This is a genomic window from Pseudonocardia thermophila (assembly GCF_900142365.1).
GTDB lineage: Bacteria > Actinomycetota > Actinomycetes > Mycobacteriales > Pseudonocardiaceae > Pseudonocardia > Pseudonocardia thermophila.
Genome location: NZ_FRAP01000031.1, coordinates 1 through 51545, shown reverse-complemented (window position 1 = coordinate 51545; position 51545 = coordinate 1). Strand labels below are relative to the sequence as shown.

Annotated in this window: 23 protein-coding genes; 13 read left to right on the top strand and 10 right to left on the bottom strand. The window is 73.4% G+C overall.

The features are described from left to right. Positions 1-1108: 1108 nt before the first annotated feature. Entirely contained in the window at positions 1109-1978 is an 870-nt protein-coding gene (locus BUE41_RS28520; RefSeq protein WP_073460454.1) for a sugar phosphate isomerase/epimerase family protein, read from the top strand. Here BUE41_RS28520 and BUE41_RS28515 read toward each other — a convergent pair. Continuing rightward, positions 1939-2202: a phosphopantetheine-binding protein gene (locus BUE41_RS28515; RefSeq protein ID WP_073460453.1), complete on the bottom strand. Its 264-nt coding sequence runs from the start codon at positions 2200-2202 to the stop codon at positions 1939-1941. The two genes, BUE41_RS28520 and BUE41_RS28515, sit on opposite strands and share 40 nt — an antisense overlap. Beyond that, positions 2199-25346 carry a non-ribosomal peptide synthetase gene (locus BUE41_RS28510; protein ID WP_073460452.1) on the bottom strand — a complete coding sequence of 7716 codons (23148 nt, stop codon included), beginning with the start codon at positions 25344-25346 and terminating at the stop codon, positions 2199-2201. The genes BUE41_RS28515 and BUE41_RS28510 overlap by 4 nt, the downstream gene beginning before the upstream one ends. Before the next feature lie 98 nt (positions 25347-25444). On the opposite strand from BUE41_RS28510, the gene BUE41_RS28505 reads away from it, so the two are divergent. Beyond that, positions 25445-31594 (top strand): non-ribosomal peptide synthetase, encoded by a 6150-nt coding sequence (locus tag BUE41_RS28505; RefSeq protein ID WP_073460451.1) that lies wholly within the window; start codon positions 25445-25447, stop codon positions 31592-31594. Between the two features lie 67 nt (positions 31595-31661). On the opposite strand, the gene BUE41_RS28500 is transcribed toward BUE41_RS28505, so the two are convergent. Further along, positions 31662-32672, bottom strand: coding sequence for an ABC transporter substrate-binding protein (locus tag BUE41_RS28500; RefSeq protein WP_073460450.1), 1011 nt, complete (start codon positions 32670-32672; stop codon positions 31662-31664). A 149-nt stretch (positions 32673-32821) separates the two neighbouring features. Further along, positions 32822-33418: a formyltransferase family protein gene (locus BUE41_RS30985; RefSeq protein WP_159444985.1), complete on the bottom strand. Its 597-nt coding sequence runs from the start codon at positions 33416-33418 to the stop codon at positions 32822-32824. A gap of 125 nt (positions 33419-33543) precedes the next feature. Here BUE41_RS30985 and BUE41_RS28490 point away from each other — a divergent pair, with 125 nt between their 5' ends. After that, positions 33544-34590 carry a FecCD family ABC transporter permease gene (locus tag BUE41_RS28490; RefSeq protein ID WP_234997641.1) on the top strand — a complete coding sequence of 349 codons (1047 nt, stop codon included), beginning with the start codon at positions 33544-33546 and terminating at the stop codon, positions 34588-34590. Positions 34591-34600: 10 nt separating this feature from the next. Beyond that, positions 34601-35647 (top strand): FecCD family ABC transporter permease, encoded by a 1047-nt coding sequence (locus BUE41_RS28485; RefSeq protein ID WP_084756040.1) that lies wholly within the window; start codon positions 34601-34603, stop codon positions 35645-35647. A gap of 4 nt (positions 35648-35651) precedes the next feature. Here BUE41_RS28485 and BUE41_RS28480 read toward each other — a convergent pair whose 3' ends face one another. Genes BUE41_RS28480 through BUE41_RS28470 form a run of 3 tightly spaced genes read right to left on the bottom strand, consistent with a single transcriptional unit; the run spans position 35652 to position 37956 of the window. Then, complete coding sequence (locus BUE41_RS28480) at positions 35652-37268, bottom strand: (2,3-dihydroxybenzoyl)adenylate synthase (protein WP_234997640.1); 1617 nt, start codon at positions 37266-37268, stop codon at positions 35652-35654. A 1-nt stretch (position 37269) separates the two neighbouring features. Continuing rightward, positions 37270-37683, bottom strand: a complete 414-nt coding sequence (gene panD, locus BUE41_RS28475) for an aspartate 1-decarboxylase (RefSeq protein ID WP_073460447.1) — start codon at positions 37681-37683, stop codon at positions 37270-37272. Positions 37684-37716: 33 nt separating this feature from the next. After that, positions 37717-37956: an MbtH family protein gene (locus BUE41_RS28470; protein ID WP_073460446.1), complete on the bottom strand. Its 240-nt coding sequence runs from the start codon at positions 37954-37956 to the stop codon at positions 37717-37719. A gap of 373 nt (positions 37957-38329) precedes the next feature. Here BUE41_RS28470 and BUE41_RS28465 point away from each other — a divergent pair, with 373 nt between their 5' ends. From BUE41_RS28465 to BUE41_RS28450, 4 genes are all read left to right on the top strand, one after another. Then, positions 38330-39166, top strand: a complete 837-nt coding sequence (locus BUE41_RS28465) for an ABC transporter ATP-binding protein (RefSeq protein WP_073460456.1) — start codon at positions 38330-38332, stop codon at positions 39164-39166. Then, entirely contained in the window at positions 39163-40860 is a 1698-nt protein-coding gene (locus BUE41_RS28460; protein WP_234997639.1) for an ABC transporter ATP-binding protein, read from the top strand. Before BUE41_RS28465 ends, BUE41_RS28460 begins: the two co-directional genes overlap by 4 nt. Beyond that, positions 40857-42659, top strand: coding sequence for an ABC transporter ATP-binding protein (locus tag BUE41_RS28455; RefSeq protein WP_234997638.1), 1803 nt, complete (start codon positions 40857-40859; stop codon positions 42657-42659). Before BUE41_RS28460 ends, BUE41_RS28455 begins: the two co-directional genes overlap by 4 nt. A gap of 390 nt (positions 42660-43049) precedes the next feature. Further along, positions 43050-44348 (top strand): lysine N(6)-hydroxylase/L-ornithine N(5)-oxygenase family protein, encoded by a 1299-nt coding sequence (locus tag BUE41_RS28450; RefSeq protein ID WP_073460445.1) that lies wholly within the window; start codon positions 43050-43052, stop codon positions 44346-44348. Between the two features lie 310 nt (positions 44349-44658). On the opposite strand, the gene BUE41_RS28445 is transcribed toward BUE41_RS28450, so the two are convergent. Both BUE41_RS28445 and BUE41_RS28440 read right to left on the bottom strand, forming a co-directional pair. Beyond that, positions 44659-45618 carry a methionyl-tRNA formyltransferase gene (locus BUE41_RS28445; RefSeq protein ID WP_073460444.1) on the bottom strand — a complete coding sequence of 320 codons (960 nt, stop codon included), beginning with the start codon at positions 45616-45618 and terminating at the stop codon, positions 44659-44661. A gap of 753 nt (positions 45619-46371) precedes the next feature. Further along, positions 46372-47523 (bottom strand): acyl-CoA dehydrogenase family protein, encoded by a 1152-nt coding sequence (locus BUE41_RS28440; RefSeq protein WP_200804148.1) that lies wholly within the window; start codon positions 47521-47523, stop codon positions 46372-46374. A gap of 99 nt (positions 47524-47622) precedes the next feature. On the opposite strand from BUE41_RS28440, the gene BUE41_RS28435 reads away from it, so the two are divergent. The 4 genes from BUE41_RS28435 to BUE41_RS28420 all read left to right on the top strand — a co-directional run bounded on the left by BUE41_RS28435 (position 47623) and on the right by BUE41_RS28420 (position 50261). Further along, a complete protein-coding gene (locus tag BUE41_RS28435; RefSeq protein WP_073460442.1) occupies positions 47623-48516 on the top strand; it encodes a LysR family transcriptional regulator in 894 nt (297 codons plus the stop codon). 379 nt (positions 48517-48895) lie between these two features. Continuing rightward, complete coding sequence (locus tag BUE41_RS30980; RefSeq protein ID WP_073460441.1) at positions 48896-49309, top strand: carboxymuconolactone decarboxylase family protein; 414 nt, start codon at positions 48896-48898, stop codon at positions 49307-49309. Then, the gene (locus BUE41_RS30975) at positions 49296-49853 is read left to right on the top strand and encodes a carboxymuconolactone decarboxylase family protein (protein ID WP_073460440.1); all 558 of its coding nucleotides are present in this window, start codon (positions 49296-49298) and stop codon (positions 49851-49853) included. The genes BUE41_RS30980 and BUE41_RS30975 overlap by 14 nt, the downstream gene beginning before the upstream one ends. A 210-nt stretch (positions 49854-50063) precedes the next feature. Then, positions 50064-50261: a helix-turn-helix domain-containing protein gene (locus tag BUE41_RS28420; RefSeq protein ID WP_073460439.1), complete on the top strand. Its 198-nt coding sequence runs from the start codon at positions 50064-50066 to the stop codon at positions 50259-50261. Between the two features lie 26 nt (positions 50262-50287). Here the strand turns inward: BUE41_RS28420 and BUE41_RS28415 are convergent, their stop codons facing one another. Further along, the gene (locus BUE41_RS28415; protein ID WP_073460438.1) at positions 50288-50692 is read right to left on the bottom strand and encodes a cupin; all 405 of its coding nucleotides are present in this window, start codon (positions 50690-50692) and stop codon (positions 50288-50290) included. A gap of 93 nt (positions 50693-50785) precedes the next feature. Between BUE41_RS28415 and BUE41_RS28410 the strand changes: the two genes are divergently transcribed. Next, positions 50786-51442 (top strand): TetR/AcrR family transcriptional regulator, encoded by a 657-nt coding sequence (locus tag BUE41_RS28410; RefSeq protein WP_073460437.1) that lies wholly within the window; start codon positions 50786-50788, stop codon positions 51440-51442. Positions 51443-51545: the final 103 nt, after the last annotated feature.

Genomic DNA, 51545 nt, shown 5'->3' with positions numbered 1-51545 from the left:
CCGTGATCACGCAGCCGGTCAGCGTACAGGCGCACCGCGCGGGCGCGGGTCTCCTCATCGAACTTCCGAGGTGCAGGCACGGCTCCAGTCTCCTTGCTAGATCAGAGCCTCTCCACCACCCAGGGCGATTCACCCTCCGTCACGCATCCACCCTTGCACTACATCATCATCAGCACCATGCTGGAATCGCAATAGGTCCGTGGCCATTTCGCGCAATCCGTACGCTGTCATACGCGTCCCGGCCGGTCCACCGCGGCCAGCGGCTGGGTGGCCGACGAGGCGACTTTGGGAGGCCACCGTGCCCCGACAGCCAAGTTCGTTACGGACAGTGCGCATGCGGGTCGAGGTGCGGATGTCGCATGCTGGCCAGCATCGCGTACGAGCGATCGACGGCCCGTTCGCAACGTGACCCTGGAGTCGGCGAGAACCCTGTAGTCCAGCTCCCACACACTCAGCCCGCAGGATCCACACGTCACCGACCCTTAACAACGCTCGAGCCTCTCAACGAGAGAGATACTGTACCCTTTAGACGTATGGACACCTGCATTGCGCAGGTGTGCTACATTTGGGTGATCAATTCCCCCCTCGGACACAAGACCACCTCGTCTGATCTGTAGTTTTCCGATCGAGAAGCACAGAAGCCCTGGTCAACGTGACTGGGGAGTTCGAAATCCGTCCTGGACTTGCACCACCCACCCAGGTCTCTCCCCCCACCTACACGAGTGCCGCGCACCACGCACTCGGCGCGCAGGGCGCTCCATCAGCCGTTCTTCCAGCCGCGTGGCGCTGGATCACCGTCCCACCCACGCTCGCAGGTCCTGAACCGCCGTCGACGACGATCACGCTCCGACCAACGAGGGACGCCCTCATCTCGAACGTTCTTCGACCGGGCGACCAGGGAGCACCAGGGTGTGCCCCGTGGCGCGGTGCAGATCCTCGACCGGACGGCGGGAATGACCACGTTGCGCGGAGCCGTCGTGTACGACGGTGCGACCACGGCCGCCCGGCCGGACAGCGGCCCGGGCTATGCCTGAGCTCGTTGCACTGTCGCCGCCGACTATCTGAAAGTTAGGATAGGCACTCCTAACCACGGAGATAGGCATCGGACATGACGGTTCTCAAGACGTGCATGGCGACCGTGTCCTTGGGCGGAAGCCTCGACGAGAAGCTGGATGCGATCGCCGCCGCGGGCTTCGAGGGCGTCGAGCTGCTCGACGAGGACCTGTGTGAATCGAGGCTCACCCCGGCGGAGTGCGCGAAGCGCTGCGCGGACCTCGGGCTGACCATCGACCTGTACCAGCCGTTCCGGCGCGCCGAGGGGGTCCCCGCCGAGGAGTTCGTCGCCGTGCAGGAGCGGTTCCGACGCCATCTCGGTGTGATGGCCCAGCTCGGGGTATGCTCGATCCTGGTCGTCTCCAACACCGACCAAGACGCCGATCCGAGCCGCGACTGCTCGGTCACCCAGCTCGCGGCGCTCGCCGACGTCGCCGCCGAGCACGGCATCACCATCTGCTTCGAGGCATTGGCCTGGGGCACGCACATCAGCCGCGTCGCCGACGCGTGGGACGCGGTGCGCACGGCGGCGCACCCGAACCTGACGCTCGTCGTCGACACGTTCCACCTCCTCGCCGGTGGGGAGGACGCCGCGGTGCTGGAGGCCCTGCCGCCCGGCGCCGTGGCCTTCCTCCAGCTCGCCGACGCCCCGTGGCTGGCGACCGACTACCTCTCCTGGAGCCGTGGGCATCGGTGCTTCCCCGGCGAGGGCGAGATGGACCTGCGCACCCCCGTCTCGGCGGTGGTGGCCGGCGGTTACTCGGGCCCGCTGTCGCTGGAGATCTTCAACCCGGGCTACCGGGAGCGCTCGCCGCACGAGGTGGCGCTCCAGGGCGCGGTGGCCCTGGAGCGCTTCCTCGACGAACTCCCGGACACGTCGCCGGCTCACCCGATGAGCGCGCCGGCCCCGTCCGCCGAGTCCTGAAGCTCGGCCAGCACCTGTAGCCAGCGCGAGAGCCGCTGGTCCTCGGCGAGGGCGGGGTAGTCGAGCTTCTCGATCCCCGCCCCTCGCCACAGCTCCACCAGCTCCATGACGCGCACAGAGTCCATGCCCTGGTCGCGCAGGTCGAGCTCCGGGTCGAGATCGGCCTGCGGGATGCAGAGGACCTCGGCGACGTCGGCCGTGGCCCGGGCAGCGGTCACCTTCATCGGGTGGGGTTCTCCTTCGTTGCGTCTGCGTTGATCAGCTCGAGGAACGCGGGCACCCAGCGCTCCGCCTGACCGGCGCCGAGGACGATCTCCGAGTGCGGGGTGTCCACCCGCACCGTCCGCAGCCGCGGCAGGAACCGCGACCACATCTCGGTCAGCTGCTCGGTGTACTCCTCCGGGCGGCCCTCCTCGCCCGCCGCGGCGACGAGCAGGGTCGGCACGTCGAGCCGGCCCTCCGTCGGCGTGGTGAGCAGCAAGTCGACACGGGTGGCCGCGACGGCGATCGCGCGGCGCTGGCGGGTGTCGAGCCCGCCGAACATCCGCTCGGCCAGCTCGGGCGCGACCTCGCGCTCGATCGTCGCGGCGATCCGGTCCTGCAGTTCGGGGTCGCCGCGCAGCTCAGCCATCGTGACCGTGACCGTCTCCACGTCCTCCCGCAGCGGCCCGTCGGCGATCGGGATCGCGTCGACGATCGCGAGCGCGCGCACCTCCTGCCCGCGCCGGACCAGCTCCCGCGCCACCCCGTAGGCGAGGTGGCCGCCGTAGGACCAACCGAGCAGGTCGTACGGGCCCTCGGGACGACACTCCTGCACCGCGTCCGCGTACGCCCGGCACGCCTCAGCGAAGTCGGCGAAGTCCACATCGGCCCCGCCGTGCACCGGGTCCTGCAAGCCGTACACCGACCACTCGGGGGGCAGCAGCGGCAGCAGGTGCGCGTACATCGTCGCGACGCCCGTGTACTCGTGGAAGCAGAACAGCGTGCGTTCCCGTGTCCCCGGTCGGAGCGGCAGCAGCATGGCCTCAGTGACCGTGGGCCCGGCCGCGCCCGCGCGCGCGTCGAGGTGCTCCGCCAGCGCCGCCACAGTCTGGTGCGCGAACACGTCCCGCACCAGCAGGCCGTGGTCGACGATCGCGTTCACCCGGGCCACGAGCCGCATCGCGAGCAGCGAGTTGCCGCCGCTCTCGAAGAAGTTCGCGGTGACCGAGCAGCGCTCCAGGCCCAGCACCTGGGCGATCGCGTCAGCGAGCAGCTCCTCCGTCGCCGTCCGCGGCGCGACGTACTCCCCCTCCGCCACGTCGATCACGGGGAGCGCCCGCACGTCGACCTTGCCGTTGATCGTCAACGGGATGTCGTCGATCACGGCCAGCCCGGCCGGAAGCATGTAGTCGGGCAGGACGGCGCGGGCACGGGCCCGCACGGCGTCGAGATCGACCTCGGCATCCGGATCGGCGGGCACGACGTACCCGTGCAGCTGCACGGTCCCGGTCGAGTCGGTCCGCGGGATCACCACGGCCCGCGCGACCTGCGGATCGCCCGCCAGGACATCGGCGACCTCCCCCGGCTCGACGCGGTAGCCGCGGATCTTCACCTGGTCGTCGGCACGGCCCAGGTAGAGGATTCCGCCGCTCGGGGTCCGCTTCGCCAGATCGCCGGTGCGGTACATCCGCTTGCCCGGCTCCCACGGGCAGGCGACGAACCGCTCCGCGGTCGCGGCGGGCTGGTCCCAGTAGCCGCGCGCGGTGCCGTCGCCGCACATGTACAGCTCGCCGACGACACCGTCCGGCACGGGCTCCAGCGTCGCGTCGAGGATGTACGCGCGGCTGTTGAGGATCGGCGTGCCCACGCACGGCGTCGGGCTGTCGGCCAGGTCCGCGCCGAGCGCGTTGATCGTGAACTCCGTCGGGCCGTAGAGGTTGTACGCCTCCACGCCGGGCGCCTCGCGCAGCTGCTGCCACAGCCGTTCCGGCACCGCCTCCCCGCCGAGGGACACGAACACCACACCCTCGCCGGCCGCCGCCACCGACCGGCCCGCAGGCCGGTCGCGCTCCAGCAGGCCCTGGTCCACCAGCAGCTGCCCGTAGGACGGGGTCACGTCGAAGCCGTCGATGTGCTCGGCGTCGAAGTGGGCGAGCAGCCGCTCGGGCTCGCGCCGGATCTCCTCGTCGATCACGTGCACCTCGTGGCCGTTGAGCAGCCAGAACAGCTGCTCCCACGAGGCGTCGAAGGAGAACGACGTGGTATGCGCGATCCGCATGGTGCGCCCGCCCTGGTGGGCGACGACCCGGTCGAAGATCTTCTCGACGTGGTTGACGTACATCGTCGTCAGGCCGCGGTAGCCGACGGCGACGCCCTTCGGGCGGCCGGTCGACCCGGACGTGAAGATGACGTACGCCAGGTTGTCGAGGCAAACCTCCCCACCGCGCTCGGCGGCCGAGATCGCCTCCGCCGGGTAGCCGGCGGTCCGCTCCCGCACCTGCGCGTCGTCCAGGTTCACCACGGCGCCCGCGCCGCCCTCGGGCAGGCGCCCGGCGTCCCGGTCGGTGACCAGGGTGACGGTGGGGCGGGTGACCGCCAGCATGTGCGCGATCCGCTCGTCGGGGTTCTCGGCGTCGATCGGCACGTAGGCCGCGCCGACGGCGAACACCGCGAACATCGCGACGACCATCCGCTCGTCGCGCGGCAGCAGCAGGGCGACCCGGTGCTCCGGGCGCACCCCGTGGACGAGCAGCAGCCGCGCGTACCGGTGCACCTCGGCCGCGAACCCGGCGAACGTGTACCGCCGGTCCCCGGCCACGAGCGCGATCCGGTCCGGGGTCAGCGCCACCCGCTGCTCGAGCAGGCCGCCGACGGTCACCTCCGCCAGCGGCCGGTCGGCCGGGCCGGCGTCGACCGTCTCGCCCGGCAGCAGTACCGAGACCCGCCCCATCGGCGCGTCCAGGTGCTCGACGAGGAAGCGCAGCACGTGCAGGTACCGCTCCATGAGGGTCCGCGCCGCCGCGTCGTCGAAGGCGTCGCGCCGGTACGACAGGCGCACATGCACCGCGGCCCGGTCGCCGTCCATCCACGGGTTCACCGCCCACGTCACCGGGTAGTGCGTGGCGTCGTCGATGCCACCGCCGGTGACCCGCGCCTCGCCGTCCGGTCCGCCCTCCGCGCGGAACGGGAAGTTCTGGACGACGAACAGCGTGTCGAACAGCGCACCCACGCCCGCGTCGTCCTGGATGTCGCTGAGCGAGGCGTAGCAGTGGTCGATGACCTGCAGCTGTTCGGTCTGCACGCGGGTCAGCAGCGCGCCGATCGGCTCGCCGGGCGAGAACCGCACCCGCATCGGCAGCGTGTTGAACAGCAGACCGACGATCCGGTCGGCGTCGTCGAGCTCCGGCGGCCGCCCGGAGACGGTGTTGCCGAACACGACGTCGGTGCTGCCGGTGAGCGTGCCCAGCACGATGCCCCACGCGACCTGCAGCAGAGTGCCGACGGTCACCCGCGCCGCCCGCGCAGCCGCGTACACCCGCGCGGCCTCGGCGTCGTCGAGATCGCGGTGCAGCTCCCCGGTCTCGATCCGGTCGCCGGTGAGGTCGCCGCCCTCGGGCCAGATGACCGACGGTCCGGGCAGGTCGGCGAGGTAGTCCCGCCACGCCGACCGGGCGGCGTCGGGGTCGCGGGCGGCGAGCCAGTCGAGGTAGGTGCGAAGCGACGCGGCCGGGGCGCGGTCGGCGTACGCCGGGTCGGCGTAGATCGCGAGGACCTCGTCGAGCACTAGGTTGAGCGACCACCCGTCCATGAGGATGTGCTCGAACGTCATCGCGAGCGTCCAGCCGGCCGGGGACCGCTCGACGAGCACGAACCGCACCAGCGGCGGCTCCTCGTGGTCGAACGGGGCCGCCCGCTCGGCCGCGAGGAACGCCTCGACGTCGGGTGCCGTCGCCCGCCACTCGGCCTGCCGCACGACCCGGAACGGCACCGGGGTACGTGCCGGGACGACCTGCACCTCGCCCTCGCCGAGCGCGACGAAGCAGGCGGTGAGGTTCGGGTAGCGGCGCAGCACGGTCGCGACCGCGTCGGCCATGCGGGCCGGGTCCACCTCGCCCGCCAGCTCACGAGTCACCTGCGAGACGTAGGCGTTGTGGTCGTCGGTCTCGCGCGAGCGGACCATGTGGTAGAGCAGCCCGCGCTGCAGCGGTGAGAGCGGCAGCAGCTCGGCGTCGGCGCCGTACCGCTCGCGCAGCCTCGCCGCCTCGACCGCCGTCATCGGCAGCCGGTCGATGCGGCGCAGCGCCGGCGCCTCGACCGCCTCGGGCGCGCGCAGGACGAGGCCGTGCTCGGCGATCCCGGCGGCGAGCGCGTCGGCCACCTCCTGGGCGTCGAGCCCGACGCCGGGCGCGACCCGGGCCTCGACGGTGACCAGGTCGTCGACGAGGACGCGCACGGCCAGCCCGATGTCCTCGGTGATCGAGTCCGCGGGTGCCTCGCCGCCCTGCGGCCGGGCACCGGTGCGGAAAACGCCGACGCGGACCACCGGGTCGGGCACCTCGTCGAGGTAGGCGGCGAAGACCGGGCTCTCGCGCAGCAGCGCCAGCTCCGCGGCGTGTCGCGGCTCCCAGGCGAGGCTCGCCGACTCCGCGCGATCGGGCCCGGCCGCGACCGGGAACCGCCGGACGCCAGCCGGCCCAGCGGGCTCCTCGAACTCGACCACGGTGCCGTCGGCGAAGTCGGAGCCCAGGGCGCGCAGAAGCACCCGGAGCACCGACGCGCGCTCCTCGGCCGCCGCGACGGCGGTGCCGAGTTCGGCGTGCACCCTCGCGATCCCGCGGCCGCACCCCGCGGCGCCGGCCGGCAGCTCGGCGGGCACGGTCTCGGCGAACCCGTCGAGCCAGTCGGTCCAGAACGGATCGTCGAGCACGGCCTGCAGCTGCGCGTCCGACAGCAGCGGTGCCGGCGCGGCGGTCGGGGGCACGACCGCCACGACCTCGCGGTTCCGGTAGGCCGCCACGAGCACGGGCGCGACCGCGGCGACGGTGTCGAGGACCGCGGGGTGCGGAGCCGTGGCGGAGACGATCCACCCGGTGCCGTCCTCGTCGAGGGCGAGGACGGCCGGCGCGGACAGCGCGGCGGACGCGTGCGTGACGGCGGCCCGCCACAGGTCGGCGTCGGCGAGGTCGAACCCGGTGGCCGCGATCCGGTAGGCCGGGCCGGCTGCCGGCGTCGCGGCCCGGGCCACCCGGACCAGCTCGCGCAGCTGCGCGACGGCAAGCCGCGGCGAGCGGGCCCCGAGCTCCAGCACGAGCCGGGTGGTCTCCAGCAGCAGCTCCGCCGTCTCCCGCGGCACGACCGCAGGCATGTAGGCGACGCGCAGCTTGAGCGCCTCGCCGGGTTCGGCGATGAGCGTGACCGGGTAGTGGGTCGCATCGCTGCCGGTGGCCTCGCGGACCCGGAACCCCGTGGCCTGCTCGACGCGGTCGCGCTCCTCGGTGTCCTCGGGGTAGTTCTCGTAGACGACGAGGGTGTCGAACAGCGGGGAGCGCCGCGCGATGCGGTGCAGGTCCGCGAGCGGCACGTGGTGGTGATCGAGCAGGGCGGTGTTCTGCCCCTGCTGGCGGGCCACCAGCTCGGCGAAGCCGAGCTCGTCGCGGACCGTCACCGGGGTGGCGATCGTGTTGATGAACAGGCCGACGGCATCCTCGATCCCATCGACGTCCGAAGGCCGCCCGGACACGATCGTGCCGAACACGACGGTCTCATCGCCGAGCAGCTCGCGCAGTGCGACGCCCCACGCGGCCTGCACGACGGTGCCGATCGTGACCCCGGTACCGAGGTCGGCCAGCTCCTCGAACTCCTCCGCGCCCACGATCCCGTCGACGACGGCGAGATCGGTCTCGGTGTTGCCGATGCCCTCCGGCCCGGCGACGAGGGTGGCGCCGGTGACCGGCTCCAGCGCGCGGGCCCAGGCCGCCTCGGATTCTGCGCGGTCGCGCCCGGCCAACCACGCCAGGAAGTCGCGGTGCACCGTCTCGGGCACGGGCCGCCGGTCCGGTACGGCGTAGGCCTCGAAGAGCGCCTTGATCAGGATCGGCGTGGACCACCCGTCGACGAGGACGTGGTGCAGGGTGAGGACCAGGTGCGACTCGTCGCTGGGGCCGCGCACGAGCACCGCGCGCACGAGCGGCGGGTCAGTGAGGTCGAACGGCCGCAGGCGGTCCTCGTCGGCGATCCGGCGAGCCGTCTCGGCGAGCTCGGCCGCGGCGGTCACGTCGACGACCCGGAACGGGTTCGCGACCGTCTCCGGGATGACGGCGACGTGCGCGCCGTCGGACCGCGCCGCGATGCCCGCGCGCAGGTTCGGGTAGCGCTCCAGCACCCGGTGCACCGCGGTCTTCATCCGCGCCGCGTCGACGGGTCCGGCGAGCCGGAAGGCGCTCTGCACCACGTAGACGTCGACGCCGGCCGGCTCGTTCGCGAGACCTGCCTGGAACGCGAGGCCCTCCTGGAGCGGGGTGAGCGGGGCGACGTCGGCGAGCGCGCCGTACCGCTCCTCCCACGCGGCGACGTCGTGCGGTGAGACATCGCTCGCCATGAGGTCGGAGGGCGAGCGGCGGACCACGTCGGTGCTGCGAGCGTAGCGGTGCAGCGTGGTCAGCGCCTGCGTCCAGAGCTCGGCCAGCCGGGCCGCCTCCGCCGCGGGCAACAAGGTGCTCGCGTAGGTGATGCTGCCGCGCAGGACGGGCCCGTCGCCGGTGTCGACCGCCTCCACATTGACGTCGACGACCGCGGGCAGCGGGAACTCGGGAGCGACGTGGCCGCCGATGCCGGCCGCATCGCCCGCGGTCTCCCACGGCTGCTCCTCCTGCGGGGCCGCGGTGAACCGCCCGAGGTAGTTGAAGCCGACGTCCACGCCGGTGGCCAGCGCCTCGCCGTCCGGGGCGAGATGACGCAGCAGCCCGTACCCGAGGCCCTGGCCGGGGACGCGGGCCAGGTGCTCCTTGACGCGCAGCACCGCGCCGGCGCCGGCGCGGGGATCGTCGACCGCGGCGACCGGGTCGACGTCGTCGGTGGAGAGGACGACCGGGTACCAGGAGGTGAACCACCCGACCGTGCGGGTCAGATCGGCGCCCGGTATCAGGGGCTCCTCGCGGCCGTGTCCCTCCAGGCCCACCCGGACCGCGCGCCGCGCACTGCCGCGGGCCGCGGCCCAGGCCCCGACCGCGCTGGTGAGCGCGCCGAGCAGGACGTCGTCGACCCCCGCGGTGAGCAGCCGCGGCAGATCGACGAGCAGCGAGGTGGTGATCTCGGCGGGGATCTCGATCGGGATCTCCCCCGCGGTCGCGTAGGTGTCGTGGGCGGGATCGAGCTCGCGGCCGGCGAGGGCGGGTCCGGCCTCGGCAGCGCTGGCCCAGTACACCCGTTGCGCGGCGATGTCGTCGTCCGCCGCGCGGCGGGCGAGCGCCTCGGCCCAGGTGGTGACGCCGGTACCGGTCGGCTCCAACGGCTCGGCGGTGGCCCCGGTCTCCAGCTCCCAGGCGTGGCGCAGGTCGTCGCCGAGGATCCGCCACGACACCCCGTCGACGGCGATGTGGTGCACGATGAGCAGTAGCCGGCCCGCTTCCCCGCTGCGGCCGGGGAACCACGCGGCGCGCCACAGCTCGCCCTGCTCAGGATCGAGCTGCCGGGACAACCGCTCCGTGGTGGCACGCAGGGGCTCCGGCCCGGTCCACGGATCCCGCACCTCGGTGCGCCCGGCGATCGAGCCGGGCGCATCGATGCGGAACCGTCCGCCGGCGAGGCGGCCGCGCAGGGCGCCGTGGTGCTCGACGATGCGGGCGAGGACCCGCTCCAGCCGGTCGGCGGTCAGGTCCGGCGGGGTGACGTAGACGAACGACTGCGTGAAGGACGCGAAGCCGGGATCGCCTGCGTGCTGCGCCGCGATGGGCAGCAGGACCGACTCGCTCACCTCCGGCAGCGCCACGGCGTCGGTGGCCGCACGGCCGTCGGCCAGCGCGGCGAGCCCGCCGATCGTGCGCACGGTGAAGACCTCGGCCGCGGTCACGACGACGCCCGCGCGCCGGGCCCGCGACACGACCCGGATCGACAGGATCGAGTCGCCGCCGAGGCGGAAGAAGTCGTCGTCCACCCCGAGCTCGACGTGCGCGGGCAGGCGGAGCACCTCGCGGAACACCTCCGCCAGCGCCCGCTCCGCCGGTGTCTCGGGCGCCCGGCCGCCGGTGGTGGCCAGATCGGGCACGGGCAGCGCCCGGCGGTCGATCTTGCCGTTGGGCAGGGTCGGGAAGGCGTCCACCGGGATGATCGCGGCGGGCACCATGTACTCGGGCAGCCGGGCGGCCAGGTGCGCCCGCAGCGCCCCCTCGTCCGCGCCGGTGCCGGTGACGTACGCGGCGAGCTGCTTCCCGCCCGCCGGCAGGTCGACGGCGAGCACCACGGCGCCCGTGACGTCCTGGTGCTGTTCGAGGGCACGGCGGATCTCGTCCGGCTCGATCCGGTATCCGCGCAGCTTGACCTGCTCGTCGACGCGGCCGAGGTACTCGAGCTGACCGTCGTCGTTCCAGCGGACCACGTCACCGGTGCGATAGAGCCGCTCCCCGGCGATGCCGTACGGGTCGGCGACGAACCGCTCCGCGGTCAGCGCCGCGCGGCCGACATAGCCGTCGGCCAGCTGTACGCCGCCCAGGTACAGCTCGCCGGGCACGCCCGGGGCGGTGGGGCGCAGCCACGGATCGAGCACGCGGACCGTCGAGTGACCGATCGGCCGGCCGATCGGGGTGGTGGCCGCGTCGGCCGGGAGCGCCGCGACGTCGTAGCCGACGATCTCGACGGCGGTCTCGGTGGGGCCGTACATGTTCCAGACCGCCCGGCCGGGGGCGGTGAGGGCGCGCGCGACCTCGGGCGGGACGGCCTCGCTGCCGACGGTCACGTGGTCGACCCGCAGCGTGGCCAGGTCCTCGCCGTCGGCGGTGAGGGCGCTGACCACGGACGGCAGGAAGTCGGCGTACCCGAAGTGTTCGCTGCGCAGCAGGTTCGCCAGGTACGCGGCGTCCTTCTCACCGCCGTCGCGGACCAGCCGGACGGTGGCCCCGACGGCGAGCGGCCAGAAGATTTCCGGGACCGACACGTCGAACCCGGCGGAGGACTTCTGCAGCACGCGGGCACCCTCGGCCAGCGGGAACGTGGCCTGCCGCCAGCGGACCAGGTTCGTGACGGCCCGGTGCGGCACGCAGACGCCCTTCGGCCGCCCGGTGGTGCCGGACGTGAAGATCACGTAGGCGGCGTCGGCCGGCACGAGGGGCCGGGCGAGCACCGGGGGCTCGGCCCCGTCGGCGAGCTGCCGGGCGACGGCCGGCTCGTCGAGCGCGATCGCCGGGACGGCCCGGTCGAGGACGGCCGCCGTGCGCGTGTCGGTCAACACCACCACCGGGGTGGCGTCGTCGAGGATCATGCCGATCCGTTCCACCGGGTACGCCGGATCGACGGGCACGTACGCGGCGCCCGCGCGGATCGCGGCGGCCACCGCGACGACGAGATCCGGGCTGCGGGGCAGGAGGACCCCGACCCGGTCGCCGACCGCGACACCGTGGTCGGTGAGCAGCCGGGCGAGGGCGTTGACCCGCGCGTCGAGCTGCGCGTAGGTCAGCGTCGCCCCGTCGTCGGCGACGGCGGTGGCGTCGGGGGTGCGGGCGGCCTGGGCGCGCAGCAGCGCGTCAAGCGTCGTGGGCTCCTCCCCCGTGACCGGGCCGGCCGACCAGTCCGCGAGCGCCTCCTCGTCGGCGGGCAGCAGGGTGGGGACGTCGGCGACGCGCGTGTCCGGCGCGGCCGCGATCGTCTCCAGGACCGCCCGGAACGTGTCGGCGTAGCGCTGCGCGGTCGCCGCGGGGACGGCGTCGGCGCGGTGGGTGAGCTGGATCGTGATCCCGGCCGGGCCGGGCAGGACCGCGAGGGTCAGCGGGTAGTGGGCGGCGTCGCTGCCCTCCACCGCGCGCAGCCGCAGCCCGCCGTAGGTCCGGCCGACGGCGTCGTCGACGGGGTAGTTCTCGTAGACGACGATCGTGTCGAACAGCGGGTTGTGGCCGGCCAGCCGCTGCAGCTGCGGCAGCGGGGCGTGGTGGTGGTCGAGCAGACGGGTGTTCTGCTCCTGCACCCGCCGGACCAGCTCGGCCAGCGTGATCCCGCCGTCGACGGCGACGGGCGTCGGGATCGTGTTGATGAACAGGCCGACGGCGTCCTCGATGCCGTCCACGTCGGCGGGGCGGCCGGAGACGGTCGAGCCGAACACCACGGTGTCCTGCCCGGTGACGCCCGCGAGGAAGACGCTCCATGCCGCCTGCACGACGCTGTTCAGGGTGGCGCCGGTGTCGCGGGTGACGGCGGTGAGTCCGGCCGCGGCACCGTCGTCGAGGGTGAAGGTGATCTCCTCGGGGAAGCCGGCCGCCCGGGGCGCGGCGCCGGGGGCGAGCAGCGTGGGCTCGTCGACCACGGCCAGAGCCTGCCTCCACGCCTCGGTGGTCGCCGCCTCGTCGCGGGTGTCGAGCCAGTGCAGGAACGCCCGGCACGCGGGATCGGCGCCGCGGACGGCCTGCGGTGCCGCGTAGGCGTCGAGCAGGTCGCGGACGAGCAGCGGCATCGACCAGCCGTCGGCGAGGACGTGGTGCATCGTCAGGACGACCGCGTGCTGCTGCGGCGCGGTCGAGATGACGGTGGCGCGCAGCAGCGGGGCGTCGGCCAGGTCGAACGGCGCGGCGTGTGCGGCATCGCCCGCCTCCTCGAGTGCGGTGACCGGGTCGGGATGGCCGGAGACGACCCTCAGCGGGACCTCGACGGCGGCCGGGACGACCGCGACGTGCTCCCCCGCCTCGGTGGCCGCGATCGCGGCGCCGAGGTGCGGATGCCGGACGAGCACAGCCTGCAGCGCCCGGCGGAGCCGGCCGGTGTCGAGCTCGCCGTCCAGGTGGAGGACGGTCTGCGTGAGGTAGACGTCGACGCCGTCGGAGCCGCCGACGAGGGATTCGAAGGTGATGCCCTGCTGCAGCGGGGTGAGCGGCGCGACGTCGGCCAGCTCGCCGTAACGGGCCTCCCACGCGGCGATGTCGGCCTGGGTGATGCCGCGGGCGGTCAGGTCGGACGGTGAACGCCGCACGATCGCCGCGCCCTCGGCATAGGCGTGCAACCGGGTCAGGGTCTGCACCCACAGATCCGCGATCGCCCGGACCTGCTCCTCGCCGACGACGGAGGCGGCGTAGGCGAACGTCGCGACCAGCCGGGGGCCGTCGCTCGCGTCGACGACGGCGGCGTTGATGTCGACGACCGCGGGCAGCGGCATCTCCCCGGGCAGGTGCGCCTGCAGGCCGGGGAACTCGGGTGCGGCCCGCCAGTCCCCGGTCTCGGCGGTGGTGAACCGGCCGAGGTAGTTGAACCCGATCTGCGGGACCGCACCCTCGGGCAGGGCGCCGGTGAGGTGCCGCAGCACGCCGTAGCCGATCCCGCGGTCCGGCACCGCCCGCAGCTGCTCCTTGACCCGCAGCACCGCCTCCGCCGCCGCGCCCGGATCAGCGGCGGCGACCACCGGGTCGACGTCGCAGGTGTCCAGCCGCACCGGATACCACGAGGTGAACCACCCCACCGTCCGCGACAAGTCACTGCCCGCAACGAACGCTTCCTCGCGGCCGTGCCCCTCCAGCCCGACCAGCACCCGACGCCGATCACCACCACGCCACGCTCCGACCGCGACGGCCAGCGCAGCCAGCAGCACGTCGTTGACCTCGGCCGACAACACACCCGGCACCGCCGAGACCACCGCCCGCGTCACATCGGCAGGAACGGTCACCTCGAACCGACCCGCCGTCACGTAGGTGTCCAGCACCGGATCGAGTGCGCGCGACCCCAGCAGGGGTTCGGCCTCGGCGGTGACCGACGTCCACCGGGCGACCTGCTCGACCACATCGGACTCGCCGGCCCGCACAGCCAGCGCCGCCGACCACGCCGGCAACCCAGTCACCTCCGGCAGCAGCTCACCCGAGCTCCGCCCGGTCTCGATCTCCCAGGCCTGCGCCAGATCGTCACCGAGAATCCGCCACGACACCCCGTCCACCACCAGGTGGTGGATCACCCACAGCAGCCGGCTCGCCGACGGGAACCACACCGCCCGCCACAACACCCCGGCCCCGACATCCAGCGACTCCGACAACTCGGCCGCCAACGCCTCGGTTCGCGCACGATCGAACCCACCGCGATCGACCTGTAGCCGCTCCCCCACCACGTCACCGCCGCCGGTCACGACCGAGAACCTCTCGCCGGCCAGCCGCCCGTTCAACGCCGGATGCACACCCACCACCCGGCCCACCACCCGGGCCAGCACCGACTCGTCCAGCCCCACCGGCGTGGTGAACACGAACCACTGCGCACACGCACCGAACCCCGCCGCACCCGCCTGCGCAGCCGCGATCGGCCACAACGGGCCCTCGGAGACGTCCGCGAGCTGCGACCCCTCCACCACGGCCCGCTGATCGGCCAGCGCCGCGAGCGCGGCGATCGTGCGCGCCGCGAACACCTCCGCCGCGGTCACGAACACACCCTGCCGACGCGCCCGCGACACCACCTGAATCGACAGAATGCTGTCGCCACCCAGCCGGAAGAAATCGTCCTCCACCGACAACGACACATCCGGCCCCAACGCCAGAACATCCCGGAACACCGACGCCAACACGACCTCGGTCCGCGACTCGGGCGCACGGCCCGAACCGGCGGCCGAGCCCAGATCGGGCCGCGGCAGCGCCGCCCGATCCAGCTTCCCGTTCGCCGTCGTCGGGAAGAACTCGACCCGGGTGACGGTCGTCGGCACCATGTAGTCCGGCAGCACCGACCCGCAGAACACACGAACGTCGTCCGCGAGCGCGGAGTCGTCCAGACCGGTCCCGGTCACCGTCACGAACGCGGCCAGGAACTTCCCACCCGCCGGATGCTCCAGCGCCAACACCGCAGCCCCCGACACGGCCGGATGCCGCTCCACCACCGCCCGAACCTCGTCCAACTCGATCCGGAACCCCCGCACCTTCACCTGGTCATCGGTACGGCCCAGGTACTCCAGCTGGCCGTCGGCGGTCCAGCGGACGAGGTCACCGGTGCGGTAGAGCCGTCCACCCGAGCCGGACGGGTCGGCGACGAACCGCTCCGCGGTCAGGCTCGGCCGGCCCACGTAGGAGTCCGCGAGCTGGACCCCGCCGACGTACAGCTCACCCGGCACTCCCGGCGGGACCGGGCGCAGCCACCCGTCCAGCACCGCGACGGTGGTGTTGGCGAGCGGGCGGCCGATCGGGGTGACCGCGGCGTCGGCGCGCAGCCCGGCGAGATCGAACCCGACGGACTCGACGGTGGTCTCCGTCGGGCCGTACAGGTTCCACACCTGCCGGCCCGGGGCGCGCAGCGCGTGCGCAACCGACACCGGCACGCTCTCGCTCCCCACCGAGGCGTGGCGGATCCGCAGCGAGGTGAGGTCCTCCCCGTCGTCGACGAGGGCGCGCACGACGCTCGGCAGGAAGTCCGCGTACCCGAACGGCTCGGACCGCAGCAGCGCGACGAGCGCGGCCGGGTCCTTCTCGGCGCCGTCGGGGATCATGCGGACGACGGCGCCCACCGCGAGCGGCCAGAAGAACTCCGGCACGGAGACGTCGAAGCCGACCGAGGACTTCTGCAGCACCCGGTCCCCGATCTCGAGCGGGAACGTGCCCTGCCGCCACCGGATCAGGTTCACGATCGCCCGGTGGGAGACCACGACGCCCTTCGGCCGCCCGGTCGTGCCGGACGTGAAGATCACGTACGCCGGGTCGTCGGCGGTCAGCGGCCGCGTCGGTACCGGGGCGCCTGCCCGGCCGCGGGCGAGCGCGTCGGTGGTCTCAGCCGTCGCCGGATCCACCAGCCGCGTCCCGTCGAGCGCCCCGACGTGCGCGGCCGCGGCCTCCGCGTCGGCGATCACGACGCTCGGGCGCGCGTCGGCGAGGACGTTGCCGATCCGCTCCGTCGGGTACGCCGGGTCGAGCGGCACGTAGGCCGCGCCCGCGCGGAGCACCGCGGCGAGGGCGACGACCTGTCCCGCGCCGCGCGGGACGAGCACGGCGACCCGGTCGCCGGTCGCGACGCCGGTGTCGGCGAGGACGTGCGCCAGCGCGTTCACCCGCGCGTCGAACTCGGCGTAGGAGACCTCCCCACCGTCGGGCGCCACGACGGCGACGGCGTCCGGCAGGGCCGCGGCGGTGGCGCGGACCAGCGCGTCGAGAGTCGTGTCGAGTGCCTCGGGGGCGATGTCGAGCGCAGGCCCCTCGCCCGGGCTCCGGGTGCCGGGGAGCAGGTCGAGCTCGGCGATGCGCGCGGCGGGATCGGTGGCGAGCGCCCGCAGCGCGGCGCGGAAGACGGTCAGGAACCGCTCGGCCGTCTCCGGCTCGAACAGGTCGGTGGCATAGGTCAGCAGGCCCGAGACACCGGCGGGGGTCTCCTGCAGGGCGAGATCGAGATCGACCTTCGCGGCGCCCGGCGTGGTGTGGCGCGGTTCGACGTCGACGCCGTCGAGGACGAGACCCTGGGTCTGCTCGCCGATGTGGTAGGTGAGCATGACCTGGAACAGCGGGTTGCGGTTCGCGGAGCGCTCCGCGCCCACGGCCGTCACGATCTGCTCGAACGGCGCGTCCTGGTGGGCGAGGCCGTCCAGGATCGTGCGGCGGGCCGCGGCCAGCACGTCGGCGAGGGTGTCGGCGCGGCCCAGCCGGTGCCGGATCGGCAGGGTGGTGACGAAGTAGCCGACGAGGTCCTCGAGCCCGTCGGCGGTGCGGCCGCCGACCGGGGAGCCGATGACCAGGCCGTCGGCGCCGCCGAGCAGCGACACCGTCACCGCGGCGGCGGCGTGGGCGACGATGAACATCGTGGCGCCGGTCTGCTCGCAGACCCGGCGCAGCCCGGCGACGACGTCGGCGTCCAGCGCGAACGTCAGGTCCGCGCCGCGATGGGTCGGGCTTGCCGGCCGCACGCGGTCGGCCGCGATCGTCGACTCCTCCGGGGCGTCCGCGAGCACGTCACGCCAGTAGCGGAGGTGGCCGGCGAGCACGGAGTCCGGGTCGGTGGCGTCGCCGAGCACGTGACGCTGCCAGAGCGCGTAGTCGGCGTACTGCACCGGCAGCGGCGCCCACTGCGGGGCGTGCCCGGCGCGGCGGGCCCGGTAGGCCGCCGAGAGATCGCCGAGCAGCGACCGGAGCGACCACTCGTCCACGGCGTGGTGGTGCAGGGCCAGCACGACCATGCGCTCCGCCGGGCCGGTGCGCAGGACGGTGGCGCGGACGGGGATGTCGCGGGCCAGGTCGAACGGTGTCCGTACCAGCTCGGTGATCCGGGCATCGACCTCGGCGGCCGGGATGTCCTCGGTGGTGACGGGCAGCCGGTCGGCGGCCTCCCCGGCCGGGACGATCTGCTGGTGCAGCCGCCCGTCGTCCTCGACGAGGCGGGTGCGCAGCGACTCGTGGCGGGCGACGACGTCGCGCAGCGCGGCGGCGAAGGCGGCCTCGTCGAGATCGCCGGTCAGGCGCATCACGACCGGGACGACGTAGCGGGAGCCGGGGCCGCCCATGCGGTCGACGAGCCACAGCGCCTGCTGGCCGTAGGAGACGGGCAGCTCGGCGGGGCGTTCGAGCTCGCCCACCCGCGGGAGCGCGGCCCGCGTCCCTGCGTCGGCGATGCGGGCCAGCTCCGCGACGGTCGGGTGGTCGAACACGTCGCGGAGGGTGAGGGCGCTGCCGAGCGCGGCGTTCGCTCGCGCCACCACCCGGGTCGCGAGCAGGGAGTGTCCGCCGAGACCGAACAAGTCGTCGTCCACCGACACGTCGGCGTCGAGGGCGAGCACGTCGCGGAACAACTCCGCCAGCGCGATCTCGGTGGCGGTGGCGGGGCCCCGGCCGCCGGTGGGTGCGCCGAGATCGGGGGCGGGCAGCGCCCGGCGGTCGAGCTTGCCGTTCGGCGTGACGGGGAAGGCGGCGAGCCGGGTGAACGTCGCCGGGACCATGTGGTCCGGCAGCTGCGCCGCCGCGAACGCCCGCAGCTCGGTGACGTCGAGATCGCCGTCCGCGGTGAGGTAGGCGGCCAGGAACGTGTCGCCCGCGGGGTGGTCGAGGGCGACGACCGCGGCGCCGGTCACCGCTGGGTGCCGCTCCAGCGCGACGCGGACCTCGTCCGGCTCCACGCGGACGCCGCGGATCTTGACCTGGTCGTCGGCGCGGCCGTGGTACTCCAGCGCGCCGTCGGCGCGCATGCGGACCAGATCGCCGGTCCGGTACAGCCGGGCACCGGACCCGGCGGGATCGGCGACGAACCGCTCCGCCGTCAGGCCGGGCCGGCCCACGTAGCCGTCGGCGAGCTGCGCACCGCCGACGTACAGCTCGCCGAGCACCCCGGTGGGCACCGGGCGCAGCCAGCGGTCGAGCACCGCCACCGTCATCCCGGCGGGCGGGGCGCCCAGCCCGATCACGTCGCCGGTGATCCGGCAGCGCGTGGCGTCACCGGTGACCTCGGTGGAGCCGTAGAAGTTGCGCAGCACGGCGGCGGGTGCGACGCGGCGCATCCGCTCGGCCGTGGCCGGGGTCAGCGCCTCGCCGGACGAGACCCACGACCGCAGCGCGGGCAGCGCCCCGTCGGTGTCCGGGCCCGCCATGGCGTCGGTCAGGGACGGCACGGTGAGCAGGTGCGTGACCTCGTGCCGGGTGAGGACGCCGAGCAGGGCGGCCGGATCGGTGGCCATCCGGTCGGGCACCACGACGACGGTCGCGCCCGCGACCAGCGGGCCGAACAGCTCGGTGACGGCGTCGACGAACCCGAGGCCGCTCTTGGCGACGGCGACGGATCCGGCCCCGTACCCCAGTTCCTCCCGGCCCCACGTCAGGCGGTTCACCAGCACGCGGTGCGAGAGCGCGACGCCCTTCGGAACGCCCGTCGTGCCCGAGGTGAAGATGACGCACGCCGTGTCGGCCGGGGTGACCGGCCGCGCCGGCCGGGCGGTCGCGCCGGAGTCGAGCCGGGACCGCACCTCGGCGAGGGCCAGCGTGCGGACGCCGCCGGGAACGTCGGCGGCGTCGGTGACCACCAGTACCGCCCCGGAGTCGGTGATGATCCGCGCGATCCGCTCTGCGGGGTGGCCGGGATCGATCGGGACGTAGGCGGCGCCGGTGCGCAGGATCGCGGCCAGCACGACCACCTGCTCCGGCGAGCGCGGCAGCAGCACGGCGACCCGATCGCCTGCGGCGATCCCGCGCTCGATCAGCAGGGCGGCGACGGCGTCGATCCGCGCGTCCAGCCGGCGGTAGGTGAGCGGTGCGCCGCCGTCGGCGTCGACGAGGGCGACGGCGTCCGGCGTGGCGACGGCCTGGTCGCGCAGCAGCGAGTCGAGGGTCGCGGACGTTTCCGCGGCGGGCAGGGCGGTGGTGATGGCCGTCCCGCCCAGGTTCACGTCGGCGACGCGGGTGGCGGCGTCGGCGGCGACGGTTTCGAGGACCCGCCGGAGCAGGCCGGCGATCGGGATGACGGTGTCCGCGTCGAGCAAGTCGGGGCGGGAGGTGAGACGGAACCCGATGCGATCGGCCGTGGGCAGCACGGACAGCGCCAGCGGGTAGTGCGTGGAGTCGCGGATGTCGACGCCGGTGACGACGAGATCGGCCGGTCCGCTGCCCTGTCCGGCGTCGTCGAACGGGTAGTTCTCGTAGACGACGAGGGTGTCGAACAGCGGGTTGTGCCCGGTGATGCGGTGCAGGTCGGTGAGCGCCACGTGGTGGTGCTCGAGCAGGCCGGTGTTGTGCTGCTGGACCTGGCGGGCCAGCTCGCCGAGGGTCGGGTTCGCGCCGAGCGCGACCGGGGTGGGGATCGTGTTGAGGAAGAGGCCGACGGCCTCCTCGACGCTGTCGAGATCGGCGGGCCGGCCGGAGACGACGGTGCCGAAGAGGACGGTGTCCTGCCCGGTGACTGCGTTCAGCACGACACCCCACGCGGCCTGCACGAGGCTGCTCAGTGTGGCGTCGGCCTGCTGGGCGGCCCGGTTCAGGGCGGCGGTCACGTCCGGGCCGAGCTCGAAGCGGTGTTCGTCGGGGAACGCGGTCGCGCTCGCCGGCGCGCCGGGGGCGACGAGGGTGGGTTCCTCGACGCCGGCGAGCACCTGGGTCCAGCGGGCCAGGGAAGCGGCGTGGTCCTGGGCGGCGAGGCGGCGCACGAAGTCGCGGTGGACGTGGTCGGGGGCGGCCGCGGTCTGCGTGCGGTAGGCCTCGACGAGTGCCCGGACGATGCGGGGCACGGACCAGCCGTCCGCGAGCACGTGGTGCATCGTCAGCACGAGGGTCGTCCCGGCCGGGGTGCGCACGAGGCTCACGCGCAGCAGCGGGCCGGTGGCCAGGTCGAACCCGGCCGCGCGGTCGCGGTCGGCGACGCGGGCGGCATCCTCGGTGTCCTCGACGGTGAACGGCAGGTCCACCGTGGCGGGCACGACGGCGACGTGGTCGCCCACGGCGGTCGGGGCGATCACGGTGCGCAGCGCGGGGAAGCGGTCGAGGACGAGCGCGAACGCGCGGCGGAGCCGGTCGGGATCGACGTCGCCGGCGCCGGTGGTCAGGCGCAGCAGCGTCTGGGTCACGTAGACGTCGACCCCGCCGGAGCTGCCGACGAGGGACTCGACCGTGATGCCCTGCTGGAGCGGGGTCAGTGGCGCGACGTCGGACAGCTCGCCGTATCGGGCCTCCCACGCGGCGATGTCGGCCTGGGTGATCCCGCGGGCGGTCAGGTCGGACGGGGAGCGGCGGACGATCGCCGCGCCCTCGGCGTAGTCGCGCAGCCGGGTCAGGGTCTGCACCCACAGATCCGCGATCGCCCGGACCTGCTCCTCGCCGACGACGGAGGCGGCGTAGGCGAACGTGGCGACCAGCCGGGCGCCGTCGCTCGCGCCTACGACGGCGGCGTTGATGTCGATCACCGCGGGCAGCGGCCGCTCCGCGGGCAGGTGGGCCCGCAGGCCGGGCAGTTCGGGCGCGGTCTGCCAGTCCCCGGCATCAGCGGCACCGAACTGGCCGAGGTAGTTGAAGCCGATCTGCGGCGCACACGCCAGCCCGGCACCGTCCGGGCCGAGGTACCGCAGCACGCCGTAGCCGACGCCGCGGTCCGGCACCGCCCGCAGCTGCTCCTTGACCCGCAGCACCGCCTCCGCCGCCGCAGCAGGGTCGGCAGCCGCCGTGGCCGGATCGACCTCAGCGGTGTCCAGCCGCACCGGGTACCAGGAGGTGAACCAGCCCACCGTCCGCGACAGATCACAGCCCGGGACGAAGGTTTCCTCGCGGCCGTGGCCTTCCAGCCCGACCAGCACCCGGCGCTGCTCGCCACCGCGCCAGGCACCGACCGCGACGGCCAGCGCCGCCAGCAGCACGTCGTTGACCTCGGCGGACAGTGCGCCCGGCACGGCCGAGACCACCGCCCGGGTCACCTCGGCCGGAACGGTGACCTCGAACCGGCGCGCCGTCGCGTAGGTGTCTCGGGCCGGGTCGAGCGCGCGCGACCCCAGCGGCGACTCCTCGTCAGCGGTGACCGACGCCCAGTAGCTGGCCTGCTCGGCCACAGTGGACCCCGCGGCACGAGCGGCGAGCGCTGCCGACCACGCCGGAAGCCCGGTCGCCTCCGGCAGCAACTCGCCCGAGGCCCGGCCGGATTCGATCTCCCAGGCCTGCGCCAGGTCGTCGCCGAGGATCCGCCACGAGACCCCGTCCACCACCAGGTGGTGAATGACCCACAACAGCCGATGCGCCGCCGGGAACCACACCGCCCGCCACAGCACCCCGGCCTCGAGGTCCAGCGACTCCGACAGCTGCGCGGCCAGCATCTCGGCGCGCGCAGGGTCGAAACCACCGCGATCGACCTGCAGCCGCTCCCCCGCCTCGGCGCGGGACTCGACGGTGAACATGGCGCCGGCCAGGCGCCCGTTCAATGCCGGATGCAGACCGACGGCCCGGCCCAGCACCCGCGCCAGCACCGACTCGTCCAGCCCGGCCGGCGTGGTGAACACGAACCACTGCGAGAACGCACCGAACCCGGGGCTGCCCGCCTGGGCGGCCGCGATCGGCCACAACGGGGCCTCGGAAACGGCCGCGAGCTGCGAGTCCTCCGCGCCGGCGCGTTCGTCGGCCAATGCCGCCAGCGCGGCGATCGTGCGCGCCGCGAAGACCTCGGCCGCGGTCACCAAGACGCCCTGCCGGCGGGCGCGCGAGACGACCTGGATCGACAGGATGCTGTCGCCGCCCAGGCGGAAGAAGTCGTCCTCCACCGACAACGACACATCCGGCCCCAACGCCAGCACGTCGCGGAAAACGGCAGCCAGCACGATCTCCGTCCGCGTTTCGGGTGCCCGCCCGGCACCCCCGCCGGAACCCAGGTCCGGCTGCGGCAGCGCCGCCCGGTCCAATTTGCCGTTCGCCGTCGTCGGGAACGACTCGACCCGCGTCACCGTCGTCGGGACCATGAAGTCCGGCAGCACCGACCCGCAGATCTCGCGCACCTCGTCCGCGAGCGCGGAATCATCCGGACCGGCTCCGGGCGCCACCATCACATAGGCGGCCAGGAACTTCCCGCCCGCCGGGTGCTCCAGCGCCAGCACCGCAGCCGCCGACACGGCCGGGTGCCGCTCCACCACCGCCCGGACCTCGTCCAACTCGATCCGGAACCCCCGCACCTTCACCTGGTCATCGGTACGGCCCAGGTACTCCAGCGCGCCGTGCTCGTCCCACCGCACCAGGTCACCGGTGCGGTAGAGGCGGGAGCCGTCGTCGCTGAACGGGTCGGCGACGAACCGCTCCGCGGTGAGCCCGAACCGGCCGGCGTACCCGTCGGCGAGCTGGATGCCCCCGACGTACAGCTCCCCGACCACACCGGGCCCGACCGGGCGCAGCCACCCGTCCAGGACGTGCAGCCGGACGTTCGGCGGGGTGCCGCCGATCGGCACGACGGACAGGTGCTCACCCAGCGGGTGGTCGTCCATGTGCAGGTAGGAGACGTCGACGGTGGTCTCCGTCGGCCCGTACACGTTGTCCAGGCGCGCGTCGCCGAACACGCGGCGCGCCTCGGGCACCGCGGCCATCGGGAACGCCTCGCCCGACACGAACACCTGCCGCAGCGACGTCAGCCGTGCGGGATCGGGCTCGGAGGCGAGGAAGCCCTGCAGCATCGACGGCACGAAGTGCGTGACCGTGACCTTCCGGCGCGCGATGACGTCGGCGAGGTACTCGGGGTCCTTGTGGCCCTGGTCGCGGGCGACGACCACGACGCCGCCGACCAGCAGCGCACCGAAGAACTCCCACATGCAGGCGTCGAACGTCGCGGGCGTCTTCTGCAGGATGCGGTCCTCGGGGCCCAGCCGGTGCACCGAGAGGGCCCACATCAGGCGGTTCACGATGCCCCGGTGCGTCACCCGCACGCCCTTCGGACGGCCCGTGGTTCCGGAGGTGTAGACGAAGTAGACGGCGTCGGACGGGTGGAGCGGCCGGGACAGCGCCGGCGGCTCGGGGTGGCCGCGGTCCAGCTCGGCCTGCACGCCCGGGTCGTCCATGAGCAAGAGCTCGGCCGGGACTCCCGCCAGGCCCGCCCGGTGCGCCTGCGCCGTGGCGGTGTCGGTGACGACCGCCGAGACCCCCGCGTCGGTGAACACGTACTCGACCCGGTCGGCCGGGTAGGAGGTGTCGACGGGCACCCACGCCGCGCCGACCCGCATGATCGCTACCAGCGTGACGACGAGGTCCTTCGAGCGCGGCAGCAGCACGCCCACGCGGTCGCCGACGCCGATGCCCCGCTCGGCGAGCAGGCCGGCCAGCGCGTTGGTGCGGGCATCGAACCGGGCGAAGGTCAGCTCGGCGCCGTCGGTGTCGTCGAGGATCGCGACGCGGTCCGGGGTCCGCCGGGCCTGCGCGCGGATGAGCGCGTCGAGATGGGTCTGCGGGATGTCGTGGACCGGACCGGCCGACCAGGCCTCGACGCGGGCGCGATCGGCGTCGCCGACCACGGACGGCAGCTGCGCGACGCGCTCGTCCGGGTCGACGGCCACGGCGGCCTCGACGAAGCGGGCGAAGTTCTCCGCGTGGGTGGCGAGGGCGGCCGCGTCGAGGAGCGCCTCGTTGCCGGCCAGCTCCATGCGGAAGCCGTGGACGGGGTCGGAGTAGACGGTGAGGTCCAGGCGACCGGCCGGGCCGGCGTTCACCGTCTCCTGGCGGCCGACGACGTCGCCGAACCGGCATGCGTAGTCGAACGCCTTGATGTTGATCAGCGGCAGGGTGCGGTAGTCCAGCTCGCCGCCCCGCCACCCGCGGGCGACCTGCTCCTCGGTCCAGCGCTCCTCCCGCCCGGTGGTGCGCAGCTGGGTGGCGACCTCGCGGGTGACGTCGCCCAGCGTCGAGCCGCCGGTGAGCCGCACGGCGACCGGCAACGTCGTGACCAGCATGCCGGGCGTGCGCAGCGCCGCCGCGTCCTGGCGCATCATGAACGGCACCCGCAGGACCAGGTCCTGCCGGCCCTCGGCGAGCGCGTCGTAGAGACCCCACAGGGCGGAGGCGTAAGCGGCCCAGTTGAGCCGCAGCCGCCGCGCGGCGGCCTTCAGCGCGGCCCCGGCCGGCTCCGCCAGCGGGACGACCACCTTCTGGTCGGAGAGCCCGAACAGCGCCGCGGAGTCGACGGCGGTGGCGTGGCCGCGCGCCTCGGCGATCTCGAACACCTCGGCCCACGGCGGCGGGGCGGCATCGTCAGCAGGGGCGGTGGCGCGCTCGTGCTCGGCGCTCGCGACGTCCGGCCAGGCTCCGAACGACACCGGCGCCGGCTCGGCGCCGGCCAAGCGGGCGGTGTAGATCTCCCCGGCCCGGCGGGTGAACAGGCTGATGCCGTAGGCGTCGACGAGCACGTGGTGGGTAGCGAAGGCCCATGCCCAGCCCCCACCGGTGCGCCGGTACAGCGTCGAGGCGGACGGAACGGACCCGGTGAGGTCGTCCGCCACGTCGAACGAGCGGCGGACACGGCGGCGGATCCCGGCGTCGTCGGCCGCGGTGTCGACGATCTCGGTGGGCAGCGTCGCCGCGGGATCAATCCACTGCTGTGGCTCGCCGTCACCGTCGGTGAACCGCACCCGCAGTGCGTCCGACTCCGCGAACGCCTGCGCGACCGCGTTCGCGAACAGCACGGTGTCGATGTCTCCGTCCAGCCAGAGGAGCTGGCCGACCCGGTATGCGGTCGCGGTGGGGAAGAGCCGCTGAGCTGCCCAGACTCCGCGCTGTGCCCGGGTGAGCGGGAAGAGCTGTTGTGCCGCGGTGCCACCGTGATTCACTTAGGTGAGCCTAATGCAGGTTAGCCTACCCTGCCAAGCCTCGCGGTGCCTCCGGGATCACCGGACGTGACCGTTGCGACACGAGCTTCTGGAGACCGATGCAGTCCGCCGCCCGTCCCGAGCCGGAGATCACCCGGGCCGAGTTCACCGACGTCGAGACGCTGCACGAGCGGCTGAACGACCGCTCCGCGCCGGCGGTGACCTCGACCGTCCCTGACATGTTCGCAGCGGTCGTCCGCGCCGCGCCCGATGCGACCGCGCTCGTCGACGGCGAGCGCCGGTGGACCTACCGGCAGCTGGACGATCACGTGCAGCGGCTCGCCCGCCGGCTCCGGAGAGCCGGGCTCCGGCCCGAGGACGTCGTCGCGATCTGCATGCCCCGCTCGGCCGAGATGGTCGTCGGCGTCTTCGCGAGCATGATCGCGGGCGGCGCGTTCGCCCCGGTGGATCCACAGTGGCCGGACGCCCGCCGCGCCCAGGTCGCCGCCGAGGCGTCGGCCCGGCTCGGTCTCGTCACCGCGGGTGACACCACCCCGCCCGGGGTGGAGCCGATCGTCGTCGATCTGGCCGCGTCCGCCACTCCCGAGGACATGACACCCGAGGACACCGCGCCGTTGCCGCCCGCACCGCCGGTCACCGGCGCGCGGCTCGCGTACGTGATCTTCACGTCGGGCTCGACCGGCACGCCGAAGGGCGCAATGATCCGCCACGAGGCGATCTGCGAGCGGCTGCGCTGGCAGCGCGACCACATCCTCAGATTCGGCTGCGACGACGCGTCGCTGTTCAAGGCGCCGCTCGCCTTCGACATCTCCGTCAACGAGATCCTGCTCCCGCTGGTCTCCGGCGGTCGGGTCGTGGTCGCCCCGCCGGGCAGCGAGAAGGACCCGGAACAGCTGCTGCGGCTGATCGCCGGCGAGCGGGTCACGTTCGTCTACCTCGTGTCGTCGATGCTCGACGTGCTGCTCGCCCTCGACGACGCCCGCCCCGAGGGCACCCCGTCGGCGCTGGCCGGGCTGCGGCACGTGTGGTGCGGCGGCGAGGTGCTTACCCCGGACCTGTTCCGCCGCTTCCGCCGCCAGCTGACCACGACCCTCTACCACGGGTACGGCCCCGCCGAGGCGACGATCGGTGTCTCGCACGTGATCTACCGCGACACCGCGGAGCGGATCGCGACCTCCATCGGCCGCCCCAACCCGCACACCCAGCTGTACGTCCTCGACGAGCAGCTGAACCCGTGCCCGATCGGCGTGGGCGGCGAGCTCTACGCGGCCGGGTTCCTGCTGGGCCGCGGCTACATCGGCCGCTCCGCGCTGACCGCGGGCCGCTTCGTCGCGAACCCGTTCGCGAGCGACGGCTCCCGCCTGTACCGCACCGGGGACCTGGCCAGGTGGACGCCCCAGGGTGATCTGGAGTTCCTCGGCCGCGCGGACAACCAGGTGAAGATCCGCGGCCGGCGCGTCGAGCTGGAGGAGATCGAGGTCGCGATCTCCGGCCATCCGCACGTGCGGCAGGCGGCGGTGAAGCTGGCCACGCGGGCGAGCGGGGCCGAGACCCTGATCGGCTACGTCACCTCCACCGGCGACGGCATCGCCGGCGCGGAGCTGAAGAGCTGGCTCGCGGAGCGGCTCCCCGAGTACATGGTCCCCGCCACGCTGGTGGTGCTGGACCGCTTCCCCCTCAACGCCAACGGCAAGATCGACCGGGAGGCGCTGCCCGAGCCCGCCGAACCGCAGCCCGAGACCCGCACCGCCCCGGTCTCGGAGGAGGAGCAGCGCATCTGCGAGATCCTCGCGGAGGTCCTCGATCTCGACGAGGTCGGCGCCGACGACGACTTCTTCGCCCTCGGCGGCGACAGCATCGTCGCGGTGAGCGTCGCGCTCGCCCTGCGCGGCGAGGGCTACTCGGTGCGCCCGACCGACATCTTCACCCACCGCACCCCGCGGCAGCTGGCCGAGCACCTGACCGCCGGCGGCCAGGACGGCCAGGAGCCCGAGAGCGAGACCGGGACGGCTCCCCTGATCACCCTCGACGACGCCGACGCCGCGGACCTCGCCGCGGCCGTGCCCGGCCTGCGCGAGATCCTCCCGGTCACGTCGGTGCAGTCGGGCATCTACTTCCACTCCGTCGCCGCGCCGGGCGAGGATCCCTACGTCGTCCAGCAGATCGTCGATCTCGACGGCCCGCTCGACGTGGCGCGGCTGCAACGGGCCGCGGCCGCGGTCGTGCAGCGGCACGGCGCGCTCGCCGCGGGCTTCCACCTCACCCGCTCCGGCCGGCTGGTCTCGACGATCGGCGACACCCCGGACCCGGAGTTCCGCACCCTGGATGCCGGCGGACATGCCGATGCCTTCGTCGCGACGGTCGCCGAGGAGGACCGGCGACGCGGGTTCGACCTGAGCCGGCCACCGCTGATGCGCTACGCCCTCGTCAGGCTGGGGCCGGAGCGGCACCGCCTGGTCCAGACGGTGCACCACATCATCGCCGACGGCTGGTCGGTCGCCCTGATCTGGGACGACATCATGGCCGCCTACCGCGGCGAGGCCTTCGACTCCCCCGCTCCCCAGCACCCCGACTTCCTGCGCTGGTGGACCCACCGCCGTGACCCGCAGCGCGAGGTGGACGCCTGGCTGGCGCACCTCGCCGGCGTGGAGAGCGCCACGCTGGTCGCCGAGCACCTGCCGGCCCCGGCCGGCGAGGCCACCGGATACGGCAGGCGCCGCCGCGCGCTCGACGCCGAGCACCGGGCGGCGCTGACCGCATACGCCCGGTCCCGGTCGGTGAGCGAGGGCGCGGTCATGACGGCCGCGTGGGGCCTGCTGATCGGTTGTCTCACCAGCCGCACCGACGTCGTCTTCGGGTCCACCACGGCCGGCCGCGGCGAGGACGTCAAGGGCATCGACCGCATCGTCGGCATGCTGCTGAACACGGTGCCCACCCGGGTGCGCTGGGCGCACCACGCCGCCGTGGACGAGGTCGTGCGCCGGTTCGTCGACGCCGAGACCGCGGTGCTCGACCACCAGCACGTCCCGCTGCTGGAGCTGCAGAACCGGCTGGGTATCCGGGAGCTGTTCGACTCCCTGTTCTCCATCGAGAACCTGCGCCAGCCCGCCGGCGACGACCAGCTGCGCATCGGGGAGATCGAGTACGTCCAGGCCCCGCACTACCGGCTCACGACCCTGGTCACGCTGCACGAGACGGTCTCGGTCGCGCTGACCAACGACCGCAGTGCCGTCGACGACACCGTCGCCGACCGGATCGCCGATCTCTACCTGCGCGTCGTCGAGCTGATCGTCGAGGACAAGGGCCGGCGGGCCGCCGACGTCGCCGAGCAGATCGGCCTCGCCGCCCAGGCGCCGGCCCCGGCCGTCGCCACCCCGCCCGCCGAGCTGCTCGTGCCCCGGCTGACCGCCCGGTTCGCCGCGTCCGCCGAGGCGCCCGCGCTCGTGCAGGGCGCGACCGGCTGGACCTACGCCGAGCTGGGCGCCCGGGTGCACCGGCTGGCCCGGCTGCTGGTCGCGGCCGGGGTCGGGCCGGACGAGCGGGTCGCCGTGGTCGTGGGCCGCACCCTCGACCTGGTCGCCGGGCTGCTCGCGGTGATCACCGCGGGCGGTGTGGTGGTCCCGCTGGATCACCGCCATCCCGCGGCCCGGCTGGCGCACCAGCTCACGGCCGCCGCACCGCGCGTCGTGCTGGCCACCCGCGAGACCGCGGCGGGGCTGCAGGGCGCGGGCGTGGCGCTGCCCGGCGAAGTGGTCCTGCTCGACGACCCGGCCACCGCGCAGCGCATCGCCGGGTTCTCCCCCGCTCCGCTCACCGAGGCCGACCGCCCGGCCCCGGCCGGCGCGCACGGTGCGTATCTGCTGTTCACATCGGGCTCGACGGGCACGCCGAAGGGTGTGCTGGGCACGCAGGAGGCGCTGGCGAACCGGCTCGACTGGGCGGTTCGACGCTGGGACACCGGGACGCCCGGGCGGCCCGCCGTGCATCTCGCGAAGTCGTCCATCGGCTTCGTCGACGGCCTGACCGAGACCCTCGCCGCCCTCCTCGCCGGCGCCACCCTCGTGGTGGCCGACGAGGCGCAGTCCGGTGACGCCGACCTCCTGGCCGGGGTGATCGCCGCCCACGGCGTCACGCAGGTGACCGGCGTGCCGACGTTGCTGCAGGCGATCGCCGAGAGCGGCGGCTCCCGCGTCGGGGGCGTGCGGCGCTGGATCTCCAGCGGCGAGGCGCTGACTTCCGCGGCGGTCGAGCGGTTCGCCGCGGCCACCCCCGCGGCGACGGTGGTCAACTCGTACGGCTCCTCGGAGGTCGCGGGCGACGTCACGTTCGCCGAGACCGCCGCGACCGACGCCGGCCCGATCACGATCGGCACCCCGGTCCCGGGGGTGCGGACGCTGCTGCTGGACCCGTGGCTGCGGCCGGTGCCCGACGGCGTGGTGGGCGAGGTGTACGTGGGCGGCGTCCAGCTCGCCCGCGGCTACCTCGGGCAGTCCGGCCTCACGGCCGCCCGGTTCGTCGCCGACCCGTTCGACGGGTCCGGCGGCCGCCTCTACCAGACCGGTGACCTCGCCCGCCGCGACGCCGACGGGCGGCTGCACTACGTCGGCCGGCACGACTTCCAGGTGCAGATCAACGGCGTCCGCATCGAGCTGGAGGAGGTCGAGGCGGCGCTGAAGGCGGTCCCCGGCGTGCGGGAGGCGGCCGCGACCGTGCACCGGTCGGGCCGCGCCACCCGGCTCGTCGGGTACGTGACCCCGGCCGAGGGGCACGCGCTCGACGAGGCCGCCGTCCGCGACGCGGTCGCCGCGACCCTGCCGATGTACGTCACGCCCACGGTGGTGGTGCTGGACGCCCTGCCGCTGACCCCGACCGGCAAGGTGGACCGCGCGGCGCTCCCGGCGCCGGATCCCGGCCGGTCGGCGCCGTCCCGGTCGCCGGCGACCGATGCCGAGCGGGCGCTGGTCGCGGCGCTGGAGGAGGTGCTGGGCCGGCCGGGCGTCGGGGTCGACGACGACTTCTTCGAACTGGGCGGCGACAGCATCTCCGCGATGGCGCTGGCCCGCCTCGCCCGCGGGCACGGGCTGGAGCTGGGCGTCCGCGACGTCTTCACGCTGCGCACCCCGGCTCGGCTGGCCGCGGCGGCCGCACCCGAGGTGGCGGAGGAGCCCGCCGAGCCGGTGGCGATCACGCCGACCGTCGCCCAGCACCGGGTGCGGCTGGCCGGCCTCCCGCTCGCCGGGTTCGTCCACACGCAGGTGGCGGACCTGCCGGGCCCGGCGCACGAGGACGCCCTGCGCGCCGCCGTCGCCGCCGTGCTCTGCGACGTCGACGCCCTGCGCCAGCGGGTCACGGCCCGGCACAAGCTGCTGTGGACCACGGAGATCGTCCCCTACGCGGACGGGCCGGCCGCCGAGAGCGTCTCGGTGCTCGACGGCACCCCGCAGGAGGTCCGCGACGCGCTGGTCGCCCGGATCGATCTCACGGCCGGGCGGGTCCTGCACGCCGCGATCGTGCGGCCGGCGGGCGACCCGGCGTCGCTGGTGGTCACCGTGCACGGGCTGGCGGCCGACCGCGCCACGCTGCACGAGGTGACGAGCCGGATCCGCACGCACCTCGCCGGGAAGGCGCCCGCCGCAACACCCGTCCGGTCGGTGGCCGCGAGCGCGACCGCGCTGACCGACCGCGTCGCGGCGCTGGAGGCCGCGGACGCCGCCGCGGTGGCCGGCTGGATCGACGAGCTGCTGACGCTCCCGGCCCCCGGCGAGCCCGCGCCGCGCACCCGGTCGGCCACCCGGGCCGTGCCCGGCGTGGCCGACGCGACGGCGGTGCAGGCAGCGTTCGGTGCGGCGGTCGCGGCGTGGTCGGACGGCCCGCGCGCGATCGACGTCGAGTGGGATCTGCGCTCGCACCTCGCCGGGGAGGCGGGCGCGTTCCCCGGGGCGCTCACGAGCGTCTACCCGGTCCTCGCAGGTGCGGACGCCACCCCGGCCTACGCGCCGTGGCACGAGCTGCTGCGCCATCACAGCAAGGCGGCACGCGCCAAGCTGCGCCGGGTGCCGAGCCCTGACGTGCTGCTGACCCGCGTGTACGGACCGCTGGCCGACCCGGAGATCGCCGAGGGCTTCGAGGCGCTGTACCCGATCGTCGCCCGCTACGGGCTCACCCCGGACGGCGTCACGTTGCAGGTTCTCGGCCCCGACACCGCGGACGCGCTGCTCGGCGAGTGGGCTGCCCGGCTCACCCGCTGAGCGGGAAAACGGAGCGGGCCGGTCCGTCCCAGCTGGGACTGACCGGCCCGCTCCGTACTACCGGCTCTCAGGGGGTGATCTTCTCCAGGGTGGGCATGATCTGGTTGAGCCACCAGATCTCGCTCGCGGCGCTACCGCCGTTCACGGCACCCCACTGGGTGGAATCGAGGTAGATCAGCGCGTTGTGCTGCGCGGCGGGCAGGGCCGCCACCCGCGGGTCGGCCTGCATGGCGGCCTTGAACGAGCCGTTCGGGTCGCGGTGCTCGGTGGCGACCAGCACGACGTCCGCGGTGAGCTTGTCGACGTTCTCCAGCGAGTACTTCGGCGCGTCGGCGGCCTCGGCGCCGCTCATCGGCTGGCCCGGGCCGGGCTTGAGGCCCAGCGCCATGAGCGGGGCCGCAGCGTACTCGGTCAGCCAGAGCTGCTCGCCCTCGCCGAGCGCGGCGATGTAGAACGTCTTGTCCTTCAGCTGCGTCAGCTTCTCCGCGGCGGCCTTGAAGGCCGCGTCGTACTCGGCCTGGGTCTTCTGGACGATCGACGGGTCGTTGCGGGTCAGCTTCGCCAGCGCCGCCAGGTCGTCCTGCCAGCTGGTGTTCGTGTCCTTCTCGATCCCGACGTAGGTCGGGGCGATCTGCGACAGCTGCTGGTACATCTGCTCATCCGTCTGCCAGATCGTGGTGAGGATGAGGTCCGGCTGCAGCGCGGCGATCGCCTCCGGCGCCGGGACGTAGTCCGCGGTGAACAGGTTCGGGTCCGGGTCGGTCGAGTAGGTGCCGACCATCCACGGGTAGTACTGCGGCACCTCCTCGGCGGTCGTCGTGTAGTCCGCCCACGCGACGGGCTTCTCCCCGAGCAGGTTCAGCAGCTCCACGTGCCGCGCCGCCAGCGCGACGATCCGCTGCGGCTTCGCGTTGACCGTGGTGTCGCCGTACGCGGTGGTGATCGTGACCGGGGCGTCGGCCGCCGGAGCGGCGTCCACGGCCTGGGAGCCACCACCGCAGCCGGCCAGCGCCAGTGCGACGCCGAGCAGGCCGGCGACCAGTGCCGCAAGGCGTCGCGACGTCCTGTTCAGTCTCATGAGTGCATTCCGTTCTCCGAGGGGAGTCCGAAGACGTCGAGCTCCCGCTCGGCGACCAAAAGTTAGGCTAGGATTCCCTTAGACTCGGCAGAATATCAGCCGCTCGACACCCGCCCACAGGACGAGATCCACAGCCGGACGCCCGCCGATCAGCCCACCGGAGCGCCGGACCGGGCCGCCTCGAACGCCGCGGCGTAGTCCGGGTGGAAGTCCGCCAGGACCCCCAGATCCGTCGCCCGCTCGAAGGCGGGATGGTCGCGGAAGCCGGCGAGCTCGGCCAGTCGCGCCTTGCCGAAGTACTCCCCCTCCCCGTCCGCGCCGGCCGGCGCGAGCGGCTCGCGGCCCAGATCGGCGAGGTTGTCCGTGAAGAGCTGGTGACAGGAATTCGTCACCTGGACCAGAAGTTCCTCGAGGGTCACCGAGTCCGGCAGCGGGAACGTGCGCCGGTCGACAACCGGCCCGGTGTCGATCCCCGCGTCGACCCGGTGCAGGGTGACGCCGTACTCCCGCTCGCCGCGCAGGATGGCGAACGTCGCGGCCACCACCGGCAGCCCGCGGTACCCGGGCAGCGGTCCACCGTGGATGTTCACGATGGTCAGCCCCAGATCCAGGATCGGCGCGCGGAAGATGAACGGGTTCCCCGTCGAGCACACCAACCCGTCCGTGCAGATCTCGGCGATGAAGCCGGCCAGCTCGTTGACGTCGCTGGTTTCGCGGCGCAGAAACGAACGCGCCCTCGCGGGCACTGCCTCTCTCCGGGGATGCACGACCGCGTCGACCGTCCGGCCCGAGGACGCAGCCTGGGCAGCGGCGCGCCAGACCAAGGCTCCAGAGCCCACGAGAATCACAAGGCTAGGCTAAACTAACTTAGGTGGACCTCACGGTGACCGGCGGCACGGTGACCGACGGCACCGTGGTGCCGCTGCGCCGCCGCCGGGTGATCGGCCTGCTGGCCGCCCTCGCGCTCCTGGTCCTGCTCCTGCTGGCCAGCATCGCGGTCGGATCGCGCGACATCCCGTTCGCCGGCGTCCTCGACGCGCTGCTGCACGACACCGGGGAGGGCGACGCCTACGTCGTGTGGAGCCTGCGCGTGCCGCGCACGGCGGTGCTGCTCGCCACCGGGATCGCGCTCGGCGTCGCCGGGATGCTCATCCAGGCGCTGACCCGCAACCCGCTGGCCGACCCGGGGATCCTCGGGGTGAACGCGGGCGCGGCCCTGTTCGTCGCGCTCGGGATCGCCGTGTTCCATCTGTCGTCGCCCGGCCAGTACGTCTGGTTCTCGTTCGCCGGGGCGCTGCTCGCGACCGTCGTCGTCTACGCCGTCGGCTCGGCGGGCCGCGGCAGTATCGACCCGATCCAGCTGACGCTCGCCGGCGTCACGCTCGGCTCGATCCTGTTCGGCGTCGTCAGCGCCATGACCCTGCTCGACCGGCACACGTTCGAGCAGATGCGCAACTGGAACGCCGGCAGCGTCGCCAGCCGCGGCTGGGACGTGCTGCTGCCGGTGCTGCCGTTCCTCGTGGCCGGGGTGATCCTCGCGATCGCCGTGGCCGGGCCGCTCAACGCGATCGCGCTCGGCGACGATCTCGCGACCTCGCTGGGTGTGCACATCGGCCGCACCCAGGTGATCGTCGTCGTCGCCGTCACACTGCTCGCCGGCGGCGCCACCGCGATCGCCGGGCCGATCGGGTTCGTCGGGCTCATGGCGCCGCACGTCGTGCGCTGGATCGTCGGGCCCGATCAACGCTGGATCCTCGGCGGCACCCTGCTACTGGCCCCGGCCCTGCTCACGGCCGCCGACGTCGTTGGGCGCACCGTGATGCGGCCAGGCGAACTGCCCGTGGGCATCGTGATGGCGTTCGTGGGCGCGCCGATCCTGGTCCTGCTCGTCCGCCGCCGGAGAGTCTCTGCCCTGTGAGTGCTGCCCTGTGACGTCTGTGGATTTCGGGCGCCGGACGTGGGTCCTGCGCCGCGGCGGGCTCGCGTTGCGCTGGCAGGCCCGCACGGTGATCACGTGCGCGCTGCTGGCCGCGGCGGCGCTCGCCGCCACGGCGGCCGCGCTGGCGCTCGGCGACTTCCCGCTCACCCCGGCTCAGGTGTGGGCAGCACTGACCGGCGATTCCCGCGCTGGGTTCGCCCGCATCGTCGTGCTCGAATGGCGGCTGCCCCGCGCCGTTGCGGCCGTGCTGTTCGGCGCGGCGCTCGGGGCCGCGGGTGCGGTGTTCCAATCGCTCACCCGCAACGCGCTCGCGTCCCCGGACATCATCGGGATCTCGTCGGGGGCCTACACGGGCGCGGTGATCGTGATCATCCTGGTCCACGGCAGCTACCTGCAGCAGACCGCGGGCGCGTTCGTCGGCGGCATCGTCACCGCGGCGACGATCTACCTGCTCGCCTGGCGGAACGGCATGCAGGGGTTCCGGCTGATCATCGTCGGGATCGCGGTGTCGGCGATGTTGACCTCGCTCAACACCTGGCTCATGCTCACCGCCGATCTCGAGGTGGCGATCGCTGCCTCAGCGTGGGGCGCGGGCTCACTCGCCGGGATCGGGCCGCGGGAGGTGCTGGTGGGGGGCGGCGTGGTGCTCTCCCTGATGATCGTCCTCACGGCGTTCGGGCACCCGATGCGGCAGATGGAGCTCGGTGACGACGCCGCCCGCGCCACCGGGACCCGCACCGAGCCGCTGCGGCTCGCCGTCATCGTGATCGCGGTGGGCCTGACCGCCGTCGTCTCGGCCGCGGCGGGGCCGATCGCGTTCGTCGCGCTGGCCGCGCCGCAGATCACCCGCCGGATGTGCCGGACCCCCGGGGTGGCCGTCCTGCCGGCCGCGCTCACCGGGGCGGTGCTGCTGGCGGGAGCGGAGCTCGTCGCCCTGCACGTGCTCCCGGTGGCGCTGCCGGTCGGGGTGGTCACGGTGGTCCTCGGCGGTGCCTACCTGCTGTGGCTGATCGTCCACGAGGTGCGGCGCCGCTGAGGGACTACGCCTGGCGCTGCATCAGCTTGCTGATCTTGCCGTAGGCGGTCCGCGGGAACTCCTCCACGATCTCCAGCGCGTCCGGCATCTTGTACGCCGCCAGGCCGCATTCGCGCAGGTGCGCCCGGATCCTGGCCAGCGTCACCGTGGACGGGTCGACGCCCTCACGGAGCACGACGAACCCCTTGACCCGCTCCCCCAGCACCCGATCCTCGATGCCGACCACCGAGACGTCGTGGACGCCCTCGTACGCCAGGATGAGGTTCTCCACCTCCTCCGGCGCGACCTTCTCGCCGCCGCGGTTGATCTGGTCCTTCGAGCGCCCGACGACCGTTATGTAGCCGCGCTCGTCCCGGCGGATGATGTCGCCCGTGCGGTAGAAGCCGTCCTCGGTGAACGCCGAGGCGTTCAGCTCGGGGGCCCGGAAGTAGCCGCGGATCGTGGACGGCCCGCGGGTCAGCAGGTGCCCGGGCTCGCCAGGGCCCACGGGATCGCCGTCATCGTCGATGACCAGCAGCTCGTCGCCGGGTGAGACGGGCAGCCCCTGGCAGGTCACGCTCGTCTCCTCGTCGACGTCTAGCCGGTTGTAGTTGACCAGCCCTTCGGCCATCCCGAAGCCCTGCTGCAGGATCGCCCCCAGCTCGGGCCGCACCCTCCGGGCGGCCTCCCTGGGCAGCTTCGCCCCGCCGACGTGCAGCGAGTGCAGGCTGGACAGGTCGAACTTCCCCCGGATCGAGGAGGAGTTCAGCCAGGCCATCACCAGCGGCGGGACGATCGAGGCCTGCGTGACCCCGTACTTCTCGATGAGCGGGAAGGCGGTGTCGGGGCTGCCGTTCGGGGCGAGCACGACGGTCCCGCCGGACGCGAACACCCCCAGCCAGCCCGGGGACCGCACGGCCATGCTGTGGCAGATCGGCACCGCGATCAGCTGCACCGAGTGCGGGCCGATCCCGCACAGCGGGATGCTCAGCCGCACGGAGTGCCAGTACGTCTCGTGCGTGTGCGGGATCAGCTTGGGCCGGCCCGTCGTGCCACCCGAGGTCTGCAGGAGCGCGACGTCCTGGGGCAGCGAGCGGCGCTCGTGGGTGAGCGGGGCGTTGGCGAGCAGCCGGTCCAGCTCGGGGCCGCGCCCGCCGGGGTCAAGCACGATCGTGACCAGCCCGGGGTGCGCCGCGACCAGCTCGGCCGCCAGCGCGGTGAGGTCCGTGCCGTCGTGCTCCGCGACGGTGACGTAGCCGCGGGCGCCGGCGCGCTCGACGAAGTTGGTGATCTCGGTGCGCCGGTGGGCCGCGGGCGCGAAGATCGGGATCGCGCCAACCTCCCACAGCGCGTAGACGACGATCAGGAAGGCGGGCACGTTCGGCAGGTGCACCACGACCCGGTCGCCCCGGCCGATGCCGAGCCCGGACAGGCCCGCGGCGACCCGCAGGATGCGGTCGGCGAGATCGCCGTAGGTCAGGGTCTCGTCGTCGTGCACCACCGCGGTCTTGCCCGGGTTGCGGCCGGCGGAGGCGAAGAACACCTCGTGGAGGGTCTCGTCCCTCCACCAGCCGACGCGGCGGTAGCGCTCGGCCACATCGGTCGGGTACGGAACGAACCCGTCGAGCAGGAGCGGCTCCACGTCAGGCACCCCGCGCCGAGAGCTGACGGACCGCACCCGGGACCGGCTCGGCCGGGTCCTGCCCGAGCTCGACGATGCGGTTGTTCGCGTCGACGTGCACGATGCGCGGCTCGTGGCCGAGCAGCTCCTCCTCCTCGGCGAGCAGGTAGGACATGATGATGATCAGGTCGCCGGGTTTCACCAGGTGCGCCGCGGCACCGTTGATGCAGATGCCCCCCTTCCCCGCGGGCCCCGTGATGACGTAGGTCTCCAGCCGGGCGCCGTTGGTGATGTCGACCACCTGCACCTTCTCGCCCTCGACCAGGCCAGCAGCAGTGACGAGGTCCTCGTCGATGGTGATCGAGCCGACGTAGTGCAGGTCGGCCTGAGTGACGGTGGCGCGGTGGATCTTGCTGCCGAGCACGGTGCGGAGCATCGAACGGCCTCTCGTTCGGTCGGGCGGCGGGGTTCAGCGGGCGGCGGACTCGTGCTGCGCGATGACGTCGCGCAGGGACTTCGGCCGCAGGTCTGTCCAGTGCTCGTCGATCCACGCGAGCACCTCCTGGCGCGGCCGCCCGTCAGGAGCTCCGTAGGCGATCGTCCACCCGCCGGGCACCGGCTTGAACGTGGGCCAGAGCGAGTACTGCTCCTCGTGGTTCACCAAGGCGTAGAAGAGGCCCTCGTCGTCGTCGAACGGGTTCTTCACCATCGTCTCCTTCGGTCGGTGCCGCGGTGTCGGCGGGTGCGCAGCCGGGCGCACCCGGACCGCGCTTCGGTGGTCGGCGGGCAGGCAGGCGCTCGTGGGCACGCGAAGGTGGGCAGCAGAGGGCGTCACCCCCCCCCCGGAGCCGACGACTGCCGGTCCCCACGCCACGGCAGGCGGTACGCCCGACCGATGCCCAACGCCCGCGCCCCGTCACGGGATCATCCGCGAACCCCTCTTCGAGCCTCGTGTCGATCTCGAGCCGCGATCCGCGGGAGACCGTATCAGCCGGGAGTTAGTTTAGGCTAAGTTGTCTTCTGCCCAGGGGCAACCGCGAGATGGGGAGGACCGATTGCCCGACGCCGCGCCGCACCCCACCATCGGGCGCGACCATCGTGGCACGGGATCGACGGCGTCCACCGGGCCGCGGTTGCACGTCGACGCCGCGACCCTGGGTTACGACCGGCGGGTGATCTCCCGGGACCTCACGGTCTCGATCCCCGACGAGTCGTTCACGGTCATCGTCGGCCCGAACGCGTGCGGCAAGTCCACGCTGCTGCGCGGCCTGGCCCGGCTGGTCAAGCCCAGCGCGGGGCAGGTCGTGCTCGACGGCGCGGACATCCACTCCTACCGGGCCAAGGAGGTGGCGCGGCGCCTCGGTCTGCTACCGCAGACCTCGACCGCACCCGACGGGATCACCGTCGCCGATCTCGTCTCCCGCGGCCGCTACCCCCACCAGAAGCTGATCCGGCAGTGGACCGAGGCGGACGAGCAGGCGGCACGCCGCGCGATGGAGGCCACGTCGGTGCTGGAGCTGTCGTCGCGGCTGGTCGACGAGCTGTCCGGCGGGCAGCGCCAGCGGGTGTGGGTGGCGATGGCGCTCGCCCAGGAGACCGGGATCCTGCTGCTCGACGAGCCGACCACCTACCTGGACATCACGCACCAGATCGAGCTGCTGGAGCTGTTCACCGATCTGCACCAGGCAGGCCGCACGCTGGTCGCGGTGCTGCACGATCTCAACCACGCGGCCCGGTACGGCACGCACCTGATCGCGATGCGGGACGGCGCCGTGGTCGCCGAGGGCCCACCGGCGGAGATCGTCACCGCGGAGCTGGTGGAAGAGGTGTTCGGGCTGCGCTGCCTCGTCGTGCCCGATCCGGTCACCGGCACGCCGTCCGTCGTCCCCCTCGGCCGGAACCGGGTGCAGACCCCGTGAGCGGCCCGTCCGGCGCACCCGTGACGGGTGCCGCAGTGCTGCGCCGCGCGGTGAACGGCCAGTGGCGCGACGTGGCCCGGAGCACGCTGCTCGCGATCGGCCACCAGGCCGGCTCGGCGATGGCGCCGGTGCTGATCGGTGTGGTCGTCGACGTCGCGGTGACCAACCGGTCGCTCGGCGGGCTCGCCCTGTGGATCGGGGTGCTCGCCGCCGACTTCCTGCTGCTGTCGTTCTCCTACCGCTACGGCGTGCGGGCTGCCGAGCGGGCCGCGGAGAACGCCGAGCACGATCTGCGGCTGCAGCTGACCGGCCGGGTGCTGCACCACCACGGCGGCGCGGACGCCGGCCGTCTCTCGGGCGAGCTGGTGAACATCGCGACGAGCGACGCGAAACGGGTGGGCACGACCGACGTGGCCCTGCCGTTCGGCCTCGCCGCGATCGCTGCAGCGCTGGTCAGCGCTGCCGTCCTGCTGACGATCTCGATGCCGCTCGGGCTGCTCGTCCTGCTCGGCATGCCCCCGCTGCTGCTGCTCACCCACTTCGCGAGCAAGCCGCTGGAGCGGCGCAGCGAGGCCGAGCAGGAGCGCGCCGCCCACGCGTCCGGCGTCGCGGCGGACCTGGTGGCCGGGCTGCGCGTGCTCAAGGGGCTCGGCGCGGAACGCACCGCGGTCCAGCGGTACCGCCGCACCAGCCGGGCGTCGCTGGCCGCGACGCTGCGCACCGCCCGCGCCTACGCCGCCCAGGGCGGGGTCGTGGAGACCTCCACCGGGGTGTTCATCGCCGTCGTCGCACTGGTCGGGGGCATGCTGGCCGCGGACGGCGCGATCAGCGTGGGCGATCTCGTCTCCACCGTCGGCCTGGCGACGTTCCTGCAGATCCCGCTGTCGACGGCGGCCTGGACGACCGTCGAGTTCGCGCAGGCGCGCGCGTCGGCCGCACGGATCGCGGCGGTGCTGTCCGCCCCGCCCGCGGTACGGGCCGGGACCGCCGCCCTGCCGGAGCCGGTGCGCGGCGCGCTGCGGCTGCGCGGCGTGACCCGCGGGGCCCTGCGCGACGTCGATCTCGACGTCGCCCCCGGCGATCTGATCGGGATCGTCGCGCCCGCCCCCGCCGTCCGGGCGCTGCTCGCCTGCCTCGCTCGCGAGGCCGACCCGGAGCAGGGCACCGTCGAGCTGGACGGCGTGCCGCTGGCCGAGCTGGACCCGGCCGACGTCCGGGCCGCGGTGCTCGTCGCGGCGCACGACGCCGTGCTCTTCTCCGGCACCCTGCTGGACAACGTCACCGCGGCCGCAGCCGCCGGCCGCGCCGGCGAGGCGCTCGCGGCCGCGGCCGCCGACGAGGTGGCCCGCACCCTGCCCGACGGCGTCGACAGCACCATCGGGGAGCAGGGCCGCTCACTGTCCGGGGGTCAGCGCCAGCGGGTGGTGCTCGCCCGGGCGCTGGCCGCCGATCGCCCGGTGCTCGTGCTGCACGACCCGACCACCGCCGTCGATCCCGTCACCGAATCCCGGATCGCGGGCGCGCTGCGCTGGGTCCGCCACGGGCGCACGACCGTGGTGGCGACGACCAGCCCGGCACTGCTCGCCGTCACCGACCGGGTCGTCGTCATCGGTGAGGAGGGGGTGCGCCGGGTCGGTACCCACGCCGAACTGGTCGAGTCCGATGCCGAATACCGGGCGGCGGTGCTGACATGAGCGCTGAGTCGAGCACTGATGTGAGGGATGTGCACCCGGCGGCCCCGGCCGGGCGCATGCTGCTCCCGGTGGCCTCCGGCGCCGACACGGTCGCCGCGGTGCGCCGGCTGCTGCGTCCCTATCGGTGGCGCGCGGTCGTCACGCTGGTCGTGCTGATCGCCGGGAGCGGGGTCGGTCTGCTCGTGTCCCCGCTGCTCGGGCGGATCGTCGACGCCGTGGTCGAGGAGGCGGGCTCGGTCGCGATCCTCGGCCCGGCGACCGCGATCGCGGTGGCCGCGGTGATGGCGGGCCTGCTCACCACGACGGGGACGGCGATGCTCGTCGGCCTCGGTGAGCGGCTGCTGGCCAGCCTGCGCGAGCAGTTCGTCGAACGCGCGCTCGCGCTGCCGCTGGAGCAGGTGGAACAGGCCGGCGACGGCGACCTGACGACCCGGGTCACCGGCGACGTCGCCGTCGTGGGCGAGGCCGTCCGCGGCGCCGTGCCCAAGCTCACCAAGGCGGGCCTGACGATCGCGCTGACGCTCGTGGCCATGGGCGCGTTGGACTGGCGGTTCCTGGCGGTCGCACTGCTCGCCGTGCCCATCCAGATCCACACCGCACGCTGGTACGTGCGCTCCGCGGGACCCGTCTACGCCCGGCAACGGGTCGCGGAGGGCGCACTACAGCAGCAGCTGCTCGACACGATCGGCGGTTCCGCCACCGTGCGCGCGTTCCAGCTCGCCGACGACCACGTCGACCGGGTCCGCACCCGCTCGACCACGGCCGTCGACTTGGTGCTGCGCGGGATCCACCTGATGACCCGCTTCTACGCCCGGCTCAACCTCGCCGAGTTCGTCGGCCTCGCGGCGGTGCTCGTGACGGGGTTCCTCCTGGTCGCCAACCGCTCGGTCACCCCGGGCGAGGCCACTGCGGCGGCGCTGTACTTCCACTCCCTGTTCGGGCCGATCAGCAGTGCGCTCGTCACCATCGACGACGCGCTCGCCTCGGGCGCGAGCCTGGCCCGCATCGTCGGGGTCGCCGAGCTGCCCGTGCCCGGCGAGCCCGACCGGAAGGCGTTGCCGAGGGACGGCTCGGTGAAGGTCGCCGACGTGCGCCACGCCTACCGTTCGGACCATCCCGTCCTGCACGGCGTCGACCTCGACATCCGGGCGACCGAGCGGGTGGCGCTGGTCGGGGCGAGCGGCGCGGGCAAGACCACGCTGGCCAAGCTGATCGCCGGGGTGCACCGCCCGGCCGGCGGATCGATCAGCCTCGGCGGCGTCGGGCTCGACGAGCTCGGGCCCGCGCTGACCCGCCGCACCGTCACGCTGGTGACCCAGGAGGTGCATGTCTTCGTCGGCACCCTGGCCGACGACCTGCGCCTGGCCCAGCCGGACGCCACGGACGAGCAGCTGCGCGACGCGCTGGCCACCGTGGACGCGCTCGAGTGGGTCGACGAGCTGCCCGACGGCCTCGACACCGTAGTCGGTGAGGGTGCGCACCCGCTCACCGCGACACAGGCGCAACAGCTCGCGCTCGCCCGGCTCGTGCTGGCCGATCCACCGGTGGCGATCCTGGACGAAGCCACTGCAGAGGCGGGCAGCACGGGCGCGCGGGTTCTGGAAGCCGCGGCGGACCGGGCCCTCGCCGGGCGCACGGCGCTGGTGGTGGCGCACCGACTGACCCAGGCCGTCAGCGCAGACCGGGTAGTCGTGCTGGACGCGGGCCGGATGGTGGAGATCGGTGCGCACGATGCGTTGGTAGCGGCTGGTGGGCACTACGCGGCGCTGTGGGAGGCGTGGTCGGCGACGAGGTCCTGACGGGGTTCACCGGTCCGCAGCCCCTGGTCGGAGCGGTCGCATCGACCCGGGCCTGCCACGCGCCGAATCGGTCGTTCGTCGGGACACCCAGCACCACGTGATCAACGCCACGGGGATCGCCGGTCGTCACCGCACGTCGACCACCGCTGAGGACGGGCACGAACACCTCGCCCGCCTGACGAGACCGAAGAACAGCAGCGATGCGTGCAGAGCGGCGCGTCGATGCACACGAACGGAGCCGCCCAACAGTCGCCCCCGAAGGTGAATCGCGGCATCGAATCCCCTCCATGACCGTAGGGCGGTGTCGACCACACCCGACCAGACCTTGAGCTTAGGCTTTCCTCAGATAAGGATAGACATACATATCTGTCGTGTCGGGAAAGGGAGACGATGCCTCAAGCGTCGGACGGTCGTGTCCACGACCTGGTCGGGGTCGGGTTCGGGCCGTCGAACCTGGCGTTGGCGATCGCCGTCGAAGAACAGGGCTTGCCGCTGTCGATGCGGTTCCTGGAGCGGCAGCAGGCTTTCGGGTGGCACCGCGGGATGCTCCTCGAGGACGCGACGATGCAGATCTCGTACCTGAAAGATCTGGTGACGTTGCGCGACCCGACCAGCTCGTACAGTTTCCTGGCCTACTTGAAGGAGCGGGGCAGGCTGGTCGACTTCATCAACTACGGCAGCTGTTTCCCGACCCGGATGGAGTTCCACGACTACCTGGAGTGGGCCGCCGCCCGCTTCACCGACCGCGTCGACTACGGCACCCGCGTCGAGCGGATCACCGCGGTCCCCGGCGAGCCGGAGCTGCTCGACGTCCACACCGACGGCGGCCGCGTGCTGCGAGCCCGCAACGTCGTGCTCGCGACCGGGCTGCGCCCGCACCTGCCGCCCGGCGTGCAGCCGAGCGAGCGGGTCTGGCACAGCCACCACCTGCTCCACAACATCGGCACCGTCAGACACGCGCGCCGGGTGATCGTCGCGGGCGCGGGCCAGAGCGCCGCCGAGGCCCTCGATCACCTGCACCGGACGTTCCCGGACGCCGAGGTCTGCGCCGTGTTCAGTCGCTACGGCTACAGCCCGGCCGACGACTCCTCGTTCGCCAACCGGATCTTCGACCCCGACGCGGTCGACGTCTTCTTCGGTTCCCGGCCGGAGACGAAGAGCCTGATCCTGCGCTACCACGCCAACACCAACTACTCAGTGGTCGACCCGGAGCTGATCGAGGCGCTCTACCGGCGCCACTACTACGAGAAGGTCACCGGGCGGGAGCGGCTGCGCTTCCTCAACGTCAGCCGGATCGCCGACGTCGTGCCCGTCGACGACGCGACCGGCGAGCCGCAGGTCGAACTCGTCGTCGAGTCGCTGCTCGACGGCAGCCGCGAGGTCATGCGCGCCGATTTCGTCGTCTACGCCACCGGGTACCGGCCGATCGACCCGTGCAGCCTGCTCGGCGACCTCGCCGACGACTGCCTGCGCGACGACGCGGGCCACCTGCAGATCGAGCGGGACTACCGGATCCGCACCAAGCCGGCCGTCGAGGCCGGCATCTACGTGCAGGGCGCCACCGAGCACAGCCACGGCATCTCCTCGACGCTGCTCTCCAACGTCTCCGTGCGAGCGGGCGAGATCGCCGAGTCGATCGCGGCCCGTTGTGGGGTGCTCGACCGGCGCCCCGATCTCGCGTCCCTCTGAGCCCACCCCGCTGGATCCGGCGCCGCGGCGTCGGATCCACGGACCGCGGTCACCGTGGGCTCGCCTCGCCGGTCCCGTCGACGCCATCGCCGGAAGCAGGAGTTCCGCGGGCAGGCGCAGGGCTGGTCCGGCGGCTCCTGCCACAAGGCCCCGAACCGCGAAGAAGAGACCCACTGTCGACACCGGCCGAACGCCCCGGACCGAGACGGTCAGCTGGCCCCGGGGAACCGCACGATGGCGCTGTTCGACGCCTACGCGCGGCGTGGAGTCGCCCAAGCAGGCTCCCGGATCGTCGGTCGCGGCCCTGTCGTCAGGACGGCGGGCGCGGGTGGCTGGTCAGGTAGCCGCCCATGCGCTCGAAGACGTCGGCGGCGTCGTACTCGCGGCCGTCGTCGGTGCGCAGCCGGTGCAGCACGAGGCCGGGGTTGCGGCCCTTGCAGGCGTCCGCCCCCGCCACCACGACCACACCCGTGCCGCGGCGGATCACGATCCGGCCCGGGGTGCCGCCGATCGCGTCCTCGGTGACCGACGCCTTGAGCACCCGCAGCCGCTGCTCGCCGTAGTAGCAGTAGGCGTTCGGGTACGGATCGACCTGGGCCCGCACCAGGTTGAAGATGTCGCGAGCGGGCCAGGTGAAGTCGATCCGGTTGTCCTCGTCGCCGCGCCGGTGGAAGTACGACGCCACGCGCCGGTTCTGCGGTACCGGCGCCGCCCTTCCCGACTCGATCAGCTCCAGCGCCTCGACGGTGATCGGCCCGAACATCGCCAGCGTGCGGTCGAACAGGTCGACGACGGTGTCGTCGTCGGTCACCGGGGTGGAGCGCTGCAGGATGATGTCACCCGCGTCGAAGTCGGCGTTCATCATGTGCGCGGTGACGCCGACCTCGGGCTCGTCGTTGATCAGCGCCCAGTTGAGCGGCGCGAACCCGGCGTAGGCAGGCAGCAGCGCGTCGTGCACGTTGAGTGTGCCCAGCCGCGGGATCGTGAACACCTCCGGCGGCAGCCAGGTCCGCCAGTTCGACACGACCATGATGTCCGGGCGCGCTTCGGCGATCGCGGTGCGCACCTCCTCGTCCTCGGCCCGCTCGCGCACCAGCACGGGGATGGCGTGATCGGCGGCGAGCTCGGCCACCGACTCGTTGAAGATCTTCTCGTACGGGTTGTCGCTGTCCGGGTGGGTCACGATCAGCGGTACCTCGTGACCCGCCGCCAGCACCGCCTCGATGGTGCGCCGTCCCCAGGTCATGTACCCGAACGCAACCACGCGCATGCGCTACTCCTCACCCGTCCACTCAAACTGAGGTGAGCATATCCTTAGCGCACCCTTCCAGCTCTTACCTGCGGTTGCGGGGTCCAGCAGCGGATCTCCTTCCGCGGCCGCACAGGCGGAAGTCCTTATCCGGCACGTGCGGCAGGATGCTGCGCCCGTCCGCGGAAACGGGAGTCCGCGATGGCGGACCACCCCCGAGGCGCTGGTACCTCAGCGTGGCGACCGACGCGATCGACGCGCTCCGTGTCGGCCGGCGCCGGCCGCGCGACGGGCCGCGAGGATCAAGGCGACGAGGACACCGCCAACAGCCCACCAGGGCGCGTCGCTCGGCGATCCGGCGGAGACCTGAACAGACCACAGGCGGTCGCGGAATCAACCGAGCCACAGGTCAGGTGCCGTGCCGAACGGCGGGATAACGGTTGACGTCACCCTCGGGCACAAGACCACGTCTTTGATCTCCAGTTCTCCGTCCGGTGTTCCTCGACTGCCCGATGGACCTACGGGGATCTCGGCGCCATCTGCGTCGGCATCAGCCCGATGACGGCTCCCGTCAGATGGTGGCGCCGCGGCCGTACCGGCCCCGGTGCGTGCTCGGCTGCCTCGCTCGGCCGGGAGTCCGCGTCGCCGCTGCGGCCCTTGCGGACAGACCTGAATCCACCGCGTCCTGCCAGGCCGCTCCTACCCGGGCAGGGCGCGGTGGAGCCCGGCGCCGGTCCCGGCCGTGCCGGCGCCGGAGTGCCGCCGCACGAGCTGCTACCCGGCGGTGGCGGCGCGCACGAGCCCGCGGCCGATGATCAGCCGCTGGATCTCGCTGGTGCCCTCGTACAGCCGCAGGAGGCGGACGTCGCGGTAGATGCGCTCCACCGGGACCTCGCGCATGTAGCCGGAACCGCCGTGCACCTGCACGGCCAGGTCGGCCACCCGGCCGACCATCTCGGTGCAGAACAGCTTGGCCGCCGACGGCGCGATGCGCCGGTCCTGTCCGGTGACGTAGGCGCGGGCGGCGTCGCGCACCATGGCGCGGCCAGCGAGCACGCCGGTCTGCTGGTCGGCGAGCATGGCCTGCACCAGCTGGAAGTCGCCGATGCGCACTCCGCCCTGGGTGTTGTTCGCGGCGTAGGCGACCGACTCGTCGAGCGCGCGCTGGGCCGTGCCCACCGCCAGCGCGGCGATGTGGATCCGGCCGCGGGCCAGCGACGTCATCGCCGCCGCGTAGCCGGCGGCCTCGTCCCCGCCGACGAGCGCCTCGGCGGGCACGCGCACGTCGTCGAAGGTGACGGTCGAGGTCAGCGCGCCCTCCTGGCCCATCTTCGCGTCCTTCGGGCCCACGCTGACGCCCTGCGTGTCGGCCGGGACGAGGAAGACGGCGATGCCCGGGTCCTTCGGCTGCGGCTCCCGGGTGCGGGCGAACACCACGAACAGGTCGGCGATCGGGGCGTTGGTGATGAACTGCTTGGCACCGTCGATCACCCAGTCCGTGCCGTCGCGGCGGGCCCGGGTGCGCAGCCCCGCCGGGTTGGAGCCCGCCCCGGGCTCGCTGAGCGCGAAGGAGGCGATCACCTCGCCGGAAGCGATGCGCTCCAGCCACGTCGTGCGCTGCTCATCCGTGCCGAACCCCACCAGGACCTGACCCGCGATCCCGTTGTTGGTGCCGAACATCGACCGCAGCGCCAGCGTGGTGTACCCGAACTCCATCGCCAGCTCGACGTCCTGGGTCAGATCCAGGCCGAGCCCACCCCACTCCGCCGGGATCGCGTAGCCGAACAGACCCATCTCCGCCGCAGCCCGGCGGAGATCCTCCGGTACCGCGTTCTCCCGCATGATTTCGTTCTCCCGCGGCACCACGTCCTTGCGGACGAAGTCGCGCACCTGGCGCAGGATCACCTGGAAGTCCTCGGACGACACGGCTGACTCGTTCACAGCCCGATGCTGCAGGGCGCACTACCACCACGTCCAAGACCTAATAGGCGGCTATTGTTAACGGAACTGCAAGAAAGGGGTTGCGTGGAGCTGCATCAGCTGCGGGCGTTCACCACCGTCGCCGAGGAGCTGCACTTCGGCCGCGCGGCTGAACGGCTCCACCTGGCCCAGCCCTACCTCAGCCGCACGATCCGCGCGCTCGAGGAGGACCTCGGCACACCGCTGTTCCGCCGCACCACCCGCCGGGTGGAGCTGACGGCGGCCGGTGCCGCGCTGCTCGAACCCGCCACGCGGATGCTCGCCCTCGAGCAGGAGGCCCGCTCCGCGGCCGTCGCCGCGCACGAAGGGCGCAGCGGGCGGGTCCGCATCGGGTTCGCCGGACCGTCCGCGCACGTCGCGGTGGGCGCCCTCGCCCGCGCCGTCCGTGAGCGGGACCCGCTGATCAGGCTCGAGTTCCTGCCCGGCCGCTACGGCACCTCGGCGGTCGACGACCTGTTCCACCACGACAGCGACTTGGCGATCGCCCGCTTCATCGGCCCGCCGGCGGGCGTGGCGTCCCGGGGGTTCGCGACGGACCGGTGCGTCGTCGCCGTGCCAGCGGGGCACCGCCTGGCCCACCGCGCCGCGGTCCGCTTCGAGGACTTCCGCGACGAGCCGTTCGTCGCCTTGCCGGAATCAGCGGGCTCGGTCGTGCGATCGCTGCTGGTGGCGCGCTGTCAGGCGCTGGGGTTCGCTCCCCGGTTCGCCCAGACCGCGCCGGACTCCTGGACGAGCCTGGCACTGGTCGCGGCCGGGGTGGGACTGCACTTCACCACGGCGAGCGCGGTGTCCCACCTCCCGCGCGAGGGGGTGCACGTGGCCGAGATCGCCGACCCCCTCCCGCCGATCACGGTGTTCCTGCTGTGGCGGGACGGCGACGTCGATCCGGCGCTCGCCAGGGTCCTGGAGACGGCGCAGGACGTTCTGCCCACCGTGTGACCAGCGCCATACGAGGTCCCGCAGCGCCGCGGGGCGTCGCCGGCCGACCGTCCGTGCACGCGTCCCGGGCCGGGCGAGAGGGTCGTGCCCCGATCTCGCGCCGAGGGCGTCGACGAGGCGTTCTCCGCTGGACCGCCGGTCGAGGAGACGCCGCGGAATCGGCTCCCCGGTCTCCGCGCGCCCCACGCCGCGGCAGGACCGACCGCCCGACGCCGCGATCACCGGCCGGAACCGGGCTTGCCCGGACCGACTGACGGCAAGTATGAATCGTCGACAACAGAAGTATGAATCGTCGACAACAGCAATGGTGCGCGAGCGTGCTCCGGCATCCCTCGGGCATGTGCACCGCGGGCGACGAGGACTGCAGAGGAGCAGCTGGATGGACGGTGCGGTCGTCGAGCGGCTACGGGCTCTCCACCCGGAGACCACGGCCAGCCTCCTCGCCACGGAGGCCGAGGCCGCGGCGAGCACCGATCCATCGATCCTGCAGCTGTGCCACCACCGCCTCGCCCACATGCTCGGCGGCGAGGTCTCGAGCCCGGCCACGGCCGTCGATCCCGCGAAGCTCGCCGCGCTCGACTCCTGGTGGGACTCGCCGCTGTTCACCGACGCGGAACGCGCCCACCTCGCCTTCACCGAGCAGTACGTGCTCTCGGTGGGCTCGATCAGCGACGCGGACGTGGACAAGCTGCTCGAGTTCGGCAGTCCTCGGCAGGTCTACGACTTCGTCAACGCCCTCTTCGTCATGGACCAGGTGCAGCGATTGGAGATGGTCGCCCGTGTCGTCCTCTGAAGCCGGCTCGGCCCCTCGGATCGCCCTGCCCGGCGGGCACAGCCGCCCGGACTGGGGCACCCCGCTCGACGACCTGCTGGCGGACTACGCCCGCGCGGCCGTGCGCGCCCGCACAGTGGATCCGTACATCACCGAGATCGTGCGGTTGCGCTGCGCCCAGACTCACGACTGCCGGCGATGCGCGGCGCTGCGGGCGACCGACGCCGTCGCGGCCGGTGTCGACGAAGCCGTGGTCGACAAGATCCGCCGATGGCAGCAGAGCGACCTCCCCCCGGCCGCGAAGGCCGCGCTGCGGCTGGCCGACGCCATGATCCTCTATCCTGGTGACGCCGGGCCGGACCTGCGCGAGGAACTGCGCCGCCACTTCACCGAGGAGCAGATCGCCGAGATCTGCCTCGACGTCGTCAAGTGGAGCCGGCAGAAGGTCTACGTCGCCTTCCGCACGGAGGCACCGACGTGGGACGGCCTCGCCGGCGTCTCCTTCGACGCGGACGGCAACGCCCACCCCGGAGCACCGCTCCAGACCGCCGCCGCCACGAGCTGACCGCGGTCGGCGAGGCGCGGTTCGGGCCGGCGCCAGCGTCGGGCACCACGTGGTCGCACACGGGCCCGACGCCCTCGTCGACGTGCGCCAGCACGCTCCCCCCGCCGCAGCGCGGTTCCGCGGGTCGTCCGAGCCCCGTAGCCGCCGGGTGAGCCGGCGCCACGGCACCGGGTCGAGGGCGAACAGCGACCTCGCGACGCCCCGGCGACCGTGCGCGCCTACCTCGACACAGGCGGCTCCGTGCCCGCCACCGCAGCCGCGCTGGGACTGCACCCCACGACCGTGCGCTACCGGCTGGGGCGCATCGCGGATGTGTCCGGGATGGATCTCGACGATCCCACCACGCGGCCGGCGTGCGCCCTGCTCCTCGGTCTCGGTCCCGTTGCCGAGGACTCGTCGCAGGACTGACCGCACGACGCACCGAGCGGGCCAGGTCAGGCAGGCCGGGACTCCAGCGCGAACTCCTCCAGCCGGGCCGCGTGCGGCGACTCCAGCGTGGCCCGGTACCAGTGCGGATGCGACACGTACACCAGCTCGCTGTCCTCCACCGCCCGGTACACCAGCGGCGTGCCGGCGGACAGGTAGATCACCTCGCCGGCGGCCGCCTCGACCGTGCCCTCGGGTCCGTCCACCGCGAACCGCCCCTTCGTCACGATCAGGGCCTCGTCGTAGCTCATCGTCCAGTCGTTCGCCTCCCCGGCCGCGTACCGCGCGAACCCCACGGTCATCGCCGCACCGTCGGCCTCGCCGATGGCGTCGGCCAGCCGCAGCTCCTGCGTCCCGCGCCGGTACCACTCCAGCTCGTCGTCGCTGGTCACCTTGCGGACACCCGCACCCATCAGGCCACCTTTCTGTATCGAACATTCATAATCGAACGCTACGAAACCTACGGGCGGACGTCGTGGGACACAAGAGGTAATGTAGTGACTACTATGAAACCCACGGGTGAGCGCAGGCGCCCGGGTCGGCCCCGCTCCTTCGACCGCGAAGCCGCACTGGAGAAGGCCATGGCGGTGTTCTGGCGCCACGGCTACCGCGACGCCTCGATCGGCCAGCTCACCGAGGCGATGGGCGTGACCCCGCCCAGCTTGTACGGGGCGTTCACCAGCAAGTCCGCGCTCTTCATCGAGGCCGCCCAGCGCTACCTGACCACCGACGGCGCCGCCCCGGCCGCGGCGCTGACCACCGCACCCACCGCCCGGGCCGCCGTCGAGGCGATGCTGCTCGCCCAGGCCGACCTGTTCACCCGGCCCGACCGCCCACCGGGCTGTCTGCTCACCCGCGCCGCACTCACCTGCCCCGCCGACGAACCCGACGTCGCCGAGTTCCTCGCCCGAGCCACGCACGCCCGCCTGACCGACCTGCAACGGGTCCTTCGGGCTGCGGCCGACCGCGGTGAACCGATCCCCTTCGGTCCCCGCGAGACGGCCGCGCTCGTCGACACCGTGGTGCAGGGCATGGCCGTGCGGGCCGCAGAGGGCGCCACCCGGCGGGAACTGCGCCGCACCGCTCGCCGCACGATGCAGATGTGGGACGCGGCCGTCGCGGCCGCTGCGGACCCGGCCCACTCGGCACGAACGCGAACGTGACCCCCGCAGAACGCGTCGGGCACCACGCGTTCGCACGTGGTGCCCGACGAGGCGCTGTCCGCTCAGCTGTTCATCTGGTTGTTGCCGTGGGCCAGGAAGTTCG

What these genes read in the sequence shown, in the direction of transcription:
- BUE41_RS28520 (WP_073460454.1), top strand. Translation starts at nt 1,109, where the DNA reads ATGACGGTTCTCAAGACGTGCATGGCGACCGTGTCCTTGGGCGGAAGC.
- BUE41_RS28515 (WP_073460453.1), bottom strand. Translation starts at nt 2,202, where the DNA reads ATGAAGGTGACCGCTGCCCGGGCCACGGCCGACGTCGCCGAGGTCCTC.
- BUE41_RS28505 (WP_073460451.1), top strand. Translation starts at nt 25,445, where the DNA reads ATGCAGTCCGCCGCCCGTCCCGAGCCGGAGATCACCCGGGCCGAGTTC.
- BUE41_RS28500 (WP_073460450.1), bottom strand. Translation starts at nt 32,672, where the DNA reads ATGAGACTGAACAGGACGTCGCGACGCCTTGCGGCACTGGTCGCCGGC.
- panD (WP_073460447.1), bottom strand. Translation starts at nt 37,683, where the DNA reads ATGCTCCGCACCGTGCTCGGCAGCAAGATCCACCGCGCCACCGTCACT.
- BUE41_RS28470 (WP_073460446.1), bottom strand. Translation starts at nt 37,956, where the DNA reads ATGGTGAAGAACCCGTTCGACGACGACGAGGGCCTCTTCTACGCCTTG.
- BUE41_RS28455 (WP_234997638.1), top strand. Translation starts at nt 40,857, where the DNA reads ATGAGCGCTGAGTCGAGCACTGATGTGAGGGATGTGCACCCGGCGGCC.
- BUE41_RS28450 (WP_073460445.1), top strand. Translation starts at nt 43,050, where the DNA reads ATGCCTCAAGCGTCGGACGGTCGTGTCCACGACCTGGTCGGGGTCGGG.
- BUE41_RS28445 (WP_073460444.1), bottom strand. Translation starts at nt 45,618, where the DNA reads ATGCGCGTGGTTGCGTTCGGGTACATGACCTGGGGACGGCGCACCATC.
- BUE41_RS30980 (WP_073460441.1), top strand. Translation starts at nt 48,896, where the DNA reads ATGGACGGTGCGGTCGTCGAGCGGCTACGGGCTCTCCACCCGGAGACC.
- BUE41_RS28415 (WP_073460438.1), bottom strand. Translation starts at nt 50,692, where the DNA reads ATGGGTGCGGGTGTCCGCAAGGTGACCAGCGACGACGAGCTGGAGTGG.
- BUE41_RS28410 (WP_073460437.1), top strand. Translation starts at nt 50,786, where the DNA reads ATGAAACCCACGGGTGAGCGCAGGCGCCCGGGTCGGCCCCGCTCCTTC.